The organism is Stenotrophomonas hibiscicola ATCC 19867, from assembly GCF_000382065.1.
In the GTDB taxonomy this organism is placed as follows: Bacteria; Pseudomonadota; Gammaproteobacteria; order Xanthomonadales; family Xanthomonadaceae; genus Stenotrophomonas; species Stenotrophomonas hibiscicola.
This window is the reverse complement of the sequence record NZ_KB907502.1, coordinates 282528-340198: the sequence shown is the minus strand read 5'-3', so window position 1 is coordinate 340198 and position 57671 is coordinate 282528. Positions and strand designations below refer to the sequence as shown.

48 protein-coding genes (2 of these 48 cut by a window edge) are annotated in these 57671 nt (G+C 67.0%); 13 read left to right on the top strand and 35 right to left on the bottom strand.

Going from position 1 to position 57671, the window contains the following annotated elements; genetic code table 11:
* Positions 1 to 44, bottom strand: the start of a protein-coding gene (locus tag G370_RS0115645; protein ID WP_019661448.1) for an efflux RND transporter periplasmic adaptor subunit. 1102 nt of this gene lie to the left of the window's left edge; 44 of the gene's 1146 nt are visible here — the first part of the coding sequence; the start codon lies at positions 42 to 44; its stop codon lies off the left edge, out of view.
* Positions 45 to 173: 129 nt separating this feature from the next.
* Here G370_RS0115645 and G370_RS0115640 point away from each other — a divergent pair, with 129 nt between their 5' ends.
* Positions 174 to 890, top strand: a complete 717-nt coding sequence (locus G370_RS0115640; protein ID WP_020424480.1) for a response regulator — start codon at positions 174 to 176, stop codon at positions 888 to 890.
* Positions 890 to 1966 carry an ATP-binding protein gene (locus G370_RS0115635; protein ID WP_019661447.1) on the top strand — a complete coding sequence of 359 codons (1077 nt, stop codon included), beginning with the start codon at positions 890 to 892 and terminating at the stop codon, positions 1964 to 1966. The genes G370_RS0115640 and G370_RS0115635 overlap by 1 nt, the downstream gene beginning before the upstream one ends.
* Here the strand turns inward: G370_RS0115635 and G370_RS0115630 are convergent.
* From G370_RS0115630 to G370_RS0115620, 3 genes are all read right to left on the bottom strand, one after another.
* Complete coding sequence (locus G370_RS0115630; RefSeq protein WP_019661446.1) at positions 1944 to 3839, bottom strand: DUF7844 domain-containing protein; 1896 nt, start codon at positions 3837 to 3839, stop codon at positions 1944 to 1946. The two genes, G370_RS0115635 and G370_RS0115630, sit on opposite strands and share 23 nt — an antisense overlap.
* Before the next feature lie 10 nt (positions 3840 to 3849).
* Positions 3850 to 4149: a DUF2388 domain-containing protein gene (locus G370_RS0115625; RefSeq protein ID WP_010482550.1), complete on the bottom strand. Its 300-nt coding sequence runs from the start codon at positions 4147 to 4149 to the stop codon at positions 3850 to 3852.
* Positions 4150 to 4211: 62 nt separating this feature from the next.
* Entirely contained in the window at positions 4212 to 5600 is a 1389-nt protein-coding gene (locus G370_RS0115620) for an FAD-binding oxidoreductase (RefSeq protein WP_019661445.1), read from the bottom strand.
* A gap of 169 nt (positions 5601 to 5769) precedes the next feature.
* Between G370_RS0115620 and serA the strand changes: the two genes are divergently transcribed.
* A complete protein-coding gene (gene serA, locus G370_RS0115615; protein WP_019661444.1) occupies positions 5770 to 7011 on the top strand; it encodes a phosphoglycerate dehydrogenase in 1242 nt (413 codons plus the stop codon).
* 94 nt (positions 7012 to 7105) lie between these two features.
* On the opposite strand, the gene G370_RS0115610 is transcribed toward serA, so the two are convergent.
* On the bottom strand, positions 7106 to 7720 hold the full coding sequence (locus G370_RS0115610; protein ID WP_019661443.1) for an NUDIX hydrolase: 615 nt from the start codon (positions 7718 to 7720) through the stop codon (positions 7106 to 7108).
* Positions 7721 to 7853: 133 nt separating this feature from the next.
* Between G370_RS0115610 and G370_RS0115605 the strand changes: the two genes are divergently transcribed.
* From G370_RS0115605 to mtnC, 5 genes are all read left to right on the top strand, one after another.
* Positions 7854 to 9329: an amino acid permease gene (locus tag G370_RS0115605; RefSeq protein ID WP_019661442.1), complete on the top strand. Its 1476-nt coding sequence runs from the start codon at positions 7854 to 7856 to the stop codon at positions 9327 to 9329.
* A gap of 82 nt (positions 9330 to 9411) precedes the next feature.
* Positions 9412 to 10839 carry an amino acid permease gene (locus tag G370_RS0115600; RefSeq protein ID WP_019661441.1) on the top strand — a complete coding sequence of 476 codons (1428 nt, stop codon included), beginning with the start codon at positions 9412 to 9414 and terminating at the stop codon, positions 10837 to 10839.
* Between the two features lie 553 nt (positions 10840 to 11392).
* A complete protein-coding gene (locus tag G370_RS0115595) occupies positions 11393 to 12034 on the top strand; it encodes a methylthioribulose 1-phosphate dehydratase (RefSeq protein WP_026347187.1) in 642 nt (213 codons plus the stop codon).
* Positions 12035 to 12125: 91 nt separating this feature from the next.
* Positions 12126 to 12683, top strand: coding sequence for a 1,2-dihydroxy-3-keto-5-methylthiopentene dioxygenase (locus G370_RS0115590; protein WP_005409451.1), 558 nt, complete (start codon positions 12126 to 12128; stop codon positions 12681 to 12683).
* A gap of 3 nt (positions 12684 to 12686) precedes the next feature.
* A complete protein-coding gene (mtnC, locus tag G370_RS0115585; protein WP_019661439.1) occupies positions 12687 to 13382 on the top strand; it encodes an acireductone synthase in 696 nt (231 codons plus the stop codon).
* 129 nt (positions 13383 to 13511) lie between these two features.
* Here mtnC and G370_RS0115580 read toward each other — a convergent pair whose 3' ends face one another.
* From G370_RS0115580 to G370_RS0115555, 6 genes are all read right to left on the bottom strand, one after another.
* Positions 13512 to 16130, bottom strand: coding sequence for a beta-mannosidase (locus G370_RS0115580; RefSeq protein ID WP_019661438.1), 2619 nt, complete (start codon positions 16128 to 16130; stop codon positions 13512 to 13514).
* Positions 16131 to 16220: 90 nt separating this feature from the next.
* A complete protein-coding gene (locus tag G370_RS0115575) occupies positions 16221 to 17447 on the bottom strand; it encodes an AGE family epimerase/isomerase (protein ID WP_019661437.1) in 1227 nt (408 codons plus the stop codon).
* Positions 17444 to 18439 carry a carbohydrate kinase family protein gene (locus G370_RS0115570; RefSeq protein WP_019661436.1) on the bottom strand — a complete coding sequence of 332 codons (996 nt, stop codon included), beginning with the start codon at positions 18437 to 18439 and terminating at the stop codon, positions 17444 to 17446. The genes G370_RS0115575 and G370_RS0115570 overlap by 4 nt, the downstream gene beginning before the upstream one ends.
* Before the next feature lie 7 nt (positions 18440 to 18446).
* Positions 18447 to 19760: an L-fucose:H+ symporter permease gene (fucP, locus tag G370_RS0115565; protein ID WP_019661435.1), complete on the bottom strand. Its 1314-nt coding sequence runs from the start codon at positions 19758 to 19760 to the stop codon at positions 18447 to 18449.
* Between the two features lie 60 nt (positions 19761 to 19820).
* Positions 19821 to 20870 carry a LacI family DNA-binding transcriptional regulator gene (locus tag G370_RS0115560; RefSeq protein ID WP_019661434.1) on the bottom strand — a complete coding sequence of 350 codons (1050 nt, stop codon included), beginning with the start codon at positions 20868 to 20870 and terminating at the stop codon, positions 19821 to 19823.
* 96 nt (positions 20871 to 20966) lie between these two features.
* Positions 20967 to 23432 (bottom strand): GH92 family glycosyl hydrolase, encoded by a 2466-nt coding sequence (locus tag G370_RS0115555; protein WP_019661433.1) that lies wholly within the window; start codon positions 23430 to 23432, stop codon positions 20967 to 20969.
* A 1044-nt stretch (positions 23433 to 24476) separates the two neighbouring features.
* Here G370_RS0115555 and G370_RS0115545 point away from each other — a divergent pair.
* Both G370_RS0115545 and G370_RS0115540 read left to right on the top strand, forming a co-directional pair.
* A complete protein-coding gene (locus G370_RS0115545; RefSeq protein ID WP_019661431.1) occupies positions 24477 to 27554 on the top strand; it encodes a TonB-dependent receptor in 3078 nt (1025 codons plus the stop codon).
* Positions 27555 to 27753: 199 nt separating this feature from the next.
* Complete coding sequence (locus G370_RS0115540) at positions 27754 to 27948, top strand: heavy-metal-associated domain-containing protein (protein WP_019661430.1); 195 nt, start codon at positions 27754 to 27756, stop codon at positions 27946 to 27948.
* 79 nt (positions 27949 to 28027) lie between these two features.
* Here the strand turns inward: G370_RS0115540 and cueR are convergent, their stop codons facing one another.
* The 19 genes from cueR to hisS form a co-directional block, all read right to left on the bottom strand.
* Complete coding sequence (gene cueR / locus G370_RS0115535; protein ID WP_019661429.1) at positions 28028 to 28483, bottom strand: Cu(I)-responsive transcriptional regulator; 456 nt, start codon at positions 28481 to 28483, stop codon at positions 28028 to 28030.
* A gap of 11 nt (positions 28484 to 28494) precedes the next feature.
* Positions 28495 to 30996: a heavy metal translocating P-type ATPase gene (locus G370_RS0115530; protein ID WP_019661428.1), complete on the bottom strand. Its 2502-nt coding sequence runs from the start codon at positions 30994 to 30996 to the stop codon at positions 28495 to 28497.
* Positions 30997 to 31156: 160 nt separating this feature from the next.
* Positions 31157 to 34114 (bottom strand): TonB-dependent receptor plug domain-containing protein, encoded by a 2958-nt coding sequence (locus tag G370_RS0115525; RefSeq protein WP_019661427.1) that lies wholly within the window; start codon positions 34112 to 34114, stop codon positions 31157 to 31159.
* 295 nt (positions 34115 to 34409) lie between these two features.
* On the bottom strand, positions 34410 to 35039 hold the full coding sequence (locus G370_RS1000000121780) for a hypothetical protein (RefSeq protein ID WP_195670309.1): 630 nt from the start codon (positions 35037 to 35039) through the stop codon (positions 34410 to 34412).
* A 165-nt stretch (positions 35040 to 35204) separates the two neighbouring features.
* Complete coding sequence (locus G370_RS0115515) at positions 35205 to 35942, bottom strand: copper homeostasis protein CutC (protein WP_019661425.1); 738 nt, start codon at positions 35940 to 35942, stop codon at positions 35205 to 35207.
* Complete coding sequence (locus G370_RS0115510; protein ID WP_019661424.1) at positions 35939 to 36937, bottom strand: glycosylasparaginase; 999 nt, start codon at positions 36935 to 36937, stop codon at positions 35939 to 35941. Before G370_RS0115510 ends, G370_RS0115515 begins: the two co-directional genes overlap by 4 nt.
* Before the next feature lie 51 nt (positions 36938 to 36988).
* On the bottom strand, positions 36989 to 38011 hold the full coding sequence (locus G370_RS0115505) for a glucokinase (RefSeq protein ID WP_019661423.1): 1023 nt from the start codon (positions 38009 to 38011) through the stop codon (positions 36989 to 36991).
* An 89-nt stretch (positions 38012 to 38100) separates the two neighbouring features.
* Positions 38101 to 38385, bottom strand: a complete 285-nt coding sequence (locus G370_RS0115500) for a hypothetical protein (RefSeq protein WP_019661422.1) — start codon at positions 38383 to 38385, stop codon at positions 38101 to 38103.
* A 35-nt stretch (positions 38386 to 38420) separates the two neighbouring features.
* A complete protein-coding gene (locus tag G370_RS0115495; protein WP_019661421.1) occupies positions 38421 to 40010 on the bottom strand; it encodes a calcineurin-like phosphoesterase C-terminal domain-containing protein in 1590 nt (529 codons plus the stop codon).
* 150 nt (positions 40011 to 40160) lie between these two features.
* A complete protein-coding gene (hisIE, locus tag G370_RS0115490; RefSeq protein ID WP_019661420.1) occupies positions 40161 to 40781 on the bottom strand; it encodes a bifunctional phosphoribosyl-AMP cyclohydrolase/phosphoribosyl-ATP diphosphatase HisIE in 621 nt (206 codons plus the stop codon).
* The gene (gene hisF / locus G370_RS0115485) at positions 40771 to 41547 is read right to left on the bottom strand and encodes an imidazole glycerol phosphate synthase subunit HisF (RefSeq protein WP_019661419.1); all 777 of its coding nucleotides are present in this window, start codon (positions 41545 to 41547) and stop codon (positions 40771 to 40773) included. The genes hisIE and hisF overlap by 11 nt, the downstream gene beginning before the upstream one ends.
* Positions 41541 to 42275: a 1-(5-phosphoribosyl)-5-[(5-phosphoribosylamino)methylideneamino]imidazole-4-carboxamide isomerase gene (gene hisA / locus G370_RS0115480; protein WP_019661418.1), complete on the bottom strand. Its 735-nt coding sequence runs from the start codon at positions 42273 to 42275 to the stop codon at positions 41541 to 41543. The genes hisF and hisA overlap by 7 nt, the downstream gene beginning before the upstream one ends.
* A complete protein-coding gene (gene hisH, locus G370_RS0115475) occupies positions 42272 to 42874 on the bottom strand; it encodes an imidazole glycerol phosphate synthase subunit HisH (RefSeq protein ID WP_019661417.1) in 603 nt (200 codons plus the stop codon). Before hisH ends, hisA begins: the two co-directional genes overlap by 4 nt.
* Positions 42871 to 43944 (bottom strand): bifunctional histidinol-phosphatase/imidazoleglycerol-phosphate dehydratase HisB, encoded by a 1074-nt coding sequence (gene hisB, locus G370_RS0115470; RefSeq protein WP_019661416.1) that lies wholly within the window; start codon positions 43942 to 43944, stop codon positions 42871 to 42873. Before hisB ends, hisH begins: the two co-directional genes overlap by 4 nt.
* Entirely contained in the window at positions 43941 to 45035 is a 1095-nt protein-coding gene (gene hisC, locus G370_RS0115465) for a histidinol-phosphate transaminase (RefSeq protein ID WP_019661415.1), read from the bottom strand. Before hisC ends, hisB begins: the two co-directional genes overlap by 4 nt.
* Complete coding sequence (hisD, locus tag G370_RS0115460) at positions 45032 to 46327, bottom strand: histidinol dehydrogenase (RefSeq protein ID WP_019661414.1); 1296 nt, start codon at positions 46325 to 46327, stop codon at positions 45032 to 45034. Before hisD ends, hisC begins: the two co-directional genes overlap by 4 nt.
* Complete coding sequence (gene hisG, locus G370_RS0115455) at positions 46324 to 47235, bottom strand: ATP phosphoribosyltransferase (protein ID WP_019661413.1); 912 nt, start codon at positions 47233 to 47235, stop codon at positions 46324 to 46326. Before hisG ends, hisD begins: the two co-directional genes overlap by 4 nt.
* Before the next feature lie 33 nt (positions 47236 to 47268).
* Positions 47269 to 47577 carry a YerC/YecD family TrpR-related protein gene (locus G370_RS0115450; protein WP_195670308.1) on the bottom strand — a complete coding sequence of 103 codons (309 nt, stop codon included), beginning with the start codon at positions 47575 to 47577 and terminating at the stop codon, positions 47269 to 47271.
* Positions 47578 to 47836: 259 nt separating this feature from the next.
* Positions 47837 to 49231, bottom strand: coding sequence for a histidine--tRNA ligase (gene hisS, locus G370_RS0115445; RefSeq protein WP_019661411.1), 1395 nt, complete (start codon positions 49229 to 49231; stop codon positions 47837 to 47839).
* Between the two features lie 126 nt (positions 49232 to 49357).
* Between hisS and G370_RS0115440 the strand changes: the two genes are divergently transcribed.
* Complete coding sequence (locus G370_RS0115440; protein ID WP_019661410.1) at positions 49358 to 50110, top strand: Crp/Fnr family transcriptional regulator; 753 nt, start codon at positions 49358 to 49360, stop codon at positions 50108 to 50110.
* Between the two features lie 129 nt (positions 50111 to 50239).
* Here G370_RS0115440 and thrC read toward each other — a convergent pair whose 3' ends face one another.
* Genes thrC through thrA form a run of 3 tightly spaced genes read right to left on the bottom strand, consistent with a single transcriptional unit; the run spans position 50240 to position 54974 of the window.
* Positions 50240 to 51529 (bottom strand): threonine synthase, encoded by a 1290-nt coding sequence (gene thrC, locus G370_RS0115435; RefSeq protein WP_019661409.1) that lies wholly within the window; start codon positions 51527 to 51529, stop codon positions 50240 to 50242.
* 29 nt (positions 51530 to 51558) lie between these two features.
* Positions 51559 to 52473 carry a homoserine kinase gene (locus tag G370_RS0115430; protein WP_019661408.1) on the bottom strand — a complete coding sequence of 305 codons (915 nt, stop codon included), beginning with the start codon at positions 52471 to 52473 and terminating at the stop codon, positions 51559 to 51561.
* The gene (gene thrA / locus G370_RS0115425; RefSeq protein ID WP_019661407.1) at positions 52470 to 54974 is read right to left on the bottom strand and encodes a bifunctional aspartate kinase/homoserine dehydrogenase I; all 2505 of its coding nucleotides are present in this window, start codon (positions 54972 to 54974) and stop codon (positions 52470 to 52472) included. Before thrA ends, G370_RS0115430 begins: the two co-directional genes overlap by 4 nt.
* Positions 54975 to 55001: 27 nt before the next feature.
* On the opposite strand from thrA, the gene G370_RS1000000121775 reads away from it, so the two are divergent.
* Positions 55002 to 55271: a hypothetical protein gene (locus G370_RS1000000121775; RefSeq protein WP_195670307.1), complete on the top strand. Its 270-nt coding sequence runs from the start codon at positions 55002 to 55004 to the stop codon at positions 55269 to 55271.
* 60 nt (positions 55272 to 55331) lie between these two features.
* Here G370_RS1000000121775 and G370_RS0115415 read toward each other — a convergent pair whose 3' ends face one another.
* Together G370_RS0115415 and G370_RS0115410 are read right to left on the bottom strand one after the other, a co-directional pair.
* The gene (locus G370_RS0115415) at positions 55332 to 56282 is read right to left on the bottom strand and encodes a DMT family transporter (RefSeq protein ID WP_019661406.1); all 951 of its coding nucleotides are present in this window, start codon (positions 56280 to 56282) and stop codon (positions 55332 to 55334) included.
* A gap of 168 nt (positions 56283 to 56450) precedes the next feature.
* Positions 56451 to 57146, bottom strand: a complete 696-nt coding sequence (locus tag G370_RS0115410) for a helix-turn-helix transcriptional regulator (protein WP_019661405.1) — start codon at positions 57144 to 57146, stop codon at positions 56451 to 56453.
* An 81-nt stretch (positions 57147 to 57227) separates the two neighbouring features.
* Between G370_RS0115410 and G370_RS0115405 the strand changes: the two genes are divergently transcribed.
* Positions 57228 to 57671, top strand: the 5' portion of a protein-coding gene (locus G370_RS0115405; protein ID WP_019661404.1) for a DUF6491 family protein. It continues 336 nt past the right edge of the window; only the first 444 of its 780 coding nucleotides appear in the window; it begins with the start codon at positions 57228 to 57230; its stop codon lies beyond the right edge, outside the window.

Here is a 57671-nt window from a genome sequence, read left to right as displayed (position 1 = left end):
GCGAGGGCCGCGATCAACGCGACCGGAGTCCTGAAGGTTCTCATTGCTGTGCACAATGCCGCGCAGGCGGCTGATAGGTTCTGAAGCGTGAAGTGTGCGTGGCGATGATGGGGTTTCGATGGAGGAACTGTGGAGATACGATGGAGGCAAGCACCTTAAGGCCCCGCCCCTGCATGCATGCCGCCCCTGCCCTCGCCGCCCTCGTCCTGATCGTCGAGGATGAGGCCGAGATCGCCGATATTCTCACCGCCTATCTGGAACGCGAAGGACTGCGTACGCTGCGCGCCGCCGACGGCCACAGCGCGCTGGACCTGCACCGCAGCGCCCGCCCCGACCTGGTCCTGCTTGATGTGCAGCTGCCGCGCCTGGATGGCTGGAGCGTGCTGACCCAGCTGCGCCAGCGCGGTGAAACGCCGGTGATCATGCTGACCGCACTGGACCAGGACCTGGACAAGCTCACCGCGCTGCGCATGGGCGCCGACGACTACGTGGTCAAGCCGTTCAATCCGGCCGAAGTGGCAGCACGCGTGCGCGCCGTGCTGCGGCGTACGTTGCGCGCCTCGCGCGTGGATGCACCGACCGCGCTGCGGGCGGGCCCGCTGCTGATCGACTCGGCCACCCATGCCGTGCATGTGGAGGGCGAAGGCTACAGCCACGAAGTGCTGCTCACGCTCACCGAGTTCAAGCTGCTGCACTGCATGGCGCTGGCGCCGACCCGCATCTTCAGCCGCAGCGAACTGATGCACGAATGCCTGCCGGAAAGCGAAGCGCTGGAACGCACCGTCGACAGCCATGTCAGCAAGCTGCGCCGCAAACTGGACGAAGTAGGCATGGTCAATGTTCCGGCCAGCGTGCGCGGTGTCGGCTACCGGCTGATGGCCGACCGCTGATGGCGCGCCTGCGCCGTTCCGGGCTCAGCCGCCACATCATCATCTCGATGTCGCTGATGGTGATCGGCGTCATCGTGATGATGATCCTGTCGTCGTGGCTGCTGTACGCGGTGCTGGTCGAGTTCTTCCCCGGCAGCACCGAGGAGCCGGAAAGCTGGCTGCCGACCGGGCCGGAACTGGCATGGATGGTGGGCGTGATCCTGACCGGACTGGCGCTGGCCATCGCCGCTTCGTTCCGTCTTGCGCACCGGATCCTGTCGCCACTGAATTCACTGGTGGACAGTGTGCGTGCGCTTGCCGGCGGCGACCTCGGGGCGCGCGCGAGCGTCGAGGAGAATTCGCCGGGTGAAGTGGCGACCCTGGTCGAGGACTTCAATGCAATGGCCCGCCGCCTGCAGCACATGGAGAGCGAGCGCGCGATGTGGCACGCGGCCATCGCCCATGAGCTGCGCACGCCGGTGACGATCCTGCGCGGTCGCCTGCAAGGGCTCGCCGAGGGCGTGTTCCAGCCGGACGAGTCACAGTTCCGCAGCCTGCTGGCGCAGGTCGAGGGCCTCTCGCGCCTGATCGAGGATCTGCGCGTGCTGAGCCTGTCCGACAACGCGCGGCTGGACGTACGCCGCGCGCGCACCGATGTGGTGGCCGAAGTGCATTCGGTGATGACCCTGGTCGATCCGCAGTTCCGCGCCGCCGGCTTCGTGCTGGAGCTGGAAACCAGCCGCGAGGAACACAACGCGCACTGCGACCCGACCCGCCTCCGCCAGGCGCTGCTGGCGCTGCTGGAGAACGCACGCCGCTATGCCAGCCCGGGCAAGGTGCGGATTGCCGTGCATGACACACCGGGACATGTGCAAGTGGCAATCGAGGATGAGGGCCCGGGCATCGATCCGGAGCTGCACGCCGACATCTTCAGCCCGTTCATGCGTGCCGACGGCTCACGTTCACGCCAGGGCGGCGGCAGTGGCCTCGGCCTGGCGGTGGTCAAGGCCATCGCCGACGCGCACGGCGGCCGCGTCTACTGCGCGGCGGGCGACGCCGGCGGCAGCCGTTTCGTCATCGAACTGCCGCGCCAGTAGCGGGCGTGGCTGCCTGTTCCCGCAGGCGCGCGCCAAGTGCGGCGAGGTTGGCATCGATCGCATCCATCTCGTTGCGCTGGCCCACCGGCAACTGCTGGCGCAGTTGCACGCGCAGCGCCTGCCAGGCCGGCACCGCCTCTGCGCTGGCAGTGGCAACCGTTTCGGCCAGCACCGCCTGCTCATCGGCCAGCGGCAACCCGTAGCCGCCCTGCAGCAGCGTCCCCGGGCGCAACCACTGCCCGCTCTGCGCCAGCAGGCTGCGCAGGCTGCGGGTTTCCGCGCTGTCCGCAGCAGCCAGTAGCTGCCGCTTGAGCACATCGCGTGCGCGCAGTTCGGCACGCCGCTGTGCCGCCTGTTCCAGCAGCAGCAGGCCGGCACTGGCGCGCAGGTTGCCCTTCAGCAGCCACGGTGCCCGTTGTTCTGCCGGCAGCTTCAACCAGCCGCGCACATCGCGCGCGGGCAAGGCCAGCTGGGTCGCCGCCACTGTGAACAACTGCTGGTAGTGGTCGCGCGCGGAAGCGAAGTAATAGCCCTGTGCCTGCGCTGCGTTGCGGTCCGTGAGTACCCGCTCGTCGAGCATGCCCAGCCGCGCCAGCCGCCGCTTGAGACCGCGCGGACTCAGCTGGGCCAGCCCGTCCTCGCCCAGCCGGGGCACTCCGGCCTGCAGCAGCCTGGCGGTCTCCACCGCACAGTTGTTGCTGACGAAGTAATAGCGCCCGTCATAGCTCCAGTGCACCTGCGCGGTGCGCTCGAGCAGGCTGGCAATCTCGTCGCGTTGCAGCTGCAAGGGCAACGACTGCAGGCCCCGCAGTTCCACCTTGGTGTACTCGTCCACCACCTGCTGCAGCGGCAGCACGAACAGCCGCGACGGGTAGCCGCCGGTCAAGCCGCGCCAGTTGGAAATCTGCACATCGCCGACGAACGCGCGGAACGACAGCACGCGGTGGTACTCCAGGTCCAGGCGGCAGTCCGGACCCGGTGCACGGCCCGGCCGGCAGATCACCAGCCGCAGCATGCTGTGCCCCCAGCGGCTCATCGGCTGCGCACTGCCCTCGGCGAACAGGTAGTCCACGGCGTAGACACGCGCCGGGTCGAGCTGCAGCAGCGATGCCGCCCCCTCTTCCGATTCGGCCTGCAGCAATGGCAACGCGTTCGCGCAGTGCGACTGTGGCAGCGATGGCGGGGTTCCGAAATGGACCTGGAACCACTGCGCCAGTGCCGGGCGCCGGCAGGCGAACTCGCTGTCGAGCACGAAATGCTCGGCGTTCACTGCCAGGTACTCGGCCGGGTCCTTCAGTTCATACGCATCGGGACTGCGGTCACGGAAATCGTTGTCGCCACGGCCGAGATGCCAGGGCTTGCGCTGCCATCCAGCCAGATCACGCCAGCGCACACTGCGTGACCAGTTCGCCCCCGTACGGTCGGCGACATGGGTCAGTTCGTGTACCAGCGCGCTGCGGCGTGCGCGGCGCGCGCCGGGCACGGCATCATCCAGCAGCTCGCGACGCAGGGCGATGCGCCCGGCGAACGCGCGGCCGTGCACATCGGCCGGCAGGTCATCGCGCCAGCGCACCTGGACCTGTGCCGGCAATGCGCGGAGCAGGCCATCCGGCAGCAGTGCCTGCACGTCGGCCAGGGTCTGCGTCGCCACCTGCTGCTGTGCAGGGCTCAACCCTGCCGGGTCCAGCTGCAGGCGATCAGCTGCGTGCGCGACGTGGGCGACCAGCAGTAGAGCCACGCCATGCGTGGCTGCGTTCCACCGGCCAAGCCTCTGTAGAGCCGAGCCATGCTCGGCTGCTGTTGCGATCCGCGTGCGCTGGGCATCCAGCCGAGCATGGCTCGGCTCTACAGAAGGCGATGACGCCGAGGTCATGCAGCCTGGATCAACGTGCCAGCAGCGCGCGGGCCAGTTCCAGATCGCTCTGCTGCTGTGCGGCGGCGCTCTGCTCACGCAGGTGGACCAGTGCGGCCTGCAGGCGGGCGCCACGAATCTCGCCATCGCTGGCGACGAATGCAGCCGCATCGTCGCGCGCAGCCAGCACCACCTTGTCATCACCCGAGCTGCTGCCCGAGGAACCGGAGGACGCACCCGTGGCCGAACCGGCCGAGGTGCCGGCGAAGCTGGAAGCGAAGCCGGCCAGCGGCAGGGACAGCAGGGCGAGCAGCAGAAGCGGACGGGTCATCGGTTCGAAGCCGGTTGTGAGGATGCGTGGAGCGTAACGGGTGCGTGAAGGATTTGCCCGGCTCAAACGTCGAACAGCTTGCCGGGATTCAGCCGCGCTTGAGGATCGAACGCACGTTTGACCGCCTTCATCAGGGCGATCTCGGCCGGGCCGCGGGTGCTGTCCAGGTAGCCCTTCTTGACCAGGCCGATGCCGTGTTCAGCCGAGATGCTGCCATCGAACCGGGCCAGCACCTGCGCCAACAGCTTGGTCACGTGTTCACACTGCGCCACGAAATCGGCGTCGCTGGTGTCGTCGGGCTTGAGCACGTTGATGTGCAGGTTGCCGTCACCGATATGGCCGAACCAGACCACGTCGAAGTGTGGGTAGGCCTGCCCGATCAGTGCCTGGGTCTCGGCCAGGAACGCAGGCATCGCCGAGATCCGCACCGAGACATCATTCTTGTAAGGTTTGTAGCGCGCCAGCGATTCGGTGATGCCTTCGCGCAGGCGCCACAGCTGGGCGGCCTGGGCATCGCTGGCGCTGATCACCCCGTCGCTGACCCAGCCGTTGCCCATGCAGTCCTCGAAGGCGGCCATCGCCGCCGCTTCCTGCGCTTCGTCGTTGGCGGCGAACTCGGTGACCACGTAATACGGGTGCACCTCGTCGAACGGTGCCTGCGCACCATGCGCCAGCACGTGCTCCAGCGCCCGGTCGGTGAAGAACTCGAAGGCCTGCAGCTGCAGGCGCGCGCGGAACGCGGCGAACACCTGCATCAGCACCTCGAAGCTGGGCACGGCCAGCAGCATCACGTTGCTGGCTGGCGGCGGATCGGTGAGTTTCACTGTCGCCTCGACGATCACGCCCAGCGTGCCTTCCGAACCGATCAGCAGCTGGCGGAAGTCATAGCCGCTGGAGTTCTTGATCAGGCCCTTGTTGAGCTCCAGCAGTTCGCCGCTGGCGGTAACCACCTTCAGCCCGGCGATCCACTCGCGGGTGTTGCCGTAGCGGATCACACGGATGCCGCCAGCATTGGTGGCGATGTTGCCGCCGATCGTGCACGACCCGCGTGCAGCGAAATCCACCGGATAGATCAGGCCGTGGTCCAGCGCGGCGTTGTGCACGGCCTCCAGCGGCATGCCGGCCTGCACCACCAGGGTGCGATCGACCGCGTCGTAGGCCAGCGCCTTGTTCATCCGCTCCAGGCTGAGCACCAGCTCGCCATTGGCCGCCACCGCGCCACCGGAAAGGCCGGTACGGCCGCCGGACGGCACCACGGGCACGCCCTCACCCGCACTCCAGCGCATCACCGCCTGTACCTCCTCGACCGTGGCCGGCAGTGCGACCGCCAACGGCGCCGGCGTCCAGCGCCGGGTCCAGTCGCGCCCGTAATGCTCCAGGTCGGCCGGGTCGGTCTTCAGCTTCAGGCCGGGACAGGCCTGCTGCAGCGAGGCAATGCGGGAATCGGTCATGACGGTCCAGCGCGGGGCGTGAAGAACGGGCAAGCGTGCCAGCGGCACGCGCCAGCGTCCAGCCCTGCGAGCAGGCAGATAGCTACGGATGCAACCAATTGCGCACTGCACCATGGGGGCTTCGATCTGGCATAGTGGTCAGCCCCTGTCCCACTGGCCGTGTTGCCCCATGTCGCCGAAGAAGACCTCGTTCCCGAAGCAGGATATCCGCGTGCTGTTGCTGGAGGGGGTCAGCCAGACCGCCGTGGAGGTGTTCAGCGCGGCCGGCTACAGCCAGATCGAGGCGCACACCAAGGCACTGCCCGAGGACGAATTGAAGGCGCGCATCGCCGAGGCGCACATCGTCGGCATCCGCTCGCGCACCCAGCTCAGCGCCGAGGTGCTGGCCGAGGCCAAGCGCCTGATCGCGGTGGGCTGCTTTTGCATCGGCACCAACCAGGTCGACCTGGACGCGGCCGAACTGGCCGGCATCCCGGTGTTCAACGCGCCCTACTCCAACACCCGCAGCGTGGCCGAACTGGTGATCGCCGAGGCGATCATGCTGACCCGTGGCATTCCGCAGAAGAACGCCGAATGCCATCGCGGCGGCTGGTCGAAGTCAGCCAGCGGCAGCCATGAAGTGCGCGGCAAGACGCTGGGCATCATTGGTTACGGCCACATCGGCACCCAGGTCGGCGTGCTGGCCGAATCGCTGGGCATGCAGGTGATCTTCCACGACGTGGAAACCAAGCTGGCGCTGGGCAATGCCCGTGCAGCGGCCAGCCTGGACGACCTGCTGGCGCGCGCCGACATCGTCACCCTGCACGTGCCGGAGACCCCGTCCACGCAGTGGATGATCGGCAGCACCGAGCTGGCGAAGATGCGCAAGGGCGCGCACCTGATCAACGCCGCGCGCGGCACCGTGGTCGACATCGATGCGCTGGACGCGGCCCTGGCCAGCGGCCACGTCGGTGGCGCCGCGCTGGACGTGTTCCCGGTCGAGCCGAAGGGCAACGGCGATATCTTCGAATCGCCGCTGACCCGCCACGACAACGTCATCCTCACCCCGCACGTCGGCGGCAGCACGCTGGAAGCGCAGGACAACATCGGCGTGGAAGTGGCGGCCAAGCTGGTGCGCTACAGCGACAACGGCAGCACCCTGTCGGCGGTCAACTTCCCCGAAGTGACCCTGCCCGAACACGAAGACAGCCTGCGCCTGCTGCACATCCACCAGAACGTGCCGGGCGTGCTGTCCAAGGTCAACGAGATCTTCTCGCGCCACAACGTCAACATCGACGGCCAGTTCCTGCGCACCGACCCGAAGGTGGGTTACGTGGTGATCGACATCACCGCCAGCGAGGCGCAGGCCGCCGCCGTGCGCGACGAGCTGGCCGCGATTCCAGGCACGCTGCGGACGCGCATTCTGTATTGACGCGCATCCCGCCTTGCACGTGTAGAGCCGAGCCCATGCTCGGCTGCGGTTCCGGCCCGCATCGAGCCGAGCATCGGCTCGGCTCTACAGGTTGCTAGCGCGCCAACCACCGGCGCGCCATGCGCTGCATCGACTCATCCGATTCCGGATCGGCGGCGACCTCGGTCACCGGCCGCCAGGCCAGCTCCAGCGACTCCTCGCTGAGCACGAAGGCCTCGCCACCCAGCGCCCGGATCACGAAACGCACGTCGTAGTGCCAATGCCCCGGTACGTCCTTGCGCTCCGGAATCCAGTGCTTGTCGATGTCGAAGATGGCCGGGTTTTCCAGCACCAGACCGCTCAGGCCGGACTCCTCCTCGGCCTCCTTCAGCGCGACCTGGGCCAGGTCGCGGTCGCCGTCGGCGTGGCCGCCCAGCTGCAGCCAGCGCTGCAGCTTGCGGTGATGGGTCAGCAGCAGGCGCTGGCCATCGGCACTGACCAGCCAGCAGCTGGCGGTGAAGTGACCAGCCAGCCGTTCACGACGGAACGGATCTTCCGGATCGTCCAACAATGTGCCGAATTCGGCAGCCAGTGCGTAGTGGGCAGGCTCGCGGCGGGCATAGTCCCGCAGCAGGCCACGCAGGCGATCGTCAAGCATGGCAAGGGTTTCGGCGGTCTGGCTCATGAATGGGCGGAGTTTGGAAAAATGCTGCTCATTATCGCCGTTCATTGTTGCGATTGCGCTTGTGCGTTGGCTTCAGCTTTGGCTAAGATACAGCGGGCCGTTCGCGCGGCCTTCACCATTCCAGGGTTGCCGGCAACGTATCGGCGGCCCACCCAATCCGATCACTAGGAAGTACTGCATGCTGAAAGCTCTGTTGAGGGTCAAGCCGGTTGAACCGGCCGGGCACGTCGATGCTGGCGAACCCATCGAAGGCAGCCTGGACGGCGAAGCCACGTTGAAACGGACCCTCACGGCTAAACACCTCATCCTGCTTGGCGTGGGTGCGGTGATCGGCGCAGGCATCTTCGTGCTGACCGGCCAGGCCGCGGCCAACCACGCCGGCCCGGCGGTCATGCTGTCGTTCGTGATCGCCGGTTTCGCCTGCGCCCTGGCGGGCCTGTGCTACGCCGAGTTCGCGGCGATGATGCCGGTCTCCGGCAGCGCCTACTCCTACTCCTACGCCACTCTCGGCGAAGGCATGGCCTGGTTCATCGGCTGGTGCCTGGTGCTGGAATACCTGTTCGCTTCGGCCTCGGTCGCGGTGGGCTGGTCGGCCTACCTGATCAGCTTCATCACCACCACGCTGCACATGCCGTTCCCGGATGCCCTGAGCGCGGCCCCGATTGCCTGGACCGGCAGCGAGTTCATCGCCTCCGGCAAGCTGTTCAACCTGCCGGCAGTGCTGATCGTGGCAGCGGTGTCCGGCCTGCTGTACGTGGGCGTGACCCAGTCGGCCTTCGTCAACGCGATCATCGTGGCGATCAAGGTCACCGTCATCTGCCTGTTCATCGGCATCGGCGCAGCCCACATCGACCCGGCCAACTGGCAGCCCTTCATCCCGGAAAACACCGGCGTGCCGGGTGAGTTCGGCTGGAGCGGCGTGTTCCGCGCGGCCACCATCGTGTTCTTCGCCTACATCGGCTTCGATGCGGTCTCCACCGCCGCCGGTGAAACCAAGGACCCGCAGCGCAACATGCCGATCGGCCTGCTCGGCTCGCTGGCCGTGTGCACCCTCGTCTACATCATCGTCTGTGCGGTGCTGACCGGCATGATGCCGTATCACCTGCTGGGCACCGACAAGCCGGTGGCGACCGCGCTGGAGCCCTACCCGACCCTGTCCTGGCTGAAGACGTTCGTGGAGATCGGCGCCATCGCCGGCCTGTCCTCCGTGGTGCTGGTGATGATGATGGGCCAGACCCGCATCGCCTACACCATCTCCCGCGACGGCCTGCTGCCGAAGTTCTTCGGCAAGGTCCACACCCGCTTCCGTACCCCGTATGTGGCCACCATCGTGGTCGGCGTGATCGCCGCCGCGCTGGCTGGCCTGGTGCCGCTGAACGTGCTGGGTGAACTGGTGTCGATGGGTACCCTGCTTGCCTTCGCCACGGTCTGCATCGGCGTGCTCGTGCTGCGCTATTCCAAGCCGGAGATCCATCGCCCGTTCCGCGTGCCGATGGTGTGGATCATCTGCCCGCTGGGCGCGGCCACCTGCCTGTTCCTGTTCTGGCAGGCGTTCGTGGTGCACTGGCACCTGTTCGTGGGCTGGACGCTGCTCGGCCTGCTGATCTACCTGGGCTACGGCATCCGCAACAGCAAGCTGGCCAAATCGCCCTGATCCGCCTACGGGCCGGCCTCGCGCCGGCCCGTCCGTTTTCCCCGCGCGCCGGTCATGGCGCGCTTCGACAAGACCACCACACATGTTCAAGCAACTGTGGGCCACCAAGCACCCGCATGCCGCCCATGAAGACGCCAACGGCCTGAGCCTGCGTCGCCACCTCGGCCCCTGGGGCCTGACCGCCCTGGGTATCGGCGCGGTGATCGGCGGCGGCATCTTCGTCATCACCGGCCAGGCGGCCGCCAACCACGCCGGCCCCGCGATCATGCTGTCGTTCGTGCTGGCCGCCATCTGCTGCGCCTTCTGCGCGCTGGCCTACGCCGAGTTCGCCTCGATGGTGCCGGTCTCCGGCAGCGCCTACACCTATACCTATGCCACCTTCGGCGAACTGTCGGCCTGGTTCATCGGCTGGATGCTGGTGCTCGAATACGGCGTCTCTGCATCGGCGGTGGCGGTCAGCTGGACCGGCTACTTCCTCAGCCTGCTCAGCCAGTTCGACATCCATCTACCGGCGGCGCTGGTCAGTGCGCCACTGGACGCACAGCTGCGGCCCACCGGCGCGATCGCCAACCTGCCCGCCGCGGCACTGGTACTGTTGCTCACCTGGCTGTGCTACGTCGGCATCAGCAAGTCCTCGGCGATGAACATGGCAATGGTCGTGCTCAAGACCGGCCTGATCGTGCTGGTCATCGTGGTCGGCTGGAAGTACGTGGACACCAGCAACTGGACCCCGTTCATTCCGGCCAATGAAGGCCCGGGCAAGTACGGCATGGAAGGCGTGCTGCGTGGCGCGGCGATGGTGTTCTTCGCCTACATCGGTTTCGAGGCGGTATCGGTGGCGGCCCAGGAATCGAAGAACCCGCAGCGTGACATGCCGATCGGCATGATGCTGTCGCTGGTGATCTGCACCGTGCTGTACATCGCGATGGCCGCAGTGATGACTGGCCTGGTGCCGTTCCAGCTGCTGGGCACCGACGAGCCGGTGGTGACTGCCGTGGCCGCACACCCGCAGCTGGGCTGGCTGCGCTGGGTGGTCGAGGTCGGCGCGCTGGTCGGCCTGTCATCGGTAGTGCTGGTGATGATCATCGGCCAGCCGCGCATCTTCATGATCATGGGCCGCGACGGTCTGCTGCCGCCGGTGTTCACCAAGATCCACCCGAAGTACCGCACCCCGCACATCAACACGGTGATCACCGGCATCGGCATCGCGCTGCTGGCGGCACTGTTCCCGCTGGACATCCTCGGCGAGCTGACCTCGATGGGTACGCTGATCGCGTTCGCCGCCGTGTGTGCCGGCGTGCTGATCCTGCGCCGCACCCAGCCGGACCTGCCGCGCCCGTTCCGCATGCCGATGGCCTGGCTGATCTGCAGCCTGGGCGTGCTGAGCTGCCTGGCGCTGCTGTCGGCGATGACGATGCACAACTGGATGCTGATGGGCGTCTGGACCTTCGTCGGTTTCGTGATCTATTTCTGCTACGGCTTCAGGCACAGCCGCCTGCGGGGGAAGTAAGGGGTTTTGCATTGCAGGGCCTGCCGCCCTGCACCCGCCTTTGAAGCCGGAGCAATGGCAAGAGCGGGACTGTGGGTTTGGCGGGGAGGCATGGGTTCGCGGGGGACGCCGCAAGTACGTCCATGTAGGCTTGGCAGCCGCATCCATGCGGCTGACACCCCCGCGAACCCATGCCTCCCTGCCCCTGACAGTCTCCCGGCGCGTCCGGTAGATCCACGCCATGCGTGGATGAATTCATCCGGGAAATGAATTTTCTCCGTTCGATGAATCCTCTGTAGAGCGGAGCCATGCTCCGCTCCAAGCAAGCGCAGCGCCGCGACCCGCTTTTCGCTCTTCCTTCTTCATTCCGTGGCTGGCGCGCACGGAAACTGTCCATGGCCGGGCGGGTGGGCTGTGCAGGGGTGTCCGCGGCATGGATGCCGCGGCCAAGCCCCCATGGACGGGTTCACGGCGTCCCCTGCACAGCCCACCCGCCCGGCCAAAGCAAGAAATCCAGCCCCGCCTCCAGCCACGAGGGGCTCAGCCGTTGGCCGAATCCAGTAAAATCGCCGACATGAACGCCCCCACCTTCCCGTACGACACCGCGCGCCTGAGCGAACTGGCCCAGCTGCTGATCGACAACATCCGCGAACTGGCCCACGCCGGCTGGACCCCGGCCACCAGCAGCAACTTCTCCCACCGCCTGGACGACCGCCACGCGGCGATCACCGTCTCGGGCAAGGACAAGGGCCGCCTGATCGAGGATGACATCATGGTGGTGGACTTCGACGGCCAGGCCGTGGGCCGTCCGTTGCGCCCGTCCGCCGAGACCCTGCTGCACACCCAGCTGTACCGCCGCTTCCCGGAGGTCGGCTGCGTGCTGCATACGCATTCGCCGGTGCAGACCATCGCCTCGCGCCTGTATGCGCCGCAGGGCCACATCCGCCTGGAGGGTTACGAGCTGCTGAAGGCCTTCGCCGGCAACAGCACCCACGAGATGGCCATCGACGTGCCGGTGTTCGCCAATACCCAGGACATGAACGTGCTTTCGCAGCAGGTCGATGACCTGCTCGACCGGCAGAACCTGTGGGGCTACCTGATCGACGGCCATGGGCTGTACGCCTGGGGCCGCGATATGGCCGAAGCACGCCGCCACCTGGAAGCGTTCGAATTCCTGTTCCACTGCGAACTGGAACTGCGCAAGCTGCGCAGCTGAACCGGCGCGCAGGTGCAGATGCCGATCCGGAATCTGCGCCCCGCCCCCACCCTGCTACCCTGTCTTCCCCCGAGACGTTCAAGCTGCCGCCATGAGCCGACTGCGCATCTACGACGACACCCGCCCCGAATCGCCGCTGCTGGACACCCAGGACGGCGCGGTCATCGCTGCCGAACTGCAGAAGATCGGCGTCACCTTCGAGCGCTGGCAGGCCACCGCGCCAGTCGCGCCGGGCGCCAGCCAGGAGGAAGTGTTCGCCGCCTACCGTGCGGACATCGACCGCCTGGTCGCCGAGCGCGGCTTCAAGAGCGTGGACGTGGCCTCGATCGCCCCGGACAACCCGAACCGCGCCGAGCTGCGCAAGAAGTTCCTCGACGAGCACTTCCACAAGGAAGACGAGGTGCGCTTCTTCGTCGCCGGCTCCGGCCTGTTCACCCTGCACGTGGGTGACAAGGTCTATGAGATCGAGTGCGTGAAGGACGACCTGATCGCCGTGCCCGATGGCACCACCCACTGGTTCGACATGGGCGATGAACCGAGTTTCGTGGCGATCCGCTTCTTCACCGAGCCGGACGGCTGGGTGGGTCATTTCACCGGCACCGACATCGCGCAGAAGTTCCCTCGTTACGTACCCACCCAGGCGTCCTGATCCATGCAAGCCCGCGTCATCCTGACCGACATCGAAGGCACCACCAGCAGCATCTCGTTCGTCAAGAACGTGCTGTTCCCCTATGCGCGCAAGGCGTTGCCCGCGTTTGTCGCCGAGCATGGCCAGCAGCCGGACGTCCGCCGCTGGCTGGATGCGGTGGCTACCGAGATCGGCGGTGCCTGCCAGGACAGCCTGGTGGCCGAAACGCTGCAGGGCTGGATCGACCAGGACCGCAAGCACACCGCACTGAAGGCGCTGCAGGGACTGATCTGGGACGAAGGCTACCGCCGTGGCGACTACACCGCGCACTTCTACCCGGAAGTAGCGCCGGTGCTGAAGGGCTGGCACGCTTCCGGCCTGCCGCTGTACGTGTACTCCTCCGGTTCGGTGCCGGCGCAGAAGCTGTTCTTCGGTTTCAGCGATGCCGGTGACCTCAGCCCACTGGTGTCGGGCTGGTTCGATACCGAGATCGGCGGCAAGCGCGAGACCGACAGCTACCGCCGCATCGTGCAGGCCATCGGCGTACCGGCCGGCGAGATCCTGTTCCTGTCCGATGTGGTGGAAGAGCTGGATGCCGCCCGTGAAGCCGGCCTGCAGACGCGCCTGATCGACCGCCGCGACGACTACCCGATGCCGCGCACCGGCCAGGCCGCCAATGGCCACGAGCGGGTCGAGAACTTCCAGCAGATCCAACTGTAAAAAAGAAAGGTGTGCGGACCAACGGTCCGCACCTACCCGGCTCCGCTTCTGGTAGTTGCCAACCTTGGTTGGCATACGGCCGATGTGTCAACCAAGGTTGACACCTACCAGAACATGGTTCACCTGCCCTCATCGATCGTTGAGGGTTTTCACCTTCAGCGCTTCGCGCAGGGTAACCAGATCCACCGGGCCGCGTACGGCGATATCGCGGGTTTCGCCTGGCAGCAAGTCCAGCAGGTTGTCTTCGACCTGCACATCCAACGCACCGAAATCAATCCACGCCGCGCGCACGTACGCCGCGCTTTCCAGCCGTAGTCGATAGTGGTCGCCTTCGATGGACAACGTGGCCTTGAGCTTCTGCCGCGGCAACATCTGGTCCTTGGCTTCGACGAATCCGACCACCTGCCGCGCGCCCACCGCCCCGTTCTGCAGCAGCTCGAACACCGCCACCGTGCGCTTCGGGTCGGCACCGGCCAGCAGCTCGGCATCGCGGAAATCACCGATCGAGGTCACACCCGACGCCGCCAGCGTCACCGCGTCCTCGCGACGGCGCAGCACCTTCCCTTCCACGTCCATCACCCGCAGCCGCCAACGTGCATCCAGCGCCGCACCGTCATTGATCAGGCGTACCCGCGTACTGCCCTCATCGCGCAGCGCCGCTACCGTGACCGGCGCGAAAAAGCGCCGCGCGGCGAAGTGCAGCGCCTTCCAGCGACCGAAGTAGTCCACGCTGGACCATGAAGCACCCGGCCAGACATCGTTGAGCTGCCAGTACAGCGAGCCCATCGTGTACGGCCGCGAAGCGCGATGGTGCAACGCGGCGAGCGCGATGCCATCGGCCTGCATCACCTGGCTGAGGTAGACAAAGTCCTCGAAGTCCTTCGGCGTGCCGTAACCCAGTTCGATGTAGTGCAGCAGGCGGCTGTTGCCCTCGCCGGCCATGAATTTCTGGTGCGCGCGGATCACCGGGCTGTCGATGCGCTGCTCGGCGCGGGTGGCGATCTGGTCCACGGTGGCCACCGACGGCCATGCCTGCAGGCCGTACTCGGACATGAAGCGCGGCGTCTCGCGCAGGTAAGCCTGCACCGGCAGCGCCGGATTGCCCCAGACCTGCCAGTAGTGCTTGTCGCCACGGGTCGAGTCGTTCGCCTTTTCGTCCAGGTCGTTGCTGGGCGAGCTGGACCAGTACGGCACGCCCAGCCCCTCCTCCCCCACTACCTGACGCAGATCATTGCCGAACAGGTCGACATAGCCCTGCCAGACCTTCGCTGCAAACGCAGGGTCGGCTGCCTTCAGGTCGCGACCGTGGCCCCAGTCCTTCCAGGCGGTTTCTTCCTCGTTGTTGCCACACCACAGCACGATGCTGGGGTGATGGCGCAGCCGGCGCACATTGTCGCGTGCCTCGGCCACCACGCTGGCACGGAAGGCCGGATCGTAGCCCGGCTGCATGCCACCACCGAACATGAAGTCCTGCCAGACCAGCAGGCCCAGTTCGTCGGCGATGTCGAAGAACGCATCGTCCTCGTAGTAGCCGCCACCCCAGTTGCGCAGCATGTTCATGTTGGCGTCGCGTGCGGCGGTCAGCACCTGGCGCAGGCGCGCGGCGTCGACCCGTGCGGGGAAGGCATCGAACGGAATGACATTGGCGCCCTTGGCGAAGATCTCCACGCCGTTGATGACGAAAGCGAAGCCCTGCCCGCCCTTGCCGTCTTCCTCGCGGCGCAGTTCAACCGTGCGCAGGCCGATGCGCTGCTCGCGCACCAGCTCCGGCGCGCCACCTTGGTCCAGGCGGGCCCGCACCGTGTAGCGGTCCTGCACGCCGTGGCCGACTGGCCACCAGCGCCGCGGATCGGCCAGTTCAACCGGAACCTCGATGCTGTTCTGGCCGGCCTTCAGCAGCACCGTGCGCTGCACCTGGGCCACGTTGCGGCCCTGCGGATCCTGCACATCCACATTCACCACGGCCGAGCCCGCCGCCGCACCCTGCTCCACTCGCAGCAGCACGGCCAGCTTCGCCTGCTCCGCGCTCAATGCATCCGTGCGCACCGCAAGATCGGTCAGGCGGTGCGCGTCCCAAGCCTGCAGATCGATTCCGCGCCAGACGCCGGCGGTGACATAGCGCGGACCCCAGTCCCAGCCGAAGTGGTAGGCCGGCTTGCGCGCGAAGTTGCCGACCATCGCGTCCTTCGGCTCATCGCCATACGGCGACGGGTAGTTGCCAGCGATCTTGCGCGGCATTGCCTGCACGCCCGGCAGCAGGGTGCGGATCGGCGAACGGAACACGATCTGCAGTTCATTTTTGCTCGCACGGAGGCGGCCTTCGACCCGGGCACGCCACGTGCGGTGTGCGTTGTCCGCGCGCAGCAGCGGCTTTCCGTTGAGGCTGACTTCGGCGTAGGTATCCAGCCCATCGAAGCGCAGTTCGGCATTGGGTCTGGACAGCGTCGCGGCATCGACGTCGAAGCGCGCGCGGTACTCCCAGGCAGCCAGGCCGATCCACTGCAGTTCGGCCTCGGGCGCACCGACATACGGATCACGGATCAATTCGTGAGCCAGCAGGTCGGTGTGCACGCTGCCCGGCACCGTCGCCGCCCGCCATTGCTGCAGACCTGGGTGGGCGGCGCCCTGCGCGTCGCCGGGCAGCATGCGGAACTCCCACTGTGCCTGCAGCGGCGCTGCAGCTACCGGGAAGGAGGAGGCTGCAACCAGCAGCAGGAGCAGACGGACAACGAGGGAAAGACGATGCACGCAGGGCTCCTGTTTTCCGCCGGGCGTGGCCCGGCGCTACCGATGCGGGATTGCCAGGCATGGCCTGGCACTACTGAATTCGAACGCTCTTCAGCGCACCACGTTCAGCACTTCGTAACACGCACCCATGGTGTGGTAATCCACCTTGCCGGCCGGGCTCTTCTCGTCGCTGTACTTGCGATTGTCGGCATCGAGGATGCGGAACCAGGCGCCGTACCGGTGATCGACGAAGTGTTCCCACGAATACGCCCAGATACGCTGGTACCACTGCCAATAGCGGTCATCGCCGGTACGCTTGGCCATCAGTGCGGCGGTCGCCAGCGTCTCCGCCTGCACCCAGAAATACTTGTCGTCGTCGCAGACGAAACTGTCGCCACCGATCGGGGCGCCATCCATGCCCGGCTGCCGGCGCGATTCCGGCGCGAAACCGTAGTACAGGCCACCCCGCGCCTCGTCCCAGCTGCGCGCCACGGCCACGTCGAACAGGTGCTGCGCGGTCGGCACCAGCCAATCGGCCTGCACATGGCGGTCCAGGATCAACAGCAGCTTGGCCCATTCGGTCTGGTGGCCCGGCTGGAAGCCCCACGGGCGGAACAGGTGCTTGGGGTCATCCAGGTTGTAATCCCAGTCGATCTCCCAGTTGGAATCGTAGTGCTCCCACACCAGGCCACCGGCCTTGGCGGCCTGGCGGCGGGTCATGTTGTCGGCCAGCTGCAGCGCGCGCTCCACATAGCGCTGTTCGCCGCTGGCCTCGAAGGCGGCCAGCATCGCCTCGCACATGTGCATGTTGGCGTTCTGGCCACGGTAGCCGGTGAAATTCCACTGCCCATCGGCTTCGTCCTTGTAGAGGCCGTGCTGCGGCTCCCAGAAACGCGCTTCCAGCAGCTGCCAGGTCTCGTCCATCCATGCGCGGGCCTGTTCGAGACCGGCCTTCAGTGCGCAGCTGTAGGCCAACAGCACGAACGCCACGCCATAGCAGTGGTTCATGTCGTCCTCGACCTTGCCATCGCGCAGGGTCCAGGCGTAGCCACCGGTGGCCGGATTGCGATGCACCTCGCGCAGATAGCGCACGCCATGCTCGACTGCGTCGCGGTATTCGGCGTTGCCGAACTCGCGGTATGCCATCGCGTAGTTGAAGACGAAACGGGTGCTGCTCACCAGGTGGCGGTGGCTGGCATCGTAGATGCTGCCGTCATCACGGAAGTAGTGGAAGAAGCCGCCGTTCGGATCGATGCAGCGCGGGTGGTAGAACGCCATCGTGTCGGCGATGTGCGCACGCAGGAACGCGGGTGAACGGAAATCGGGCGAGGTGCTCATGCGGTAATGTCCTGGTCCTGCAGCAGCTGCTGCACTTCATCGAGCGAGGGCATCGCGGCGAACGCGCCCTTGCGGGTAACAGCCAGAGCGCCGACCGCGGCACCGAAGCGCAGCGTGGCGGTGATCGCCTCCGGGTCCTGGCAGAACGCTGCAAAGCCTGCACCGGCCCCGCCACGCTCCAGCAGCCCAACCAGCACGCCACCGACGAAGGCATCGCCAGCAGCCGTGGTGTCGACCGTGGCCACGCGGAAACTGGTGACCGTGCCGTGGTTGTCGCGGGTGTACCAGTGCAGCGTGGCCGCACCGTCGGTGACGATGACCCAGCGCGCCTGCGCGGCCAGCAGGCGCCGCAGCACCGTCGCCTCGCCGTCACTGCCCAGCGGCGCGGCCAGGTAGTCCAGCTCCTCGCGCGACAGCTTGACCAGGTCGGCACGTTCCAGCGCCTGCCACAGGCGCGGCGTCGGGTCCTCGTTGGCCGGCCACAGCGCCGGGCGCAGATTGAGGTCCAGGCTGACCACCGCACCGGCGTCACGGGCGCGCTCCATGCCGGCGAAGGTCGCCTCGGCAATGGCCGGCTCGGTCAGGCTGTTGGAGCAGACATGGAAGCACTGCGCGCTGTCGAAGCACGCGGCTTGGAAGTCGCTGTCACGGAACAGCAGGTCGGCCGCCGGTGGGCGGTAGAAACTGAAGCTGCGCTCGCCGCTGGCATCCAGCGCGACGAAGGCCAGCGCGGTCTTTGCCGCATCGGTACGCACGATGTAATCCGTGCCCACGCCGTGCTCGGCCAGGCTGTCCGCCAGGAAGTCACCGAACATGTCTCGGCCCAGCATGCCGACGAACTGGGTCTTCGCCCCCAGTCGCGCTGCCGCCACCGCAACGTTGGCCGGCGCACCGCCGGCGTACTGAAGGAATGCGCGCGGGGTTTCGGCCGAGGCCGGAGGCTGCGCTAGTAGATCGATCAAAATTTCGCCGAAGCAAACAATGGCACCCATTCCGGACTCAGCCTCCCTGCGTTGCGGAAGCCGGCGTACGTGCGCCGACCAGTCCGTAGAAAATGATGTAGCCGTAGCACAGCAGCGGCAGGATGAAGCTGGCCTGCACACCGATGTGGTCGGCCAGCACGCCCTGCAGGTACGGCACCACGGCACCGCCGACGATGGCCATGATCAGCAGGCTGGAGCCCTTGTTGGTCAGCGGCCCCAGGCGCTCGATGCTCAGTGCGAAGATGGTCGGGAACATGATCGAGTTGAACAGGCCGATCGCCACCACCGAGTACAGCGCGATGCTGCCAGAGGTCAGCATGGTCGTAACCAGCAGGGCCACGTTGACCAGCGCGAAGATCGCCAGCAGGCGGCTGGGCGAGAAGCGCGCCAGCAGCGCCGAGCCGGCGAAGCGGCCAATCATCGCCATCGTCCAGTAGGCCGACACGTAATGGGTGGCCTCCTGTTCGCTGAAGCCGCCGATGTTGGGCATCGACAGGTAATTGACCAGGAAGCTGCCGATCGACACTTCGGCACCGACGTAGAAGAAGATGCCCAGCACGCCCAGCAGCAGGTGGCGCTTGCGCAGTGCATCCAGGTAGCTGTGGTGGTGACCCTGATCAGCCTGCTCGGTGGCGTCGCTCAACGCCGGCAGGCGGAACAGGAACACGAACAGCGCCAGCAGTACCAGCGCCACCGCCAGGCCCACGTATGGACCCTGCACGGCCTGCGCCTCGGCGGCACGGTAGGCCAGCTGCTCGGCGGCCGGCAGCGCCGCGATGTCATCGGCACTCTTCACCGTGTTGGACAGGATCAACATGCCGCCAAAGATCGGGGCGATGGCCGTGCCCAGCGAGTTCAACGCCTGCGCCAGGGTCAGGCGGCTTGAGCTGGTCTGCTCCGGTCCCAGCAGTGCGACGTACGGGTTGGCGGCGACCTGCAGCACCGTGATGCCGGTCGCCAGCACGAACAGTGCACCGAGGAAGGCGCCGTAGACGCGCAGCTCGGCCGCGGGCCAGAAACCCAGTGCGCCGATACCGGCGATCAGCAGGCCGGCCACGATGCCCTTCTTGTAGCCCAGCGCCGCCACCAGGCGTCCGGCCGGCAGCGACATCAGGAAATAGGTGCCGAAGAAGGTGAACTGCACCAGCATCGCCTTGGCGTAGTTCAGCTCGAACACCGCCTTCAGGTGCGGGATCAGGATGTCATTGAGGCAGGTCAGGAAGCCCCACATGAAGAAGATCGTGGTGACCACGGCCAGCGCCTTGCCGTTGGTGACGGCGGGTGCGTTGCCCGAAGAACCCGATGGACGGGGCGTTGCGGAGATCGGCATGCGGTACGCGCCTCGATGCGCGGAAGGTCGTTGTTGCGTGGAAGGGATGTATGAAAGGAATCAGTTCGGTCGTGCGGCACTGCTTTCGCGGATGCGCAGCTGCACCGGCGCGACCGTGCGCCGCGGCGGCGCATCCGGTTCGTCCAGTCGTTGCAGAAGCAGCGCCGCAGCTTGCCGGCCACGCTCGCGCGGGTCGGCGGTCAACGTGGTCAACGGCGGCACCGCTACCGCCGCCTCGGAGATGTCGTCGAAGCCGGTGACCGCGAAGTCACCGCCCGGGCGGATGCCGCGCGAATTCAGGCCCAGCATCAAGCCCAGCGCGACGGTGTCGTTGTAGCAGACGGCCGCACTCGGGCGATGGCCATCGGCAAACAGCTCATGGGTGCGCGCCGCGGCCTCCAGGCGGTTCGGTGCCGATTCGATCATCCAGCCCGGCGGCAGCGACAGCCCGGCCTCGGCCAGCGCCTGCTGGAAACCGGCGCGGCGCTGATGACAGGAGCTGGATGCCGCGTGGCCGCCGAAGAAGGCGATCTGGCGATGGCCGCGCTCGATCAGGTGGCGCGTGGCGAGATAGGCGCCGTGCTGGTTGTCGAGGGTGAGGAAATCCCAGTCAGCCCCTTCAAGCTCGCGGTTGAACAGCAGCACGTTGGCATTGGCACCCAGCGCCTGCCGCAGCAGCGTGGTATCACTGCCCTCGGCCGGCGACAGGATCAGGCCGGCCGGGGTGTGCTCCATCAGCGTGGACAGCACCGCCTGCTGGCGCTCCGGCGATTCGCCGGTGCTGCCCAGCAGGGTCACATAACCACGCCCGCCCAGCGCCTCATCCACACCGGATGCGAATTCGGCGAAGAACGGGTTGGACAGATCGTTGATCACCAGCGCGATGCTTGATGACGTGCGCCGGCGCAGGTTGGCCGCCGCGCGGTTGTAGACATAACGCTGGCGGCGCAGTTCGGCCTCGACCTTGGCGCGGGTATCGACGTTGACCAGTGGGCTGCCGCGCAGCACCAGCGACACCGTTGCCCGTGACACGCCGATGGCACGCGCGATGTCGGTCACCGTCACCGCCTTGCCGGCGCGTTTGCTGGGACTGCTGCCGTTGTCGTTCATCGTCTTCCCGGACTCCGCTGGAGGCTCAAGCCTAATGGATCAGGGCCGTGTCGTGCCGTGCCGTTCGCTGGGTGACCGCGAACGGCACAGTCCGGCTCAGCGCAGCTGGCTGCCCGGTGCCGCGCACCAGGACACCGGTAGGTCCTTCACCGCCGTACCCCAGCCCTGCTCCGGCGCCTTCGCGTCGAGCGCGAACTGCAGGCGCGGGCCCTGCTGCAGGCGGTTCCAGTCCAGCCATACCGGTGCATGCGCCTGGCCGTCGACCTGGACGCCCTGCACATACTGCAGGCGGCGGCCATCGGCGCCCGGCGCGTCGATGCGCAGGGTGCGGCCGTTGCCCATGTCCACTTCCACCTTGCTGAAGCGCGGGGTGTGCAGCAGGAACTGGCCGCTGCCCGGCACCGCCGGGTACACGCCGATGGCACTGAACAGGTACCAGGCCGACATCGTGCCGAGGTCGTCATTGCCGGTCACGCCGTTCGGGGCGTTGGTGAACAGCTGCTGCGCAGCGCGCACCACGGCAGCGGTCTTCCACGGCTGGCCGATCAGCGTGTACAGCCACGGCGAGTGCAGGTCGGGCTCGTTGTTCGGGTTGTAGCGGAACTGGTTGTAATAGCTGTACGGCCCGACCACCCACTCTTTGCGGGCGGCATGGAGCGGGTCGGCCTGCAGCGCGTCCATGGCGAAGAAGGCGTCCAGGCGGCGGCCAGCCTGTTCGCGGCCGCCCATCGCTTCGACCAGGCCCGGCACGTCCTGCTGCGCCAGCCACTGGTACTGCCACGCCGTGCCTTCATGGAATCCATGGTGCGAGCGCGGGCTGTAGTGGCCATCGGCCGGGGTGTACCACTGGCCATCCTCGGTGCGCGGGCGCGGAAAACCGGTGAAGCCGGTCTCGGCGTCACGCACCTGCGGGTCCCACACCTTGCGCCAGTTGCGGCCGCGCTCACGCAGCGTCGCCGCGTCCTGCGCGTGGCCGAGGCCATCGGCCATCTGCGAAAGCGCACAGTCGGCCAGCGCGTATTCCAAGGTGGCCGAACCGCCATGGTGCGGATCGACGTCCATGCCCTTGGACGGGAACGCGCGGTCGTAGACCACGTAGCCCTTGTCCAGATAGGTCGGGTTGCCGGAACGGCCGGCCATGCGCGAGTTCAACGGCGGCGTGCCGAAGGCGTTGCGGCGCAGCGCATCCCAGGCCTGCGATTCACGGCCCTTGAGCGCGCCGAAGCGCCACAGGTCGACCATGAACGGGGTGACCGGGTCGCCGGTCATGATGTTGGTCTCGAAGTTGGCATAGCCCCAGCGCGGCAGCCAACCACCCTGCTCGTCGATCGCCAGCAGGGTACGGCCGATATCGCGTGCCACGTCCGGGCGGGTCAGCGCCAGCCACTGGTTCTGCGCGCGGTAGGTATCCCACAGCGAGAAGTACTCGTAGTAGGTCCAGCCGTCGGCACGGTGGATACCATCGTCATAGCCGCGGTAGCGGCCGTCGGCGTCGTTGCCGGTCATCGGCTGCAGCAGCGCGTGGTAGACCGCGCTGTAGAACACCGCGCGGTCGTCGGCATTGCCGCCCTGCACACGCACCCGGCCCAGCTGCTCACGCCACGACTGCTGGGACAACGCACGCATGCGGTCGAAACCGAGCAGCGCTCCCCCCTGCATGCCATCTGCGCGCAGATTGATGCGCGCGCCTTCGGCATCCACGTGCGAGATTGCGCTGACCGCCGTCACCGACTGGCCCTTGGCCAGGTCGAAGGTCAGCCAGGCACCGTTCGGCTTCTGCTCGCCTTCCATGCTGTGCCGCGCACCCGGCAGGCCACCGCCCTCGCCCCAGGTGCCATGCGCCTTGAACGGACGGTCGAACTCGATGCGGAACCAGGTGGTGTACTGATGACCGCCACAGAAGCTCTTGGTCACCAGCTTGCCCTCGACTACACGGTCGCCGACCACATCGACCACGCTGCCGATCACTGAATGGCGTTCGTTGGCCTGGCCTACATTGACGAGGACGTGGCCATCGCCGCTGCGCTGGCTGAAGGTGTAGCGCTCGGCCGCGGCACGGGTGCGCGCGGTCGCCTCGGCATCGATGCCGCCGTAGCTGGTCAGGCGCACCTTGTAGTAGCCAGCCTGGCCGATCTCGCCGTCATGCGTGTAGTTCGAGGCATACGTCTTGTGGTCGAACTTCTTGGGGTTTCCGGTATCGAAATCGCCGCCCGGGCCGATCGAGCCGGTCACCGGCAGCACCGACACCTGGCCGCCCTGTTCCCAGCAGCCGGCACCGGAGATGAAGGAATGGCCAAAGCCACGGATCTTCTCGTCGTCATAGCGCCAACCCGAATAGTGGCTGCCGATCGGGCTGACCTGGATCAGGCCGAACGGCGCCGACGCGCCCGGGAACGTATTGCCGTCGTCCTTGCTGCCGATGAATGTATTGACCTCCCGCTCCAGCGCTGCCGGCGCGGCCTGCAACAGCATCGGCATGGCCGAAAGTGCCAACAGGCAGGCCAGGCGCGCCAGCGGGCGCGAGGTCGATGGGACGGCGGGAGCGGACGGCACTGGGCGCATGTCGGGTTCCTGTAGTCGATGACGCGGAGGCAGACGGCCGGGGTCGTTCGGCACCGTTCCGCTGAGTCCCGCCGTGACTGGCAGAGAGCTCCCCCTGGAATGACGCCTGACCCACCAGACCGTGTATTTAGATCGATTCAAGTAGAGCATGCAGGTTCAGCCGAATGCATTCTGCGGCGCAGCATGAGGGGGTGTTCGGCAGGGCTGCGCCCTGTACCCGCTCCGAGCTGGAGCAACAGCAACAGCAACAGCAGAAGCTGGTTTCCTGTGGGGAGTCGGGCTGGGTCCGGTTGCGGGGGACGCCGTAAACCCGTCCCTGGGGGCTTGGCCGCGGCATCCATGCCGCGGCCCCCCCCGCAACCGGACCCACCCCGCCTTCGACAGATTTCCGCGATCTGTAGATCCACGCCATGCGTGGATGAATCTCTGTCAGATAGCGAAACAATCGGGGGTCAGATCCGTTTTCCAAAGGAAAACGGATCTGACCCCATGACCCCATGCCGCACCAGGATCAATGCAACCGTCACCGGGAAACTGTCGAAGGCGGGGCGGTGTGGGCTGGCAGGACCGTTGGCGCCATGGATGGCGCCATCGAGCCCCCAGGGACGGGTTTACGGCGTGTCCTGCCAGCCCACACCGCCCCGCCAAGCCACAGACAACCCAGAGCCGCTTTGGCTTTGGCTGTAGACGTTGCCCTGGCTTGAAGCAGGTGCAGGGCGCAGCCCTGCCGACCCACCCTTCCCCTGCGCACGAAAACGATTTCACTGATTTCAGCAAACCGTCATCCCTTCGCCACGCCAGTACCATATTGCGCAGCAGCATGCGCCCACGGGCGACCCGTGCTAAAAATCGCCCGCCCATCGCTTAGATCGATCCAAGAACGACATTGCGATGGCCGGGAGTTGGGGAGCAGCAACAGGACGTACCAGGCCACACGCGCGGTGCTCTGCCACCCACATGGCGACAGCCGCAAAGTCACTTCAAATTAGATCGATTCAAGTTGTCCGTGCCACGTCACCGGATCAATCCAGGAGAGAGGGAGAGATGGGAATGAAGCATTCAATACGTACGCATGGCCAGGACGCACTGTCGTTGGCCATCGCGCTGGCATTGGCCGCCGCCGTCATTCCGGCTGGCGCCGCCGCGCAACAGGCCACGTCTACCGGCGCGCCGGATGCCACCACTCTGGACAGCGTCCAGGTCACCGGCTACCGCTACGCCATCGAAAAGAGCCTTGAGCAGAAGCGCGACGCCAACGCCGTTGTCGAAGTGATCACCGCCGAGGACGTCGGCAAGTTCCCCGACAAGAACGTGGCCGACGCACTGCAGCGCGTGCCCGGCGTGGTAATTACCCGCAGCGGTGGTGAAGGCAAGAGTGTCAGCGTGCGCGGCCTTGCGCCGGACCTGACCCTGACCCAGTTGAATGGCAACTACGTGGCCACGTCGGAAACCAACGACGAAGCCACCCGTTCGTTCAACTACACCCTGCTGCCGTCGAACATGCTGTCCAGCGCCGAGCTGTTCAAGTCGCCGGAAGCACGCATCGACGAAGGCGGCATCGGCGGCACGGTCATCCTGCACACCCGCCGTCCGCTGGACATGGAGTCCAACTCGGGCTTCGTCACGCTCGAGGGCACCTCCTCCGATACCCACCACGATATCGACCCGCAGGCCTCGGCCCTGTATTCGTGGCACAGCAAGGATGAGCGTTTCGGCGTGCTGGTCGGCGTGACGCAGCAGAAGCGCACGACCCGCACCATGGAAGCCAGCACCGAGGACTACCAGTGGTACGGCGCCGGCAGGGCACGCGACGCCTATGGCAACGTGCAGCAGCAGGATGGCATCCACTACTGGTGGGGCAAGTCCGGCTTCAACAACCAGACCGGCGGCAACTACAGCGACTTCTTCATGCCGACCTCGGTCAACTTCGCGGTGAAGGAAGAAAAGCGCGAGCGCAAGGGCGGCCAGCTGACCTTCCAGTTCAAGCCGGTCGACAACGTCACGATGACCGCCAACTACTTCCGCTTCGAGCTGCAGGGTGACTACACCCAGAACATGCTGAAGATTCCGGAATGGAGCATGGCGCGCTACAACCAGGACGGCAACTGGGCCGGAGGCCGCCTTCTCAATGGCCTGGACTTCGATGCCAGCGGCAACACCGTCACGGGTGCCCAATTCGAAAAGCTGGCTGGAAAGACCTACTACTGCAGCGAAGACCAGGCCAAGGCCGCCGGCCTCAAGCCCGGCGGCTGGGGCCCGGACGACTGCACGATTCCGACACCGCAGCTGACCGGTGGCTACAGCAAGGAAAAGGCGCTGTCGCAGACCGCCGACCTGACCATCGACTGGGACATCAGCCCGCTGTGGAAGGCCTCGTTCACCGGTGGCCGCACCTGGTCCGAAGGTGGTCCGTCGATGAACTTCCGCATGTCGGCCAAGCCGCGCCGCAAGGTCGGCAACGACTACCTGTCCGGTAACCAGTACAGCGCATGGGACCTGACCGGCACGCCGTCTGCCACCTTCTCGCCCGACCTGCAGCAGCAGTTGATGAACGGCATCGCCGAAGTCGACACCGGCTCGACCGATTCGTCGTGGAAGCGCACCGAGGTCAAGCAGAACTACTTCCAGGCCGACGTGACCAAGCTGTTCGAGTCCGGTTGGCTGGATTCAATCCAGTTCGGTGCCAAATACCGCGACGGCAAGGTGCACCGCAACACCGGCAACACCTACTGGGTGTGCCCCGGCCGTGACCCGGCCGACTATGACAACAGCCGCTACCAGAGTGGCTGCGATCCGACTGCCGGCGATGCGCAGCCCGGCTTCTTCCTGTCCAATCCGATCAGCAACATTGCCGGTGGCTTCAATGCCAACGTGTTCCCGGGCATCAACTACCCGGCGTACATCGACTATCTGAACAAGACCTACGGTGGTTCGCACAACCGTACCGAGGAAGACTTCGTCTACAACGTCAACGAGAAGATCTACTCCGGCTACTTCCAGGCCAACTTCCGCACCGAGCGCCTGCGCGGCAATGTCGGCGTGCGTGTGGTGCGCACCAAGCAGTTCGCGCAGTCTTCCGACTCGATCGAGAAGTTCAACGACTACTTCCTGGACAACGCATCCGGTGCGCCGATGGCGTGCACCGACCCCGCCGCTGCGGCCTACCCGACCTACAGCTGCGAGAGCGGCTTCGTGCGCCTGCCGCATGACCTGGCGCAGAGCAAGACCTACAGCCTGATCGGCGTGGACCGCACCTACACCGACGTGCTGCCGAGCTTCAACATCGCATGGGACATCACCGACACGCTGGTGCTGCGTGGTGCCGCATCGAAGGTGATCGCCCGACCTGGCTACACCGACATCGCAGCACCGGGCGCACTGAGCTACTACAGCGAGGAGTACGTCAATGATCGCCGCGTTGCCGGTGGCGCATCGACCGCAGGCTGGGTCGGCCAGGGCAGCAACAAGCAGCTGGAGCCGTTCAAGGCCACCCAGTTCGACCTGGGCCTGGAGTGGTACTTCCAGCCGGGCGCGGTCGCCGGCGTCAGCCTGTTCCGCAAGAACGTGGACAACTTCACCCTGCCGGTGGTGCGCGACACGCCCATGGTCATCAACGGTGAAGCGGTGAACGTGCAGCGCTACGAGACCCAGGCCAATGGCCGCGATGGTGTGTCGCAGGGCGTCGAGCTGTATGGCCAGTACACCTTCGATTTCGGCTTCGGCGTGCAGGCCAACTACACCTACAACGACACCAACCTGGCTTCCATTGTTCTGGACGGGCAGGAAATCGGCTCCTCGCCGCTGGTCGGCAGCGCCAAGAACCAGGCCAACGTGACGGTCTTCTACGAGAACGAGAAGTTCCTCGCGCGCGCTTCGTTCAACCGTCGCGGCCAAGTGGTCGGCGGGCTCAACAATGGCCTCACCGTCTACACCGAACCGTATGACCAGCTGGATCTGAATGTTGCCTACAACCTGACCCCGGACTGGACCCTGACCGCCTCGGTGATCAACGCCACCAAGTCCGAGCAGCGCGTGCACCTGGGAAGCGACACCAAGGCACGCCTGATCTCCAATACCTATGCAGGCCGCCAGCTGTACTTCGGCGCTACCTGGAAGTTCTAAGGCAACACCGGGTTGCCCGGGCGCGCCCGGTGCAACCCACGCCCCGCCCTGGCGGGGACGTTCCTCCACGGCAGCCGCGCTGGTACAGGCGGCTGCCGTTTTTTTTGCCGCCTTGCCTGTCGTTCAGCCCGGCACTTGACCCTGCCATCGTTGGAAGGTGCACACTGACTCGACCCCAAGAGCACCCAAGGAGCTACGGATGGAATTCCATGTTGAAGGCATGACCTGCGGCGGTTGCGCGCGCAGCGTGACCAAGGCGATCGAACTGATCGATCCGCAGGCCAGCGTGCAGGCAGATCCGGCCAGCCGCCGAGTGCAGGTGCAGACCTCGGCCAGCGAAGCGCAGATCGTGGCGGCACTGACCGATGCCGGCTTCCCGCCGCGTACTGCCTGATCCCCTGTCCTGTCCCATACTGAAAAGCCCGCCGGGTACTACAGCACCCGGCGGGCTTTTTCATGCATGCGATATCGAGTCAATGCTTGTGCGTACGCCGCCGCACCGCACCAGTCTTCGCGGTATCGACCGGTACCAGCGTCCCATCGTCCTCACCCAACCGCTCCAGGATCGGGCACTCCGGGCGCTCATCGCCCGCGCAGCAGCTGATCAGCGACTTCAGCGTGTCGGCCATCTGCCGCATGTGCTCGATGCGTTGCTCCAGATCGGCGATGTGCTGCTCGGCCAGGTGCTTGACGTCGGCGCTGTGCCGCGAGGTATCGTTCCAGAGGCCGAGCAGATCGGTGATCTCGGCCACCTGGAAGCCCAGATCGCGTGCGCGGCGGATGAAACGCAGGCGGTGGATGTCCGCCTGCGAATACGCCCGGTAGCCCGACTCGGTTCTATCAGCGGCGGGAATCAGGCCGATCTGTTCGTAGTAGCGGATCATTTTCGCCGACACGCTGGAGGCTTTGGCGGCTTCACCGATGTTCATGGGTAATCCCTTCAGTGAGTGACGGCGGCGGCATCCGCCATCGGTGGCTGGAAGCGGCGCAGGCGCAGCGCATTGCCCAGCACGAACACGCTGGACAGGGCCATCGCACCGGCCGCGAACACCGGTGACAGCAGCACGCCCCAGACCGGATACAGCACGCCGGCGGCCACCGGAATCAACGCCGTGTTGTAGGCGAAGGCCCAGAACAGGTTCTGCCGGATGTTGCCCAGCGTCGCCTTCGACAACGCAATGGCATTCGGCACACCCTGCAGGTTACCCGACATCAGCACCACGTCGGCCGATTCCACCGCGATATCGGTACCGGTTCCGATCGCCAGGCCGACATCGGCCTCGGCCAGTGCCGGCGCATCGTTGATGCCGTCGCCGACGAAGGCGACATGGCCATGTGTGGTCTTCAAGCGGCGCACCGCCTCGACCTTGCCTTCCGGCAGCACCTCGGCCACCACTTCGTCGATGCCGAGCTGGCGCGCGATCGCCTGCGCGGTACCAGCGTTGTCACCGGTGATCATCGCCACCTTCAGGCCAAGCTGATGCAGTGCCGCGATCGCGGCCGGCGTGCTCGGCTTGATCGGATCGGATACCGCGATGATTGCGGCCAGGCGACCGTCAATGGCGGCATACAGCGGCGACTTGCCCTGGGTGCCCAGCTCTGCCGCCAGCGCCGCAAACAAAGTGACGTCCACGCCCAGATCGCGCATGAAGCGATCGGCACCGACCTCCACCCGCGCACCATCAACGCTGGCACGCACGCCCATGCCGGTGACCGATTCGAAATCGACCATCGACGGCAGTGCAATGCCCTGTTCAGTGGCTGCATCGACGATGGCGCGGGCGATCGGATGTTCAGAGCGCGATTCCACTGCGGCAACCGCCGCCAGCACGGTGCTGCGATCGAAGCCGTCCGTGATCTCGAAGTCGGTCAGGCGCGGGCGACCCTCGGTCAGCGTGCCGGTCTTGTCCACCGCCACCACCTGCGCATCCTTCAGCAGCTGCAGCGCTTCGCCCTTGCGGAACAGCACGCCCATTTCGGCGCCACGACCGGTCCCCACCATGATCGAGGTCGGCGTGGCCAGGCCCATCGCGCATGGGCAGGCAATGATCAGCACCGCCACCGCATTGACCAGCGCGAAGCTCAGCGCCGGCGACGGGCCGAAGATCAGCCAGACTGCGAAGGTCGCCAGCGCGGCCAGCATCACCGCCGGCACGAACCACAACGTGACCTTGTCGACCACGGCCTGGATCGGCAGCTTCGAGCCCTGCGCCTGTTCGACCATGCGGATGATCTGCGCCAGCAGGGTCTGCGCGCCCACGGCCGTGGCGCGCACCGTCAGTGCGCCCTTCTGGTTGACCGTACCGCCCACCACGCTGCTGCCCGGCTGCTTCTCAACCGGAATCGGCTCGCCGCTGATCATCGATTCGTCGATGTAGCTGCGGCCTTCAACCACCTCGCCATCGACCGGCACACGCTCGCCTGGCCGCACTTCCACCACGTCGCCGCTCTGCACTTCATTGACCGGGATATCGACGGTGCGACCGTCACGGATCACGTGGGCGACCTTGGCCTGCAGGTTGACCAGACGCTTGATCGCCTCCGAGGTGCGGCCCTTGGCGCGCGCTTCGAGGAAGCGGCCGAGCAGGATCAGTGCGACGATTACCGTCGCCGCTTCGTAGTAGACGTTCACCGTGCCCGGCGGCAGCAGCCGCGGTGCAAAGGTCGCGACCACCGAATAGCCGAACGCCGCAGCGGTGCCCACCGCCACAAGCGAATTCATGTCCGGTGCGAGGCGCAGCAGCGCCGGGAAGCCCTTCTGGTAGAAACGGCGACCGGGGATGGCCAGCACCAGGAGCGTCAGTGCGAACTGCAGGTACCAGCTGGCCTGCATGCCAATCGTGGCCATCACCCATTCGTGCATGCCGGGAATCAGGTGCGAGCCCATCTCCAGCACGAACACCGGCAATGCCAGCGCAGTGGCCACGATCAGGTCGCGCTTCAGTTCGGCACGCTCGGCATCCTTCTTTTCTACCGCCTCGTCATCGGACTGCACACCCGCCTCGATTACGCGTGCGTCATAGCCGGCCTTGTCGATGGCGGCGACCAGCGTCGCAGCATCCGCCACGCCACGCACCGTGGCGCGCTCGGTGGCCAGGTTGACGCTGGCCTGGCTCACGCCTGGCAACGCCAGCAGCGCGCGCTCCACGCGGCCCACGCAGGAGGCGCACGTCATGCCTTCCACGGCCAGTTCAACGGTGGCGGCAGGTACGTCGTAGCCCACCCGCTCCACCGCCTGGATCAGCGCGGCCCGATCGACCGGGCCGGACGGGCGGATATCCGCGCGCTCGGTGGCCAGATTGACCGAAACACTGCCCACACCTTCGACCCTGGACAGCGCCGCCTCGACCCGGCCGACACAGCTGGCGCAGGTCATGCCCTCGATGGGCAGGCTGATGGTGGCAGGACTTGCGGAGGCGGCAGCGGCGCGGGGCGTGCTCATGATCGGATTCCCGGGGTTCCTTCTGGATGCGGACAGGCTAAACCTTGCCATCGTGGGAAGGTCAAATCCAGCCTGTCCGCATGCCTGAAGGGGGGGCCGCCCCTGGCGTTCCGTTTCCGCATCCACGCATGGCGTGAATCTACCGGCGAGGTCGGTCTCTTCAGAACGTGAACACATACTCCAATGCGAACTCACGGCCGACCGCGCTCAGCAACCGGGTCGGGGCAAAGTCATAGTCCAGCTTGTACGGATCCTTGTGGTTCCAGCTGGCGGAGTTGAAGGCGTTGTTGACGTACACGTTTACCTTCGCGTGTTCGGTCACCTGGTAGCCCACGTTGAAGTTCCAGGTGATGAACGGCCCCACTCGACCGTAGTAGCGCGCCGTCTGCTGCCCGGCATTGGGGTTCGGGTTCGGCGAGCCATCCGGACGCGTTGCCGGCTCCAGGCAGTTCAGCGACGGGCTGTCGCTGGGCACGTAGCCATCGGCGAACGGCAGGCAGCCGCCGGGGTTGTCCAGGCGGTCGGTGCCCCAGTGGTAGCGCACGCCCGGCACCGAGCCCACGCGGTCGGCATAGACATTGGCATTCCAGTTGCCGCGCTGCCAGGCCAGGCTCGCGCGCAGCTTGCTGCGCAGGTCGCGGTCGCGGCGTTCCGGGTTCGGGTCGTTGGCGTAGCGCTGTTCCTTGGTGGAGATCTGGTTGGTGTAGTTCACACCCAGCTGGAAGCTGCCCCACTGCGCGGTCTCCAGACGGTAGCGCGCGGTCAGGTCGACGCCACGCACTTCGCGGCTGGCCAGGTTGAACGGGCCGCGCTCGATCGACACCAGGCGCCCGTTGCTGTCACGGTTCACGCGCGCCAGGATGCCGGCGCAGTAGTCGCCACCGGCCGGATTGGCCCATGGCGTGCCATCGATGTTCTTGCCGGTCAGGCAGCCCGCCTCGCTGGCCAGCACCTCGTCGGCGCCGACGTCGACGATCATGTCTTCCAGCTTGATCGCCCAGTAGTCGGCGCTGACCGACAGGTTGGGCATCACGTCCCAGACGAAGCCGACCGTCCACGAATCACCGGTTTCCGAGCGCAGCAGCGGCGTGCCACGGCGGTTCACGTCGAAGGTGTACCAGACATCGGTGTTGCCCACGCCACAGTTGTTGACCAGGTAGGCACCGCTCTGGATGCAGCGCAGGCGATCATAGGTCTGCACTTCGGAACTGCTCGGCTGGCCCAGCAGGTAGTGCATGTCCGGCGCGTGGAAGCTGGTGGCATACGAGCCACGCACCAGCAGCGATTCGACCGGGCGCCATTCCAGGCCGACGTTCCAGGTGGTTTCCTTCTGGCTGCCGATATCCAACGCTTCACCGCTGTCATCGGCCTTGTAGTTGCCATAGCGGTCGTAGCGCGCGGCCGCGGTGGCCGTCACGCTCTCCAGCAGCGGGATCTTGAACTCGACGCCCGCCGAATACCGGGTGCGCTCGCCACCACCGCGGTCGACGTTCTGCAGGTCGAAATCGATGCCGGCGCGTGGGTCCGGGCTGAGGTGGTAGCCCTGCTGCGCGACTTCAGCTACCGCTGCGAACGAGATCGGGCCTGCCCAGCCCTGGAACAGCTCGCCGGTGATATCCGCCGAGGCTTGGTTGACCCACGATGACGCGCGGTTCCTGGCCACCGTGCCCATCTGCCAGTATTGGTCCGGCGTGAGCGGATTCCACCAGCGCGATTCGTTCAACGCGTAGATCGCCTCGCCATCGGGAGTGGTGCCCAGGCGCGGGCCGAGGAAGTAGTCGTACGACTTCTGCTCGTCCACCACGTTCTGCCGTTCCTCCACGCGGTAGTAGGAACGGCCCACCGAGGCGCTCCAGTCGAAGCGATCGGCAAGGCGGCCACGCAGGCCTGCGCTCCAGTCCCAGGACAGCTCGCGGTTGGTGTTGCGCAGGGTATCCAGGCCACCGACTTCGTTCGGAGTGAACTGGCGCACGCCCAGGATCGGGCGGTTGCGGTTGGCATCCCAGTAATAGCCGTTGTCGTCGTCGATCAGCGAGACGCTGGGCGGATTGGTGCCCCAGATCGCTTCGGAGTGGTACACCGCCAGGTTGGTCCAGGCCTGCAGGTCGCTGCTGAAATCGAAGGTGGCGTAGAGGTTGCCGGAAACATTCTCGGCGCCGCCGGTGAGCAGCCAGTTGGCGTAGTCGGCGCTCATGCCGCACAGGCGGCCGGTGTTGGTGATGGTGTTGGTAGCGTAGTTGTAGACCAGCCGATCGGCAGTGTAGTACTCGCCGTCGAACTTCTCGCAGGTGCCTGCAGGCGGTGCCAGGCGCTGGCCGTTGGTCGGGTCGATCAATGCCAGGCCCGAGGTGGGGCGGAAGCCGACCTTGCGCTGCTCCATGTTCCAGGAGGGATACGGTGCGTCGTCGGCGTCGTCCATCTGCGGTCGGTCGCGTCCGAACAGCGGATCGCGCTTGGTGTACTGCAGCGCGTAGGTCACGCTCCAGTTGTCGCCGGTCTTGCCGCCGGCCCAGGACAGGTCCCAGGTATCTCGTCCACCTTCTGTGGAGGTACCCCCACGCACGCGCACTTCGTCGCCGTCGTAGTTGGTCTTGAGGATGACGTTGACCACGCCGGCGATCGCATCCGAACCGTAGATGGCCGAGGCGCCGCCGGTCAGCACTTCAATGCGCTCCACTGCTGCGGCCGGAATGTTGCCGTAGTTGGAGAAATTGGTTTCGCCGCCGTAGGGCAGCGGGTAGTCGGCCACACGGCGGCCGTTGACCAGCAGCAGAGAACGGTTCGGGCCCATCCCGCGCAGGTTCAGGCCACTGGCGTTGGGCGTGTGCGAGCCCCATTGCGAGGCGGCTTCAACGGTGCCGGTCGCTTCGGTGAGCGTCTTCAGCGCGTCATACACGCTGACGAAGCCCTCTTTCTGGATCTGCTGCGCGGTGATCACGTTGACCGGGGCCGGGCCTTCGACACTGGCGCGCTTGATGCGCGAGCCGGTGACGGTGACCGCGTCGAGATCCTTGGTAGACGAGCTTGAGGCTTGCTGCGCATTGGCAGCCAGGGGAAGCAGGGCCAGGATCAGGGCCTGGGACAGCAGGTGGCGACGCTTGTGGACGATCTGAGCCATGGTGGTTGCTCTTCGAAGATGTGGACGCACGGGCGGACGGTGGCGCGGCACTACGACGGATCCAGGCGCTTGGATCGGTTCACGACCGATATGGCACCTCCCCTGTGGATCGATCCAAACTAAAGCACAGCTGAACCACGCCCGGCATGCGGCGGCGCAGCAACAGCCGACGGAATGCCGCTAGCGGCCACCGACATCCATAACAATCAAATAGTTGCGACACATCGCTGAGAGAACGGCGCACGAAGTAGTGACACGATCACGACAACCGCGCGCGGAACGGTTTTGTCCGCCCTCAGCGATTCCCCTCACCCGATCGAGTCGGGACGAAGCGGTCATTTCGGAGCGCGTAGTGGCTCGACGTATCGCCTCCGGGTCCGATACCCCACCACTCGATGGAGAACCCGTCCCCCTGCCAGATGACCGAGGAAAAGTCGGATTCACTGTTGGATCGCCCTGAGTTCTGGCTCACCAGAGACAGGGTTTCAAGGCAGCTGCTGATCAACACCCTGCCGCGCTCAATGGGCTTCGGCAGGGTCAATTCGTAGACGAACAGATGGATCTCGCGCCCAGCGCCACAACGTCCCATCGGGTTGGAAGCGTTTGAATCGAACACCTGATACAGCGCGCGAAAGCGCTTCTCCCCGATCCGATGTACGCGCGTGTCGAGGAACGCGCCCCGCGCGGTTGGCTCAAGCCTCACACCAACCATTTCGGGGTCAACCTGCAGGTCCTTGTCGGCAGTCACCTCCCGCACCCACTCCGGTGCATGCCCTTCACGTGCGCCGATGGCAATGGCTGGCACCACGCAGACAAGCAGCAGGAACAGTCGAAACATGCGGGAATTCGTTGGCGAACGACGGTATGAACCACTATCGGCAATCATCGACTGCGCCGCCATGCGACGGCGCACCAGCGTATCCATTTCAACGACTTGGCCTGCCGCCCCAGCCGTTCGAACGTGCTGTAAGCGTCACTTCTTCGGCCGCAACGATGGGCAGGCCCGGGGTCGGAGCCATTCTGCGAAGGGATCCGACCCCGGGGCCCAAAGAGCAGCCGAGCGTGGGCTCGGCTCTACAGAAGAAGCGGGCTACCTTGCGCCGTCCAGCGCCTGCCGCAGCGCGGCAACAGTGGCGGTGGCGGTCTGGCTCCAGTCCGGGTCCAGCCCGCGCAGCGCCGGGTTCTGGAACTGCATCACCGACCGGCGCAGGCCCTTGGCTGAGGCGTGCAGTTCGGTGCAGCCGGTCCGTCGCGCAACGGCGGCGATATTGGCCGGGCCCAGCCCCGCGCCGGCCATCACACTGATGCGTCCCTTCGCCTTGGTCACCAGGCCCGCCAGCACTTCGGCACCGGCCTCGGCGCTGACCTGCCCGCCCGAGGTCAGCACGCGCTGGCAGCCCAGCCCGATCACCTGTTCCAGCGCTGCCGGCAGGTCGCGGGCCGCATCGAAGGCGCGATGGAAGGTCACCTGCAACGGCCCGGCGGCCTGCACCAGTTCCCGGCACAGCGCCAGGTCGATGCCGCCCTGCACGTCCAGCGCACCGATCACCACGCCATCGCAGCCCAGCGCGCGGCACTGCGCGATGTCACGCAGCATCAGTTCGGTTTCCAGCGCGTCGTAGTGGAAGTCGCCCGGGCGTGGCCGCACCAGCACGAACAGCGGAATCGACAGGCGTTCGCGGGCAATCGCGATGCTGGCGAAGGACGGCGTGGTGCCGCCCTCAGCCAGGTTGTCGAACAGCTCGATGCGGTCGGCGCCGCCGGCCTGCGCGGCCAGCGCCGAGGCCAGCGAGTTGCTGGCGATCTCCAGGGTCCGCCGCGTACTCACGCCTGGGAGCTCGTGTAGATCGACGGCGAGTCACGCAGGTCATCCTGGCGCTGCGCATCGCACACCGCATAGACGAAGCCACGATGCAGCGCGTAGGCGCCGACCTCGCCCTGCTTGTTCATGGCCAGGAAGCACACCTGCAGGGTCTTGCTCGCCTCCGGCCGCTTGCGCACCACACGGTCGATCGCTTCGCGGCAGGCCTGCGCCGGCGAGCGCCCCTGGCGCATCAGCTCGACCACCAGGAACGAGGCGGCGTTGCGGATCATCTCCTCGCCCACGCCCGAAGCAGTGGCCGCACCCACTTCGTTGTCGACATACAGGCCGGCACCGATGATCGGGCTGTCGCCGACCCGGCCGTGCAGTTTCCAGGCCATGCCGCTGGTGGTGCAGGCGCCGGCCAGGTTACCGCGGGCATCCAGCGCCAGCATGCCGATGGTGTCGTGGTTGTCGCTGTTGCCAGGAATGCCACGGCGCTCGGCATTGATCTGCGGCTGGTATTTCTCGGTCTTCAGCCACTCGCGCCAGGCCGCTTCGGCCTGCGGCGTCAGCAGGTGCCTGCGCTCGAAACCCTGCTGCACCGCGAACTGCTGCGCGCCCTCGCCCACCAGCAAAACATGCGGGCTGTTTTCCATCACTTTGCGGGCTACCGACACCGGATGCAGGATGTCCACCAGCGCGGCCACCGCGCCACAACGGCCATCGCCATCCATGATGCTCGCGTCCAGGCTGAGCACGCCGTCGCGATCGGGGTTGCCGCAATGGCCGACGGTGGGGTTGCACAGCTCGCTCTCGGCCCAGCGTGCGCCCGCTTCCACCGCATCCAGCGCGCTGCCGCCCTGCGACAGCACCTTCCATGCGGCCTGGTTGGCCGGCACGCCGAAGTCCCAGGTCGAAACCACCTTGGCCCCACCCTGCGTGCGCGCCTGCACGCCCGGCAAAGCCGCCATGCCTGCAGCCAGTGCACCGGCCTGCAGGAACTGCCTGCGATCCACCATCTTCCCCTCCCAGTCTGCAATGCACGGCCGGCACGATGCCGGTCATGCCGATCAGTCGTGCGTGGGCTGTCGTGCGGCGTGCCAGACCGCTGCACCGAGCACGCCCAGCTGGCCATGCTCCACGCGCCACACCGGTACCTGGCGCAGCACCTCGGTCAGCACGCCCTTGTTGAGGAAGCGCTCACGGAAGCGGCCATCGGCCAGGAAATCCTGCACATGCGCGGAAATGCCCCCGGCCAGGTACACCGAGCGTGCACCGACGGCGATCGCTGCGTCGCCGGCCAGGCTGCCCAACCAGGCGCAGAACACCTGCAGCGTCTCCACCGCCAGCGCGTCTGCACCGCTGCGGGCGGCACCGATCAGTGCTTCGGTACTGGTCCACACCGGGATGACGCCGCGCAGCTCGCACAGGCACGGGTACAGGTTCATCAGGCCACTGCCGGACAGCACGCGCTCGTTGTCCACGTGCGCCCAGCGCTGCAGCAGTTTGCCCAGCACCTGCAGTTCCAGCGCGTTGCCGGCGCCGAGCGCGGCATGGCCGATCTCGCTGGCCAGCACCGGGCGCTCGCCATCGGCGAAACGCAGTGCCGCGCCCAGGCCGGTACCGGCGCCCAGCACCAGCGCCGGGAACGCCTGCGCCGGGTCAGCATCGCCGTTCAGCGGCACCAGCGTATCCGGCTGCAGATAGGGGATGGCCAGCGCCACCGCTTCGAAATCATTGATCAACTGCAGCTCATGCAGCCCGGACTGCGCGCGGGTGGTCGACAGCGAGACCGTCCACGGCAGATTGGAATTGATCAGCACGTCGCCATCGAGCAGGCCGGCGATGGCGACCACCGCGGTATGCACCGGCTGGCCGAGGCCAGCGGTGAAATCAGCAAGGATCGCCGCCAGGCTGGGGTGCTCGGCGCAGGCATAGGTGCGGTGGTTGCCCAGCCGTGGTGCGTGGCCGGGTTGCGCTTCAGCCAGCGCCAAACGGGCGAAAGTGCCGCCGACATCGGCGACAACGAGACTGCGCGGAAGACCGCCGCGGGCGGAGTCGGTGGAAACCGTGGACGCTGCTGCGATGGTCACGCTGGCCTGGCCTGCTTGGATCGATTGAATCGCCTCGATTCTCAGGCATCGGGGCGGCTTTGCCTAGCGCGCCGGCGGTTCAGGTTGGCCTACATGCCTTCCTGTTCGGCCACCTGCACGCCATCCACCAGCACGCGCAGCCGCTGCGGGCGGAAGCCGGCAAACAGCAGCGGCCGGGTGCGCTCGACCAGCACTTCGTGGCCGGCGATGTGGCGCCGCCACGACTGTACCAGCGAGAAGGAGAAGTGCGTGCCCGGATGCAGCGGATGCTGCACCCAGACCTTCTCGGTGGCGCTCTGCAGCAGCATCGCGCCGGTGAACCAGTGGCGGCTCAGGGTCACCGGCGTGGTGCCGGCCATGAAGCGGATATCCATGCAGGGTCCTTTCGCTGGAGAGGCCTTGCGGCGTGTCAGGGCTGGGCCGTCTGCAGGCTGTAGCGGGTGGTGGCGGTGAACACCGCGCCATCGGGCTGGGTGGAGCGTACCTCGACCTTGTGGCTGCCCACGGCCAGGTCGGTCGGCAGCGCGCCACGCCACAGGTGCGGCGACGCGGTGGCCTCCGGCGAGCGGTCGTAGCCACGCAGGCTGTCAGCCAGATCGTCGGCCACGTTCTCCACCATCAGGCGCGGGTCGGGCTGGCTGACCTGCTTCATCGGCTGCCAAGCGCCGCCATCAACGCGGTACTCAACCACGCTGGCATCCTCACCCATGTAGACGTTGGCATAGATGCCCCACGCCGGGTAAGCCCCCTGGCGCAGCACTTTCGGCGCATGCAGGCCGATCTGCTCGCTGGCCGGCTTGCCGGCCACGCGGTACTGCAGGCGATAGCTGCCGTTGCCGGCCACGTCGAGCAATGCGTAGCCCTTCGGCGTGCCATCACTCATGGTGCTGTCCGGCACGCCTGCGGCATCCTTCACCCCCGACCAGAACGCACCGCAGTTGGCACCCACGTTGTATTCGTGCAGCGGTTTGTCGCCGTTCCAGCCGTCGGCCTTGCCGTGGTAGACGTGCTGCTGGGTGTGGCTGTGGCCGCTGAGCACGAGCACGTTGCGGAAGTCCTTGAGCAGGTCGAACAGGCGCTGGCGGTCGGCATGGCGGAAGGTCTCGCGCCCCGGCGCCGCGTCGAACAGCGGGATGTGCATGCCCAGCACCAGCAGGCGATCCTTGTGCAGGCCCTTCAGGTAGCTGGCGAGGAAGGCGAACTGGTCTTCGCGCAGGCCGCCGATGTACTTCGGCCTGGCCTTGGGGTCGTACACCACGTCGTCCAGGAACACGAAACTGGCGCCGCCCTCTTCCGCCGCGTAGGTGTCCGGACCGTAGATGTTGCGCCAGCTATCCAGCGAGTGTTCGTCGCTGGCCGCATCGAAATCGAGGTCGTGGTTGCCCGGCACATGGAACCACGGCACGCCAAGTCCGGTGGTGACCTTGTTGATCGCCGGGTAGAGAGTCAAGTCATCGTTGACGATGTCACCCAGGGTGGTGCCCATGCGCGCCTTGGTCTGGCCGACCAGCGGCGCCACGATCGACTGCTGGTAGTAGCCGATGTCCTTCAGGCTCGCGGTCTGGGAGTCGGTGAACACCAGCATCTGGAAGCCGCGCCGACTGTCATGGCGATCCGACTGCAGGGCGAAATCCCAGTTGCGGGTGACGTCGCTGGTCGCGGCGATGCCGCCGTACTTCAACGCCGGCGAACCGTTCGGGCGATAGTGCCGCCAGAACGAAGGCAGGCCGTCGGCCGCTTTCGGGAAGGAATACGCATCAGGCTTGATCACGAACACGGTCTGGCCGTCGCGCACCGGCAGGCTGTAGCTGCCGTCAGCGGCAGTCTTTACGATGATCTCGCCGTTGGAAACCTGCACCCCGGCCAGGCCCGGATCGGTCGCACCGCGGCCAGGCTTGCCGTCACGCTCCAGATACACCTTGCCGCTGACCACGGTGTCCGCAGCCCAGGCCGGCGAGGTCAGCAACAGGCAGCACAGCCAGGCGGCAGGCAGTTTCATGGGAGAGGCATCCGGCAGAATGAGACGCGGTATTGTAGAGCCGAGCCACGCTCGGCTGCATTGCCGGCGGGTCGTGCCGGCCGCTGGCCGGCAACCTCCTGATCGTCGGACATCCAAGGCTTGCCGGCCAGCGGCCGGCACTACCGCACTTCAACGATGGCGTTTTTCCAGCACCGCGCGCGCATCATCCAGCGACAGACCGCGCGCGCGCAGCAGCACCAGCAGGTGGTACAGCAGGTCCGACGCCTCGCCCAGCAATGCCTCGTCATCCTGCGCCACGGCGGCCAATGCGGTCTCCACGCCCTCCTCGCCCACCTTCTGCGCGATACGGCGGATGCCGCCCTCGAACAGGCTGGTGGTGTAGCTGCCCGGCGGCCGTTGCGCCTCACGCATCGCCACGAGCTGGCCCAGCCCGCCCAGGAAATCCTTCGGCGCCTGGTCAAAGCAGCTCTCTGCACCGGTGTGGCAGGTTGGCCCCGCCGGCCGTGCCATCACCAGCAAAGTATCGGCATCGCAGTCGACGCTGATCGACTGCACCACCAGCACGTTGCCGGACTGCTCGCCCTTGGTCCACAACCGCTGCTTGCTGCGGCTGAAGAAGGTCATGTGGCCGATGGCCAGCGTGGCCGCCAGCGATTCGGCGCTGACATAGCCCAGCATCAGCACCTGCAGGGTGTCGGCATCCTGAACCACGGCCGGCAGCAGGCCGTCGCCCTTGCTCCAGTCCAGCGCCTGCAATGCGCCCAACGACGGCCTGACTTCAATAGACATCCCGCACCTCGATCTGCTGTCCGCGCAGGTAGCGCTTCAATTCCGGAATGGCGATGGCACCGCTGTGGAACACACTGGCCGCCAGCGCGCCGTCGACGTCGGCCTGGTCGAAGGCTTCGGCAAAGTGCTCCATCGCGCCGGCACCGCCAGAGGCGATCAACGGTACCTGGCACAGTGCCCGCGCCTGTTGCAGTTGCACGACATCGTAGCCACGGCGCACGCCATCGCTGTCCATGCAGTTCAGCACGATCTCACCGGCGCCCCGCCGTTGCGCCTCGACAATCCAGTCCAGGGTGCGCAGCGGCACCGCCTGGGTCTTGTCCGGATCGCCGCTGAAACGACGCACCCGCCATTGCCCGTCGGCCTCGCGCACCGAATCGACCCCCACCACCACGCACTGCACGCCGAACTCGTCCGCCAGCTCGGTGATCAGCTCCGGCCGGCCCAGCGCCGGCGAATTGATCGACACCTTGTCGGCACCGGCGAACAACACGCGACGCGCGGTTTCCACACTGTCGATGCCACCGGCCACGCAGAACGGAATGTCGATCAGCCGCGCGATGCGCTCGATCCAGGTAACGTCGACCGAACGCGCCTCGGGGCTGGCGCCGATGTCATAGAACACCAGCTCGTCGGCGCCCTGGTCGCGATAGCGCTGCGCCAACTCGGCGATGTCGCCCATGTCGACGTGGTCGCGGAAGCGCACACCCTTGACCACCCGGCCATCGCGCACGTCAAGGCAGGGAATGATGCGGCGGCTCAACATGCGAGCGCCTCCGCCAGGTCCATGCGCTGTTCCAGCAGCGCCTTGCCGAGGATCGCACCGCCGCAACCCGCACTTCGCGCTTCGGCAACGTCGGCCACGTCACGGATGCCGCCGGACGCCTGCACCGCCACGCCCGGCAGCAGCGCCGACAGGTGCTGGTAGAGACTGATGTTGGGCCCGGCCAGCATGCCGTCGCGGGCGATGTCGGTGCACAAGAGGTGGCGCATGCCAGCGCTCGCGTAGCGCTGGGCAAGGTCATCCAGGGTCACCCCGGCGTTCTCGGTCCAGCCGTGCACAGGCAGCTGCCACTGCCCCTGTGCGTCCTGGCGCGCGTCCAGCGCAATCGTGATGCGCTCGGCGCCGAATTCCTCCAGCCAGCCGACCACTTCATCGGGGCGGCGCACCGCCAGCGAACCGACCACCACGCGGCAGGCGCCAGCATTAAGGATGCGCGCCACGTCGTCCCGACCGCGCACGCCACCGCCGGTCTGCACCTGCAGCGGCGTCTGCGCACGGATCGACGCGAGCAGCGGCGCAAGGGTGTAGCCACCGGCACGCGCAGCGTCCAGGTCGACCAGATGCATCCACTGCGCGCCCTGCGCAGCAAAGGCCTGCGCGCGCGGCAGGGCGTCGTCGCCATACGAGGTTTCCTGCGCGTAGTCGCCCTGGCGCAGCCGCACCACGCGGCCATCACGGATATCCAGCGCGGGGTAAACGATGAAACTCATGCAGCCGTGCCCTCGAGGAAGTTGCGCAGCATCAGCGAGCCGGTCTCGCCGGAGCGCTCGGGGTGGAACTGTGCGCCGTAGTAACGCCCCTGCTCCACCACGGCGGTGAACAGGCCACCGTGGTCGCAGGCAGCGACAGTGTGGGTATTGAGTGGTGCCGCATAGCTGTGCACGAAGTAGGCGCTGGCGCGCTCCGGCACACCGCGCAGCAGCAGCGATTCGCGCAGTGGCAGCAGGCGGTTCCAGCCCATGTGCGGCACCCGGATGCCGCAGGCCGGCACCAGCTTGCGCACCACGCCGGGAATCAGGCCCAGTGTCTCCACACCCGCTTCCTCGGAGCGCTCGAACAGCAGCTGCATGCCCAGGCAGATACCCATCAACGGCACCTCCAGTTGCTGCAGCGGTTCCACCAGGCCCTGAGCGTGCAGGCGCTGCATGCCGGGACCGGCGGCGCCGACACCGGGCAGGATCACCCGCTGCGCGCCGATCAGGCCGTCCGCATCGCGCACCAGCCGCACCGTCGCACCCAGACGCTCCAGTGCATAGCGCACCGAGCCCAGGTTGGCACCGCCGGCATCGATCAGCGCGACGTCGCTCACAACGCCCCCTTGGTGGAAGGCAGCGCGGTGCCCTGCCGGGCCAACGCCGGACGCAGCGCACGCGCCAGCGCCTTGAAGCAGGCCTCGACCTTGTGGTGATCGTTGTCGCCGCGCACCTGCAGGTTGAGGTTCAGGCCGCTGGCATCGCACAGCGAACGGAAGAAATGCGGCACCAGCTCGGTCGGCATATCGCCCACGCGCTCACGCTTGAACTCACCTTCGAACACGAAGTACGGGCGGCCGCTGAAATCCAGTGCGGCGCTGGCCAGCGTCTCGTCCATCGGCAGGGTGAAACCGTAGCGACCGATGCCGCGCTTGTTGCCTAGTGCTTCGCGCAGGGCCTGGCCCAGGGCCAGCCCGGTGTCCTCGATGGTGTGGTGCTCGTCGATGTGCAGGTCACCCTCGGCCTGTATGTCCAGCGCGAAGCCGCCATGCTTGCCGATCTGTTCCAGCATGTGGTCGAAGAACGGCAGGCCGGTGGAGATGCGTGCATCAGCGGCACGGTCCAGGTCCAGTTCCACGCGGATCTTCGTTTCTTTCGTATTGCGCTGGACCACGGCGGTGCGCGGTGCGTCGGCCAGCGCGTGGGCAATGCCCGGCCAGTCCCACTGACCACCGAACTGCGCGGTGCGCAACTGGAAACCGCGGATGTTGAGGTTGTCGGCAAACTGCAGGTCGGTGATGCGATCGCCGACCATGCCCGAACGCGCCCAGTCGATGCTGCGGTCCTGCAGATAAGCCGTCATCAGTCCGATGCCCGGCTTGCGGGTCGGCGCATTGTCCTGCGGCCAGCTGCAGTCGATCAGCACATCACGGAAGGTGATGCCCTGGCTCTCGAAGATCTGCAGCATCAGGTCGTTGGGGCCATCGAAGCTGGCGCGCGGGTAGCTGTCGCTGCCGAGGCCGTCCTGGTTGGTGACGATCACGAACTCGTAGCCGGCATCCCGCAGTTTCAGCAGCGCCGGGATCACCTGCGGCACGAAGCGCAGCTTCTCGTAGGCATCGATCTGGAAGTCGGCCGGCTCCTCGATGAGGGTGCCGTCGCGATCGATGAACAGGATCGGGGTCATGCTGCGGCCCTCCGCGCCGACAGGGCCGCAAGCACGCGGTCATTCTCTGCGGGACTGCCGATGCTGATGCGCAATGCATCGTCCAGCTGCGGCGCGGCGCGCTGGTCGCGCACCACCACACCGACATTCAGCAACGTGTCGAACGCCGCCTGCGCATCGGCGAAGCGGACCAGCAGGTAGTTGCCGGACGAGGCGTACACCCGGCGTACACCGGGCAGGCTGGCCAGTGCCGTTCGCAGGCGCTCGCGTTCGGCGATGACCGTGGCCACGCGTTCGGCGGTGCGTGCCAGCGCTTCGGGTTGCAGTGCCTGCACGGCCAGCTCGGCGCACGGGGTCGGCACCGGGTACGGCGCCTGGCAGCGGCGCAGCACGGCAATCAGCTCGGGGGCGGCGATCAGGCTGCCAATGCGTGCGGCGGCGAGTGCATGGGCCTTCGACAGCGTGCGCAGCACCGCCACGTTGGCGTGCGCGGCCAACAACGTGGTCGCCGACGGGCGCTGCGCGTATTCCACATACGCCTCGTCCACCACGACCAATGCCTGTCCGCGCAACGCAACCGCCACCCGTTCGACCTCGACCAGGGCGATATCACTGCCGGCGGGGTTCGACGGTGCGCACAGGAACACCAGCCTGGCATTGCGTGCCCTGGCGGTGTCGATCACCGCATCCAGGTCGGCGCGCAGGCCATCCTCGCTGTCCACCAGCGGCACTTCAATCAATGCGGCGCCCTGCAGGCGTGCGCAGACGGCGTACATGCCGAACACCGGCGGCGTGACCAGCACGCCATCGCGGCCCGGCACGCACAGCGCGCGCACCAGCAGATCAATGGCTTCGTCGCTGCCGCGACCGATCAGCAGCTGCTGTGGCGTCACGCCGTACAGCGCCGCCAGTCCCTCACGCAATGCCAACGGCTGCGGTTCGGGATAGCGACGGCTGCTGCCGGCGGCGTCTGCCGGATTGGCCCATGCCGACTCGTTGGCGTTCAACCAGACCTCGCCCTGCACCGCCGCGCTGCGCGCCGAACTGTAGCCAGCGAAGGCCTGCAGATCGGGGCGCACAAGGGCCAGCACGTCATCGATCGCCGTGCTCATGCTGCCACCTCCATGCGCACTGCGACCGCACGCTCATGCGCATCCAGGCCTTCGGCGCTGGCGATGATGCGCGCGCAGCCGCCGATCGCGGCCAGGCCGGCGGCACTGGCGCTCTGCACGCTGATCAGGTTCTGGAAGCTGGCGACGCTGACGCCACTGTAGGCACGCGCCGCACCGGCGGTCGGCAGCACGTGATTGGTGCCACTGCAGTAGTCGCCCAGTGCTTCGGGCGTGTAATCCCCCAGGAACACCGAGCCGGCCGCCTGCACCTTGTCCAGCCACGCGCGCGGATCACGCAGTGCCAGGATCAGGTGCTCCGGCGCATAGCGGTTGCTGATCGCGAAGGCTTCGTCCAGCGAATCGACCTGGATCAACCGCGAGGCCGACAAGGCCTGGCGCGCGATCTGCTGGCGCGGCAACAAGACCACCTGGCGCTCCACCTCGACTTCGACCGCGGCCAGCATCGCGGCATCGTCGGTCAGCAGCAGCACCTGTGAATCCGGGCCGTGCTCGGCCTGCGACAGCAGGTCGGCGGCGACGAACGCCGGATTGGCACCAGCATCGGCAATCACCAGCACTTCGGAGGGACCGGCCGGCATGTCGATGGCGGCGGCGCCATCCTGCGCGACCTGCTGCTTGGCTTCGGTCACGAAGCTGTTGCCGGGCCCGAACAGCTTGTCGCAGGCCGGAACGCTGGCGGTGCCATAGGCCATCGCGGCGATCGCCTGCGCGCCGCCCAGCTTGAACACGCGCCGCACGCCGGTCAGCCGAGCGGCCACCAGCACCGCCGGATCAGCCGTGCTGTCGGCGCGCGGCGGCGTGCACAGCACCACCTGCGGGCAACCAGCTAGTTGCGCCGGCACGCCCAGCATCAACGCGGTGGACGGCAACGGCGCACTGCCTGCCGGTACGTACAGCCCTACCCGTCCGATCGGACGCAGCATGCGTTCGCAGACCACCCCCGGCGCGGTCTCCACCGCGTATCCCTTGCCCATGCCGGCGGCGTGGAAGCGGGCGATGCGCTCGGCGGCGTCCACCATGGCCTGGCGCAGTTCGGCGGGCACGGCGGCTTCGGCAGCGGCGAATTCGGCTTCGCTCACCTCAAAGGACGAGAGCTCGACACCATCGAAACGCGCGGTGATCGCACGCAGCGCGTCGTCGCCCTGCGCACGCACCTGCGCGATCAACGCAGCCACCGCGTCGCGGGTCTGCTGCGCCACGGTCTGCACCGGGCGGGTCAGCGCGGCGCGGCGCGCGGTTTCATCAAGTCGGGACCAGGTCAGACGGTTCATGCCAGCGACCGCTCCACGCTCAACACCATCAGGCCCTGCGCGCCGGCGCGCTCGAGTTCTTCCATGCGCTGCCAGCTCAGCGGGCCCGGGCACATGGTCTGCAGGCGCAGTGCGCCGCCATCGGCCGGCAGCCGCACCAGCGGCTCGGCATCGGCCAGCAGCTGCGCCAGCGCGTCGACGCGATCCTCGCTGGCGCGGAACATCAGCAGCTTGCGGTCCTGGCGCTGCACCACGCCGTCGAGACGGCGCAGCAGCATCGCGCGCAGCGATGCACGCGCATCATCCGGCACGCGCACCGCACCGGCCAGCACCGCCTCGCTGTCGAGCAGGTTGTGCACCGGGGTCAACTGGTTGGCGCGCAGCGTGGCGCCGCTGGAGACCAGGTCGCAGATCAGGTCGGCGGTACCGAGGCGTGGCGCGATCTCCACCGAACCGGACAGCTCGACCACCTCTGCATCCACGTTCTGCTCGGCCAGCCACTGCTTGAGGATGGCCGGGTAGCTGGTGGCGATGCAGGTACCGGCCAGCTGCGCCGGTCCCTGCCACTGCCACTCCTCGGGTACCGCCAGCATCAGCCGGCACTGGCCAAAGCCCAGCCCGCGCAGTGCCTGGTAGGCATCCGGCAGGCCGCTCTGGCGACGTGCCGCAGCCTGCTCGTCCAGCTCGTTGCGGCCGACGATACCGAGGTCGCAGACGCCGTCGGCGATCAGGCCCGGGATGTCGTCGTCGCGCACCAGTAGCAGGTCCACCGGCAGCGATTCGCCGTAGCAGAACAGCTTGTCGCGGCTCTCGCGCCAGCTCAGGCCACAGGCACTGAGCAGGTTGCGGGCGGGCTCGGCCAGCCGGCCACTCTTCTGGATGGCGATACGCAGCCGGTCGCGTGCCGGCGCTGCCTGGGTTGCACTCATGGGGAGGTCTCGAAGTTCGGAACGGGGCGCGGATCAGCGCGAAGCAAGGCGGTCGATGGCAGCGGCATAGCCTCGATGGCCATGCTCGAGCGTGCGCGCCACCCGTCCGGTGGTGGTCACGCTGACGCCAGTGCGCTCGTGGATCTCGCGGTACGGCACGCCCTGCTGCAGCAGCGGCACCACTTTCCAGCGGTCGGCCATGGCTTCCAGCTCAGCGGGGGTGCACAGATCGCGCAGGAAGGCCTCGACCTGTTCCGGCTCGCGCAGGGCGGCGAAGGCCCGGGCCAGGGCTTCCAGGTCGGCCCCGGGGTCTTTGGCGGCAATGTCGGGACGGGCTTTCACGGGGTCGTTTCCATGCATCAATGTAATAGCGCGTTAGTACATTAGCGCATTATTGCGCGACGCGTCAAATAGGGGGGTGAGGGGGCGGCAGGGCTGCTGCCCTGCGCCCGCACAGGCCGGAGCAGCGGCAAAGCGGGGTTCGGACCGCCCCCGCCTTCGACAGTTGGCCGCGAGCTGTCGGCACGGCCGGGGCCCGGAAACGACAACGCCCACCGGTCGGTGGGCGTTTCGTTGAAGCGCTGCATGCTGCCAATGGCCGTTACATCACCTTCGACTGCTCCAGCTCCACCTGCAAAGTGCTGGCCAGCTCGTCGCGGGAGACTTCGAACTGCTGCTCGCGCACCAGGTCCTTCACCGCCACCACCCCGCGCGCCAGCTCGTCCTCACCGGCCAACACCACGAAGCGGATGCCCGCCTTGGCGGCGTACTGGAACTGCTTGCCGATCTTCTTCGGCTCCATCTGCACTTCGGTGTTGATGCCACCGGCGCGCAGGCGACGCGCGATGTCCAGCGACTGCGGCATGCCCTGCTCGTCCATCAGCGCCACCAGCGCCTGCACGCTGCTGGCCTCGATGCCATCGATCAGGCCAGCCTCGCGCAGCTGCCAGAACAGGCGCGACAGGCCGATGGAAATGCCCACGCCCGGCAGCTTCGACTTGCTGTAGTGGCTGGCCAGGTCCTCATAGCGGCCGCCCGAGCAGATCGAGCCGATCTGCGGGTGGTCGGTCAGCGTGGTCTCGTAGACGGTGCCGGTGTAGTAGTCCAGGCCGCGCGCAATGGAGAAGTTCAGGCAGTATGCGGTTTCCGGCACGCCCAGCGCCTGCACAAGCTGCAGCACCTCGCGCAGTTCGGCCACGCCAGTGCGCAGGATCTCCGAAGAACCGGCGTTGGCTTCAAGCGTGGCCAGCTGCGCCAGTGCATCGGCATGCCCCTGCGAACGCACGGCCACGAATGCCAGGATCTTCTCGACCTGCTCGCCCGGGATGTTGAAGCCCTCGCCCACCAACGTCTCGCGCACGTAATCGGCGCCGCGCTTGTCCAGCTTGTCCACTTCACGCAGCACCGCCAGCTGGCGCTCGCCTTCGGCCACGCCCAGGCTTTCGAAGAAGCCGCGCATCAGCTTGCGGTTGTTCAGCTGGATGTTGAAGTCACCGATGCGCAGTTCCGAGAACACGGCGTGGATGACCGCCAGCACTTCGGCATCATAGCGAACGCTCAGGCTGTCCTTGCCGATCACGTCGATGTCGCACTGGTAGAACTCACGGAAACGGCCGCGCTGGGCGCGCTCGCCGCGGTACACGCGCTGCATCTGGTAGCGACGGAACGGGAAGGTGAGTTCGTGTTCGTGCTCGGCCACGTAGCGTGCCAGCGGCACGGTCAGGTCGAAGCGCAGCGCCATTTCCGGCAGCGAACGGTCGCCCGATTCGGCCGCATTGGCCAGCGCACCGGTGGACTGCACGAAGTACACCTGGCGCTCGGTCTCGCCGCCGGACTTGGTCAGCAGCACGTCGGACAGTTCGAACACCGGCGTCTCCACCGGCAGGAACCCGAAGCGCTCGTAGTTGCGGCGGATCACGTCCAGCATGCGCTGGAATGCAATCTGCTCGCGCGGCAGCAGTTCAAGGGTGCCGGGCGGGGTACGGGGCTTGATCACGGGCGGAACTCCTGCTGGAACGGGACGTGGGAGGGGGCGACATTCTAGCGCCCCCGCCTCGGGCAGGGTCGAACGGCCGCTTGAAGTATCATAAGGCCCTCCCCGCCCGCGATACGCCCCCGCAACATGTCACGGCCTTCCGGCGCTCCGCCCGCCACCAACGATCCCGCCTCGCCGTCCTGCAACACGCTGGACTGCCTGCACTGCTCGGTTCGCCACCTTGCGGTGTGCTCGGCGCTGTCGCCCGATGAAGTGCAGGCACTGGAACAGGTCACCGTTTCCCAGCAGGTCGGCATGGGCAGTACCCTGGCCCGCACCGGCGAAGAGCGCGACCATGTCTATACATTGACCGCTGGCGCACTGCGACTGGTACGCACCCTGGCCGACGGCCGCCGCCAGATCAACGGTTTCGTGCTTCCCGGCGACTACCTCGGACTGAGTGGCAGCGACCATCACCGCTACGACATCGAAGCCATCGCCGACAGCCGCGTATGCCGCGTCGCGTTGCCGCAGATGAAGGCGCTGCGCAGCCGCTTCCCGCACCTGGAGCGCAAGCTGCTGCAGCGTGCCTGCCAGGAACTGGATGCCGCGCAGGACGCTGCACTGGCGCTGGCACGCCTGCAGCCGGCAGAGAAGCTGGCTGATTTCCTGCTGCGCCTGGCCGCGCGCGAGGCCAGGCTCGGTGGTGACGGCCTGCGCGTATCGCTGCCGATGGGGCGTGGCGATATCGCCGACCACCTGGGCCTGACCATGGAAACGGTCAGCCGCACCTTCACCAAGCTGCGCCAGCAGGGGCTGATTGCCCTGCCCCACCTGAACGTGGTGGAGATCCTCGACGAGGACGGGCTGCGCACGCTGGCCGGTGAAGGGTTGATCTGACCGCATCGCGGTTGGCTGGGTTGCCGGCCAGCGGCCGGCACTACCCGTTTTGCGCGAAGGGCATTGTAGAGTCGAGCCATGCTCGACTCATCGCGCCGTGCGCGAACAGCAGCCGAGCATGGCTCGGCTCTACATGGGAGCCAACACCTCACGCAACGCCGCGTAATCGGCGGCCAACGGTTCGGCGTGCGCCGGCCGCTGCAACAACGCATCCAATGCAGGCGGCACGGCCACGGGTTCGCCGATCAACGGTTCGACCACAGCCTCGAACTTGGCCGGATGGGCGGTAGCCACCACCGCCCAGTCACCCTTGGCACCACGCGCCCGCAGGTCCTGCAGCACCTTCACCGCTGTGGCCGTATGCGGGCAGAACAGTTCGCCGTTGCTGGCGTGCGCCGCCGCAATCGTCGCGCGGATGTTCACGTCGTCCACCGCGAACGCACGGAACGCAGCGCGCAGTTCGGCATCATCTCCGTGGTAAAGCCAGCGCAGGCGTTCGAAGTTGCTTGGCGCCCCTACGTCCATTGCATTGGCCACGGTGGCCACACTGGCCTGCGGCTGGTAGTCGCCGCCGCTGAAGTACGCTGGCAGTACCACATTGGCATTGGTGGCCAGCACGATCTGTCCGATCGGCACACCCAGCGCACGCGCCAGCACCGCAGCCATTGCGTTGCCAAGGTTGCCGGTCGGCACCACCAGGTTGAGCCGGCGACGGGTTTCAGCATGATGGGTCAGTGCCGCATGCGCGTAGTAGCTCATTTGCGGCAGCAGGCGGCCCAGGCTGATGCTGTTGGCCGAGCTCAGCGGCACCTGTGCCTGCAGTTCGCGGTCAGCCAGCGCCTGCTTGACCATCGCCTGGCAGTCGTCGAAGGCACCGGCCACGCGCAGGGCCTGGACGTTGTCACCGAAGCAGCCGAGCTGGTGCGCCTGGCGCGGTGACACGCGGCCATCCGGATACAGCACCACCACGCGTACGCCGGGCTGGCGATGGAAGGCCGCGGCAACGGCGGCGCCGGTATCGCCAGACGTGGCGACGACGATGGTCAGATCACGGTCCTTGCCGGCCTGCAGCCGCGACAGCGTACCGGCCAGGAAACGCGCACCAATGTCCTTGAACGCCGCCGTCGGCCCATGGAACAGCTCCAGCACATGGTCACCGCCGCCCAGTGGACGCAGCGGCACCTGAAAGTCGAACGCCTCGCGGCAGATCGATGGCAACGCAGACTCCAGCGTGTCGCCAGAAAAGAACGGCGCCAGCAGATCGGCGGCGGTATCGGCCAGCGTTGCGCCGGCCCGCAGCTCACGTGGCGCCGGCAGCACCTGCGGAACATACAGCCCTCCATCGGGCGCCAATCCTGCAGCGATCGCCGCACTGAGGCCAACGGCCGGGGACTGACCCCGGGTCGAAACAAATTGCATGGGTTCGGTATCCAGTAAAGGGGAAGGATTCAGCACAAGCGGGCTCCCGGTGCATCCAGCGGCGACACCCAGGCATCGCTGTCGAAACCGGCGGCGGCAAATGCGGCCTGCACCGGTGCGGCAGCGGCGCGGGCCTGGTCGGCGTCCTCGAACCAGGCGAACACGCTGGGTCCGGCACCGGAGATGCCCGCACCCATTGCATGCGCAGACAGCGCCGCATCGCGTGCGGCCTCGAAGCCCGCAATCAGGCCGGCGCGGCGAGGCTCCACCAGCACATCACGCAGGCCTGCGCGGACCAGCGCGGCGTCGCTGCGATGGCAGCCACTGAGTACCAGCGCAAGGTTCGCACTCTGTGCCACGAATTCACCCAGCGCATAGCTGCCCTGCAGCGCCTGGCGTGCGCGGCGTGTTTCCAGGACCGCGTGCGGATGCACCAGCAGGCTGTGCCAGGTAGCCGGTACCGGAATCGGCAGCAGGCGGTCGGCCGTGCACAGTGCAAGCCCGCCCAGCAGCAATGGCCCCACGTTGTCACCGTGACGGCCACCACTGGCCACCGCCTCGCCATCCAGCGCAAATGGATACAGCGCCTCGCGCGTCAGCGGCGCATCCAGCAGTGCATTGGCGGCGACCAGCGCCGCGACACTCGACGCGGCCGAACCGCCCATGCCGGAACCGAACGGGATGCCCTTGTCGATCTCGACTGCGAAACCGAAATCCAGGCCCAGGCCTTCGCGCAGCGACATCAGCGCAGCCCCGGCGGTGTTGCCGGCTGCGTCCAGTGGCAGCGCGACAGCACTGCCACGGATCGCATCGATGCGCACCGCAGGCTCGTCGATGCGGCGCACGCTCACGGTATCGCCGATACCGGCAATGGCATGGCCGAGAATGTCGAAGCCCACTGCCACGTTGGCCACCGAGGCAGGCGCGAACGCACGTGCGATCACAGCCGCGCTCCTTCACCGGCGGCGACCCGCAGCAGGTCCGCGAACACACCCGCTGCCGTCACCTCCGGACCCGCACCCGGCCCCTGCACCACCAACGGGTTGTCGCAGTAGCGACGGGTACGGAACTGCACCACGTTGTCGGTCAACCGAAGGTTGGCGAAGGCGTGGTCGGCGGGCAGTTCCTGCAGGCCCACCGAGGCACCGTCAGCGCCCAGCTGTGCCACGTAGCGCAGCACCGCGCCACGCGCCCGCGCGTCCTGCAACCGCTGCAACAGGCTGGCATCGGACTCGCCCAGCCGCGCCATGAAGTCATCCACGCTGCCGTCGCGCAGCAGCGCCGGCACCAGGCTTTCCACCTGTACCTGTTCCAGGCTGAGCGCGTGGCCGGCCTCGCGGGCGAGGATCACCAGCTTGCGCGCCACGTCCACGCCCGAAAGATCGTCACGCGGGTCCGGCTCGGTGTAGCCCATCGACCGCGCCTGCGCGACCAGCTGCGAGAACGGCTGGCTGCCATCGAAGCGGTTGAACAGCCAGGCCAGCGTGCCGGAGAAGATGCCTTCGATCGCCAGCACCTCGTCGCCCGTATCGACCAGATCACGCAGCGTGGTGATCACCGGCAGGCCCGCGCCCACCGTGGCTTCGTAGCGGAAGCGCGCACCACTGGCCGCCGCAGCAGCGCGGATGCGCTGGTAGCGCGGCAGTGGGCCAGCACCGGCTTGCTTGTTCGGGGTCACCACGTGGATGCCGGCTGCCAGCCAGCCCTCGTAGCGCTCGGCCACCTCGGCGCTGCCACTGCAGTCGATCACCACCGCATGCGGCAGGTGCGCGGCCAGCAGGTGTTCGGTGAAGCGATCCAGTTCGCTGGGCTCGCCCGCGTCCTGCAATGCCTCCCGCCAATCGGCGTGCAGGCCATCCACTTCCAGCCGCATGCGCGAACGCGAGGCCAGCGCGCGCAGGCGAAGATCCACATTGGCCTTGGCCAGCAGCTGCGGGCGGGCCGCCAGCAGCTGGTCCAGCAGTGCCGCGCCGACGTTGCCCGGCCCGATCACACCGACCGCGAACGTCTGCGGCGACAGCCAGAAGCCCGCATGTGCGGCCCGCAATGCGCGGGTGGCATCGGCACTGTCCACCGCCACAGAAATATTGCGCTCCGACGAGCCCTGCGCGATCGCCAGGATGTTCACCTGCGCGCGTCCCAGCGCCTCGAACAGGCGCGCCGCCACACCGGGCTGGCCGGCCATGCCGTCGCCCACTGCCGCCAGCACGCTGACGCCCTCGCTGACCTGCACGCGCTGCACCTGCCCTACCGACAGTTCATGCGCGAACGCATGCAGCAGTGCCTCACGGCCACGCGCCGCTTCGGCGGCGCGAACCACGCAGCAGATCGAATGCTCTGATGAACCCTGCGAGATCATCACCACCGACACCTGCGCCTGGCGCAGCGCCGCGAACACGCGCTCGGCCGTACCGGGTACACCGATCAGGCCGGTGCCTTCCAGGTTCAGCAGGGCCAGCCCGGGGCTCAGGGTCAGTCCCTTCACTGGCCCGCGCGGCGAGCGCTCGGCACTGATGCGCGTACCCGGATGTGCCGGCTGGAACGTGTTGCGGATGAAGATCGGCAGGCCCAGGCGGATCGCCGGCGACATCGTCTGCGGATGCACCACCTTGGCACCGAAGTAGGCCAGTTCGCAGGCTTCGTCGTAGCTCAGCGATTCCAGCTGCACGGCTTCAGGCACCAGCCGCGGGTCGGCCGACAGCACGCCGTCGACGTCGGTCCAGATGTGCAGTTCATCGGCGTTGAACAACGCGGCGAAGATCGCGCCGGAATAGTCGCTGCCGTTGCGGCCTAGCGTGGTGATGCGGTCATGGCGGTCACGGGCAACGAAACCGGTGGCGACCAGGCGCATCTGCGGATGCCGCAGGCGCCACTTGGCCAGGCGGTCCGCGCTGGACTCCCAGTCGACATCCACACCCAGTTCGCCATGCCCGACCACCAGCACGTCACGTGCATCGAGTACCGCACAGTCTTCGCCCAGGGCACGCAGGTGGCTGCCGAGCAGCTGTGCGGAAAACACTTCGCCCAGGCCCTGCACACGGTCGAGCACTTCGCGCGGCAGCTCGCCGATCACCGCCAGCGCCGCCAGCACTTCGGCCAGCTGATCGAAGCGGGCGTCGATCCATTCGACCGTCTCGCCGACCTGCTCGCCCAGCAGCGCCACGGCGGCGCCGCGATGGCGCGCGCGCAGGGCATGCCACGCCTCGCGCCAACCTTCGTCGCCCTTGGCCGCCAGCTGCGCCAGATCAATCAGCGCGTCAGTGACGCCCTTCATCGCCGAGACGACAGTGACCTGCAGCGGTTCGGGGCGGGCCAGCAGCAGGCCGGCAACATGGCGATAGCGTTCGGCATCGGCCACCGAGGTGCCGCCGAACTTGTGCACGACAGTGGACGGCGCAGCCAGATCGGCCGGGGAAACGGGATGGGCGGGGGCGTGGGAAGACATGCAGACCTCGGCAGGAGGCCCCGTCGCATGCAGGTGTCGAGTTTCCCCGCCACCTGGATGGTGCGGGGCCGTGGTTTTCGGGAGTTACACGAAGACGACGGGCCGCACCAGGGCAGTGGTGACGGTGGTGGTGGTAATGGTGGTGGTGGCGACCGGCGCAGTCGAACGGCCCGCAGTGGCGGGGGCGATCAGGCTGGCGTGGGCGGCATCAAGGACCATGGCGCACAGAAAACACTGCGCATGGGCCTGCTGTCAAGTGTTGCACCGCAAAAGACCACTCCCGCGATCATCGGCTAACGTGCGTACATTTGGTTGCAACTGAGACCAAGCGCGCATCAGCACGCTTGTCGACCGGATTCAGCCGGCATGTTCGGCGATCGCCCGCGGCGTGCGATGGGCATGCGCGCACAGCATCACGCCGGCCATCAGCATCACGATCGCCAGTGCTTCCAGCAGCGTCGGCCAGCGCTGTTGCCAGGCGAAGGCATACAGCAGTGCGAACAGCGTCTCGAACACGATCATCTGGCCAGTCAGGGTCAGCGGCAGCAGGCGGCTGGCGCGGTTCCAGAATGCGTTGCCGAGGATCGAGGCCACCACTGCCACACCGGCGCTGATCGCCCAGAACCCACTCCACTGCGCCGCCGAATGGCTGCCGGTGTGACCGATGAAGGCCATCGGCACCAGCAGCAGGGCCAGGCCGCCGGTAGTGACGCCGGTCAGCAGCGACCAGTCATGGCTGGACAGGTCCGGCCTGCGCGCCAGCCAGCGGCTGTTGCCGATCGAGTACAGCGCCCACGAGAACAGCGCGCCGAACGCGCACAGCAGGCCGATCAGGCGCTGCCGCCACGGGGTGGCCAGATGCTCGGACATCAGCGCTTCCCAGCCAACCAGTCCCACGCCGAGCACGCACAGGCCCAGCGCCGGCAGCAGCTGCCTCAGCGGCACCGCCCCCTGCTCGCGCACGCCAACGAGGGTGACCACCACCGGGATCAGGCCAACAATCAAGGAGGCTGCAGCGCCACCAGCCCACTGCACCGCCACGGCCAGCAGCAGGAAATAGACCAGGTTGCCTGCCAGGCTCAGCCACAGCAGGCCGATCCATTCGGCGCGGCCCAGCCGCGGCGCCAGCCGCTTCCATCGCGGCAGCAGCAGGGCTACGGCGATCAGGCCGTAGACCAGATAGCGACCGGCCGACAGTTGCAGGGCGTTGAACGACTGCAGCACGGCGGGCGCGAGGAAAACCACGCCCCACAGTGCGCCAGCGGCAACGCCATTGGCGATGCCCAGGGCCATAGGGTTGTTGCGCATTCGGGTTCTTCGGGGGAGAGAGACCAGGCCGCGCAGTGTAAGCGCTGGCCGGTAGGGGCTCTTGACCCAGGCTATTGCCTTGTCATCTCTGTAGAGCCGAGCCAATGCTCGGCTGCGATTGGCCGCTGTGCAGATAAGGGCAGCCGAGCGTGGGCTCGGCTCTATAGATCAGCCGGCGCTCCTGCGCCACGCAGCCGGGGTCTGGCCACACTCGCGGCGCAGCGCACGGGTCAGTGCGCTCTGCTCGGAATAGCCTGCGGCCAGCGCGATATCGCTGATCGGCGCCGTACTGGTGCGAAGCTGGTGCTTGGCCCAGCGCAGCCGGCACGCGCTGAGCCAGGCCTGCGGGCTCAGCCCGAACTCGCGCTGGAACAATGCGTGCAACCGGCTCTCGCTGACACCGACAAATCCGGCCATCCGGGCAACCGGCCAGGCCCGGCCGGGGTCGGCCTGTACCGCCGCACACAGGCCCTGCATGCGCGCGCCACTGCCCGCCGGTGCAAACACCTGCAGCAGCTGCGGCAGCAGCGCCGGCATCGGCTGCCCTGTCTGCACGTCGGCCAGGCACCGGCGCAACGCCAGTGGCAGATGCAGCCAGCGCTGCCGGCACAGATGCTCCTGCGTGCCGTCATCAAGCACGCCTGGAGGACAATCAACGATCACGAAACCATTGGGGCCGTCCGCCATCTGGTCATGCGCTTCGCCGGCAGCAACAAATACCCCCTGCAGCAGGTCCAGCCGACCGCCGCGCCCTTCCATCTCGAACTGCAGCTCGCCCTGCAGCGGCAGAACCCACTGCGCGTAGTCATGGCGGTCCAGGCCGGTGGCCTGCCCGTAGTGCCGCAGATGGAAGATGGCGCCCATCCGGGCAGTGTGCGCGTGTAACAACGGCCGTGCAAACCGCTGCTATAGTCGGTCCGTCATCCAACGCAGGGAGTGCAGGTCATGACCCATCAGCAGCTGTCCCTGGTGCTTGCCACCAGCCTCGGCCTGGCGCTCACCGCCTCGGCCTCCGCGCAGGAACGTACCCCACCGGCGCCGCACTGCATGGACGCGGTCGGCGTCCAGGAAGTGGAGCAGGCGTCACCGCGTTCAATCGCCCTGCGAGCCGCCTCGGGCCAGGCTTATCGGATCGACTTCAGCGAGGAGTGCCCCGGCGTCCGCGGTGCCACCACGCTGAAACTTGAGGCGCCCGCTGGCTGGGCCTGCGGTCGCCCCAGCGAGCGTGTGGTGGTCGATGGCCGCGCCTGCGCGATCAGCGCGGTGACCCCCGTGCAGGATCGCGACTACGCCAACGTGGCCCGCGACAGCGACCGCCTGCGCATGGCCACCCTGCCCGCCCTGACCATCCGCGAGCGCAGGGACATCCGCCGCAGTTTCGGTGGTTCG

What these genes read in the sequence shown, in the direction of transcription:
- G370_RS0115410 (WP_019661405.1), bottom strand. Translation starts at nt 57,146, where the DNA reads ATGGGCGCCATCTTCCATCTGCGGCACTACGGGCAGGCCACCGGCCTG.
- G370_RS0115600 (WP_019661441.1), top strand. Translation starts at nt 9,412, where the DNA reads ATGTTCAAGCAACTGTGGGCCACCAAGCACCCGCATGCCGCCCATGAA.
- G370_RS0115630 (WP_019661446.1), bottom strand. Translation starts at nt 3,839, where the DNA reads ATGACCTCGGCGTCATCGCCTTCTGTAGAGCCGAGCCATGCTCGGCTG.
- G370_RS0115625 (WP_010482550.1), bottom strand. Translation starts at nt 4,149, where the DNA reads ATGACCCGTCCGCTTCTGCTGCTCGCCCTGCTGTCCCTGCCGCTGGCC.
- hisIE (WP_019661420.1), bottom strand. Translation starts at nt 40,781, where the DNA reads ATGTCTATTGAAGTCAGGCCGTCGTTGGGCGCATTGCAGGCGCTGGAC.
- G370_RS0115620 (WP_019661445.1), bottom strand. Translation starts at nt 5,600, where the DNA reads ATGACCGATTCCCGCATTGCCTCGCTGCAGCAGGCCTGTCCCGGCCTG.
- cueR (WP_019661429.1), bottom strand. Translation starts at nt 28,483, where the DNA reads ATGAACATCGGTGAAGCCGCCAAAGCCTCCAGCGTGTCGGCGAAAATG.
- G370_RS0115500 (WP_019661422.1), bottom strand. Translation starts at nt 38,385, where the DNA reads ATGGATATCCGCTTCATGGCCGGCACCACGCCGGTGACCCTGAGCCGC.
- G370_RS0115525 (WP_019661427.1), bottom strand. Translation starts at nt 34,114, where the DNA reads ATGGCTCAGATCGTCCACAAGCGTCGCCACCTGCTGTCCCAGGCCCTG.
- serA (WP_019661444.1), top strand. Translation starts at nt 5,770, where the DNA reads ATGTCGCCGAAGAAGACCTCGTTCCCGAAGCAGGATATCCGCGTGCTG.
- G370_RS1000000121780 (WP_195670309.1), bottom strand. Translation starts at nt 35,039, where the DNA reads ATGGATACGCTGGTGCGCCGTCGCATGGCGGCGCAGTCGATGATTGCC.
- G370_RS0115560 (WP_019661434.1), bottom strand. Translation starts at nt 20,870, where the DNA reads ATGAACGACAACGGCAGCAGTCCCAGCAAACGCGCCGGCAAGGCGGTG.
- G370_RS0115640 (WP_020424480.1), top strand. Translation starts at nt 174, where the DNA reads ATGCATGCCGCCCCTGCCCTCGCCGCCCTCGTCCTGATCGTCGAGGAT.
- G370_RS0115440 (WP_019661410.1), top strand. Translation starts at nt 49,358, where the DNA reads ATGTCACGGCCTTCCGGCGCTCCGCCCGCCACCAACGATCCCGCCTCG.
- G370_RS1000000121775 (WP_195670307.1), top strand. Translation starts at nt 55,002, where the DNA reads ATGCAGGTGTCGAGTTTCCCCGCCACCTGGATGGTGCGGGGCCGTGGT.
- G370_RS0115415 (WP_019661406.1), bottom strand. Translation starts at nt 56,282, where the DNA reads ATGCGCAACAACCCTATGGCCCTGGGCATCGCCAATGGCGTTGCCGCT.
- G370_RS0115635 (WP_019661447.1), top strand. Translation starts at nt 890, where the DNA reads ATGGCGCGCCTGCGCCGTTCCGGGCTCAGCCGCCACATCATCATCTCG.
- G370_RS0115605 (WP_019661442.1), top strand. Translation starts at nt 7,854, where the DNA reads ATGCTGAAAGCTCTGTTGAGGGTCAAGCCGGTTGAACCGGCCGGGCAC.
- hisC (WP_019661415.1), bottom strand. Translation starts at nt 45,035, where the DNA reads ATGAGCACGGCGATCGATGACGTGCTGGCCCTTGTGCGCCCCGATCTG.
- G370_RS0115545 (WP_019661431.1), top strand. Translation starts at nt 24,477, where the DNA reads ATGGGAATGAAGCATTCAATACGTACGCATGGCCAGGACGCACTGTCG.
- hisB (WP_019661416.1), bottom strand. Translation starts at nt 43,944, where the DNA reads ATGACCCCGATCCTGTTCATCGATCGCGACGGCACCCTCATCGAGGAG.
- G370_RS0115590 (WP_005409451.1), top strand. Translation starts at nt 12,126, where the DNA reads ATGAGCCGACTGCGCATCTACGACGACACCCGCCCCGAATCGCCGCTG.
- fucP (WP_019661435.1), bottom strand. Translation starts at nt 19,760, where the DNA reads ATGCCGATCTCCGCAACGCCCCGTCCATCGGGTTCTTCGGGCAACGCA.
- G370_RS0115555 (WP_019661433.1), bottom strand. Translation starts at nt 23,432, where the DNA reads ATGCGCCCAGTGCCGTCCGCTCCCGCCGTCCCATCGACCTCGCGCCCG.
- G370_RS0115610 (WP_019661443.1), bottom strand. Translation starts at nt 7,720, where the DNA reads ATGAACGGCGATAATGAGCAGCATTTTTCCAAACTCCGCCCATTCATG.
- hisG (WP_019661413.1), bottom strand. Translation starts at nt 47,235, where the DNA reads ATGAGTGCAACCCAGGCAGCGCCGGCACGCGACCGGCTGCGTATCGCC.
- G370_RS0115570 (WP_019661436.1), bottom strand. Translation starts at nt 18,439, where the DNA reads ATGGGTGCCATTGTTTGCTTCGGCGAAATTTTGATCGATCTACTAGCG.
- G370_RS0115540 (WP_019661430.1), top strand. Translation starts at nt 27,754, where the DNA reads ATGGAATTCCATGTTGAAGGCATGACCTGCGGCGGTTGCGCGCGCAGC.
- G370_RS0115495 (WP_019661421.1), bottom strand. Translation starts at nt 40,010, where the DNA reads ATGAAACTGCCTGCCGCCTGGCTGTGCTGCCTGTTGCTGACCTCGCCG.
- hisD (WP_019661414.1), bottom strand. Translation starts at nt 46,327, where the DNA reads ATGAACCGTCTGACCTGGTCCCGACTTGATGAAACCGCGCGCCGCGCC.
- G370_RS0115595 (WP_026347187.1), top strand. Translation starts at nt 11,393, where the DNA reads ATGAACGCCCCCACCTTCCCGTACGACACCGCGCGCCTGAGCGAACTG.
- mtnC (WP_019661439.1), top strand. Translation starts at nt 12,687, where the DNA reads ATGCAAGCCCGCGTCATCCTGACCGACATCGAAGGCACCACCAGCAGC.
- G370_RS0115530 (WP_019661428.1), bottom strand. Translation starts at nt 30,996, where the DNA reads ATGAGCACGCCCCGCGCCGCTGCCGCCTCCGCAAGTCCTGCCACCATC.
- thrC (WP_019661409.1), bottom strand. Translation starts at nt 51,529, where the DNA reads ATGCAATTTGTTTCGACCCGGGGTCAGTCCCCGGCCGTTGGCCTCAGT.
- thrA (WP_019661407.1), bottom strand. Translation starts at nt 54,974, where the DNA reads ATGTCTTCCCACGCCCCCGCCCATCCCGTTTCCCCGGCCGATCTGGCT.
- G370_RS0115510 (WP_019661424.1), bottom strand. Translation starts at nt 36,937, where the DNA reads ATGGTGGATCGCAGGCAGTTCCTGCAGGCCGGTGCACTGGCTGCAGGC.
- G370_RS0115575 (WP_019661437.1), bottom strand. Translation starts at nt 17,447, where the DNA reads ATGAGCACCTCGCCCGATTTCCGTTCACCCGCGTTCCTGCGTGCGCAC.
- hisF (WP_019661419.1), bottom strand. Translation starts at nt 41,547, where the DNA reads ATGTTGAGCCGCCGCATCATTCCCTGCCTTGACGTGCGCGATGGCCGG.
- hisA (WP_019661418.1), bottom strand. Translation starts at nt 42,275, where the DNA reads ATGAGTTTCATCGTTTACCCCGCGCTGGATATCCGTGATGGCCGCGTG.